This is a genomic window from Streptomyces sp. STR69, from assembly GCF_024519455.1.
Lineage (GTDB): Bacteria > Actinomycetota > Actinomycetes > Streptomycetales > Streptomycetaceae > Streptomyces.
Map to the genome: position 1 here is coordinate 1 of NZ_JALJRY010000045.1, position 57,671 is coordinate 57,671.

Genomic DNA, 57,671 nt, shown 5'->3' on the forward strand with positions numbered 1-57,671 from the left:
CCAGACCCCCGCTTCGGCCTGAACGGCCTCGTCCTCAAACGCCGGACGGGCTGAAGAATCCAGCCCCTCCGGCGTTTGAGGAGCGGGGTCTGGGGCGGAGCCCCAAAACGATGGGACGGGTAGGGGCGGCGGGGGCGAAAAACCCGGTCCTCAGCCGAGCTTCGACTCCAGCTCCGCCACGATCTCGTTCACCCCGACCGCCGACTGCTCCCCGGACTCCATGTCCTTCAACTGCACTACCCCCTCGGCGAGATCCCGCTCACCGGCGACGATCGTGTAGCGAGCACCACTGCGGTTGGCGTTCTTCATGGCGCCCTTGAGCCCCTTGGCGCCGTAGGAGAAGTCGGCCGCGATGCCCAGCTTGCGCAGCTCCGTCACCTTGGCGAAGAGAACCCGGCGGGCCTCCTCACCGAGCGGGACCGCGAACACGCTGGTGGACGCGGGGAGCTGGAGTTCGACGCCCTCCGCCTCCAGGGCCAGGACCGTACGGTCGACGCCCAACGCCCAGCCCACGGAGGGCAGCGCGGGGCCGCCGATCATCTCGGAGAGGCCGTCGTAGCGACCGCCGCCGCCCACCGCGGACTGGGAGCCCAGGCCGTCGTGGACGAACTCGAAGGTCGTACGGGTGTAGTAGTCCAGGCCGCGGACCAGCTTCGGGTCGTCCTCGAAACCGACGCCCGCTGCCGTGATCAGCTCGCGGACCTCTTCGTGGTACGCCTTGCACGCGTCGCACAGGTAGTCGCGGAGCAGCGGGGCGTCCGTCAACTGCTTCTGGACGTCCGGGCGTTTGTCGTCGAGGACGCGGAGCGGGTTGATGTCCGCGCGGCGCAGGGTCTCCTCGTCGAGGTCCAGGCCCCGGAGGAAGTTCTGCAGCGCCTCCCGGTACACCGGACGGCACTCCTTGTCGCCCAGGCTGTTGAGGAGGATGCGGAAGTTCCTGAGGCCCAGGGAGCGGTACGCCTGGTCCGCCAGGATGATCAACTCGGCGTCCAGCGCCGGGTCCTCGGCACCGATCGCCTCGGCACCGACCTGGGAGAAGTGCCTGTAACGGCCCTTCTGGGGGCGCTCGTAACGGTAGTAGGAGCCCGAGTACCAGAGCTTGACCGGGAGGTTGCCCAGCTTGTGCAGGTTGGCCTCAAGTGCCGCGCGCAGCACGGACGCCGTGCCCTCGGGGCGGAGGGCGAGCTGGTCGCCGCCCTTGGTCTCGAAGGCGTACATCTCCTTGGTCACGATGTCGGTGGACTCACCGACACCGCGCGCGAACAGCTCGACGTTCTCGAAGCCGGGCGTCTCGATGTAGCCGTAGCCGGAGTTGCGCAGCGGGGTGGCGATGGCCTCGCGCACGGCGAGGTACTTGGCCGACTCCGGCGGAATCAGGTCGTACGTGCCCTTGGGGGCCTGAAAGGTGCTCACGGAAGTTCTCGTCACATTCCTCGTCGGGGAGCCTTCACGTCGGCTCCCTGGCCGGCGGCCACCTCCCGCAGATACGGGTTGGTGGCGCGCTCCTGGCCGATGGTCGTCTGGGGGCCGTGGCCGGACAGCACCACGGTCGAGTCGTCGAGCGGCAGGCACACACGGGCCAGCGAGTCGAGGATCTCGGCGTGGGAGCCGCCGGGCAGGTCGGTGCGTCCGATGGAGCCGGCGAAGAGCAGATCCCCGGAGAAGAACACGGAGGGAATCTCCGTGTTCTCGGGCATCCGGAACGTCACCGACCCCTTCGTATGGCCCGGCGCGTGCGCGACCGAGAACTCCAGTCCCGCCAGCTCCAGCCGCGCGCCGTCGGTCAGCTCCCTGACCTCGTCGGGCTCCCCCACGGTCAGCTCGCCCATCAGCGGCATCCCGATCGAGCGGCCGAGCGCCTTCTCGGGGTCGCTCATCATGAACCGGTCCTCGGGGTGGATCCAGGCCGGCACGTCGTGCGCGCCGCACACCGGGACGACCGAGGCCACATGGTCGATGTGGCCATGGGTGAGGACGACCGCGACGGGCTTGAGCCGATGCTTCCTGAGCGCTTCCTCGACTCCCTCGGCGGCCTGATGGCCCGGGTCGATGATCACGCACTCCTCACCGGCGGCGGGGGCGACGAGATAACAGTTCGTCCCCCAGGCCCCGGCGGGGAACCCGGCAATGAGCACGATCGTCCTTCGTTGTGTCGATACGGGTGGGGATAAGGATCCCTGCGTCAGTGGTCAGAGCCTACCGGCGCTGCCGAATCCTCAGCGAACCCATATACGGTACGGGACACACGCAGGCGGTCGGCTCACAAGACGCACGCGTCCCAGTCGACGTACGAGACGCATGAGGAGAGAATCCGGTGGTCACCCAGGAACAGCGGAAGCGGCAGCTCGCGCGGGAGAAGTTCTTGCGGCAGCAGCAGCGGCGCACGGCCGCTCGGCGCAAGGCGCGGGCGCGCAACTCGGTGATCGCGTCGGTGCTCGGCGTGATCGTGATCGGCAGTGTGCTGCTGTACACGACCGGGGTCATGAAGGACGACGACAAGTCCAACGCGAGCGCGGACGTGACGCCCAGCGCCTCGGCGACGAGCAAGGCGCCGGACCCGTGCGCGAAACCGGCCGCGGGCAAGATCAAGACGCTGAGCTGGAAGAAGGAGCCGGCGATGACGATCGACACGTCGGCCAAGTACACGATGAAGCTGGCGACGACCTGCGGCGACATCGACATCGCGCTGAAGACGAAGGCCGCGCCGCACACGGTGAACTCGTTCGACTTCCTTGCCGCCAAGGGCTACTTCGACCACACGAAGTGCCACCGGCTCACCACCAGCAACATCTACGTGCTGCAGTGCGGCGACCCGACGGGCGCCGGCAGCGGCGGTCCCGGCTACACGATCCCGGACGAGAACCTGAAGGACACCAGCCTCAAGGGCGGGTCGTATCCGGCGGGCACGGTGGCGATGGCCAACACCGGTCAGAAGCACACCGGCGGCAGCCAGTTCTTCCTCGTCTTCAAGGCCAGTCCGCTCCCGGCGAGCTACACCCCGTTCGGTACCATCTCGGCCTCCGGGATGAAGGTGCTGAACAAGATCGCGGCGGCCGGTGAGAGCACGGGGCAGGGCGACGGCGCACCGAACGCGACCGTCGTGATCAACAAGGCGACGGTCACCAAATCCTGACCGTCAACAGCGAAACTTCGGTCGCGCGGGATGCGGACAGGCAACCCGCCGGTCGCCTATGTTGGCCGTGACGAAACTGTGGACGATGCCCGGGGGCACAGAGGCCCTGTGCAGGCATCATGTGGAGGAGGCGCTGTGAGCAGCGACCCGTGGGGACGCGTCGACGAGACGGGGACCGTGTACGTGCGTACGGCCGACGGCGAGCAGGTCGTCGGTTCCTGGCAGGCCGGCTCCCCTGACGAGGCGCTGGCTTACTTCGAACGCAAGTATGAGGGCCTGGTTGTCGAGATCGGCCTCCTCGAAAAGCGCGTGAAGACCACCGACCTGTCGGCGAAGGACGCGCAGGCCGCCGTCGACCATCTGCGCGAGCAGGTCGACGCCCACCACGCGGTCGGCGATCTCGCCGCGCTGCGGGTCCGGCTCGACAAGCTCGTGGAGACCGTCGAGGCGCGCCGCGAGGAGCGCAAGCAGCAGCGCGCCAAGCAGTCCGACGAGGCCAGGCACTCCAAGGAGGCGCTGGTCGTCGAGGCGGAGGAGCTGGCGCAGTCCGACCAGTGGCGGGCCGCCGGTGAGCGGCTGCGCGCCCTGGTGGACACCTGGAAGGGTCTGCCGCGCCTGGACCGCAAGTCGGACGACGAGCTGTGGCACCGCTTCTCGCACGCCCGGTCGGCCTTCTCCAAGCGCCGCAAGGCGCACTTCGCGTCGCTGGACGCGCAGCGCGAGGAGGCCCGCAAGACCAAGGAGAAGCTGGTCGCCGAGGCCGAGGGTCTGTCGGCCTCGACGGACTGGGGTCCCACGGCCGCTCGGTACCGCGAGCTGATGTCCGACTGGAAGGCGGCGGGCCGCGCACAGCGCGAGCACGAGGACGATCTGTGGAACCGCTTCCGCGGCGCCCAGGACGTCTTCTTCGCCGCCCGCAGCTCGGTCTTCGCCGAGCGGGACGCCGAGCAGACGGAGAACCTGAAGCTCAAGGAGGAGCTCGCCGAGGAGGCCGAGAAGCTGCTGCCGATCGGCGACCTCAAGGCCGCCCGCGCGGCCTTCCGCTCGATCAACGAGCGCTGGGAGGCCATCGGCCATGTGCCGCGTGACTCCCGCCCGAAGGTCGAGGGCCGGATGCACACGGTCGAGCGGGCCCTCCAGGACTCCGAGGAGACCGAGTGGCGCCGGACGAACCCGGAGGCACGCGCGCGTGCCGAGGGTCTGACCGGTCAGCTCCAGGCGGCGGTGGACAAGCTCAGGGGCCAGATCGAGCAGGCGCGGACCCAGGGCAACAACTCCCGGGCCGACAAACTGGAACGCGAGTTGGAGGGCCGTCAGGCCCTGCTGGACCAGGCGCTGAAGGGCCTCCAGGAGTTCGGCGGCTGACAACACGATGTCGTAGGCATGAGGAAGGGGCTCCCGTACATCGCGTACGGGAGCCCCTTCCGCGTATGCGCTACGACTTGTTGCGCGCCGACGTCACGCGGTAGACGTCGTAGACGCCCTCCACTCCCCTGACCGCCTTCAGGACGTGGCCCAGGTGCTTGGGGTCGCCCATCTCGAAGGTGAAGCGGGAGGTGGCGACGCGGTCGCGGGAGGTCTGGACGGCCGCGGACAGGATGTTGACGTGCTGGTCGGACAGGACGCGGGTGACGTCCGAGAGGAGCCGGGAGCGGTCCAGGGCCTCCACCTGGATGGCGACCAGGAAGACCGAGGACTGGGTGGGCGCCCACTCGACTTCCAGGATGCGCTCGGGTTCGCGGGACAGTGACTCCACGTTGACGCAGTCACTGCGGTGAACCGATACGCCGCTACCCCGGGTGACGAAACCGATGATGGGGTCGCCGGGAACGGGCGTGCAGCAGCGGGCCAGTTTGACCCACACGTCGTCGACGCCCTTGACGACGACACCCGGGTCGGCGTTCGTCCGCCGCTTGCGGCCGCGGCCGTGCGCCGGCGGCACGCTCTCGTCGATCTCCTCGGTGGCCGCCTCCTCGCCGCCGAGCGCCTGCACCAGCTTCTGCACGACGTTCTGCGCGGCGACGTGGCCCTCGCCGATCGCCGCGTACAGCGAGGAGATGTCGGGGTAGCGCATCTCGTGCGCGAGCGTGACCAGGGAGTCGCCGGTCAGGATGCGCTGGATCGGCAGGTTCTGTTTGCGCATCGCGCGGGCGATGGCGTCCTTGCCCTGCTCGATCGCCTCGTCCCGGCGCTCCTTGGAGAACCAGGCTCTGATCTTGTTGCGGGCGCGCGGCGACTTGACGAAGCCGAGCCAGTCGCGGGAGGGGCCGGCGCCGGGCGCCTTGGAGGTGAAGACCTCCACCAGGTCGCCGTTGTCCAGGGTGGATTCGAGCGGTACGAGCCGCCCGTTGACCCGTGCTCCTATGGTCCGGTGGCCGACCTCGGTGTGCACCGCGTACGAGAAGTCCACGGGAGTCGCGCCGGCGGGCAGCGCTATCACGTCGCCCTTGGGCGTGAAGACGAAGACCTCGTTGCGGGACAGGTCGAAGCGCAGGGACTCCAGGAACTCGCCCGGGTCCTCGGTCTCCTTCTGCCAGTCGAGCAACTGGCGCAGCCACGCCATGTCGTTGAGGTGGTCGTCCTTGCCGGTGGTCCGGGGCGCGTCCGAGCGCACCTTGGAGGTGCCGGCGACGGCCTCCTGCTTGTACTTCCAGTGCGCGGCGATGCCGTACTCGGCGCGGCGGTGCATGTCGAAGGTGCGGATCTGGAGCTCGACAGGCTTGCCGTTGGGGCCGATCACCGTCGTGTGCAGCGACTGGTACATGTTGAACTTGGGCATCGCGATGTAGTCCTTGAACCGGCCGGGGACCGGGTTCCATCGCGCGTGCACGGTGCCGAGGGCCGCGTAGCAGTCGCGGACGGTGTCCACGAGGACGCGGATGCCCACCAGGTCGTAGATCTCCGCGAAGTCGCGACCGCGGACGATCATCTTCTGGTAGACGCTGTAGTAGTGCTTCGGGCGGCCGGTGACGGTCGCCTTGATGCGGGCGGCGCGCAGGTCGGTCTGGACCTCGTCGGTCACTATGGCCAGGTACTCGTCACGCTTCGGTGCCCGCTCGGCCACCAGCCGGACGATCTCGTCGTACATCTTGGGGTAGAGGATCGCGAAGGCGAGGTCCTCCAGTTCCCACTTGATGGTGTTCATGCCCAGGCGGTGGGCGAGCGGCGCGTAGATCTCCAGGGTCTCGCGCGCCTTCTTCTCCTGCTTCTCGCGCTTGAGGTAGCGCATGGTGCGCATGTTGTGCAGACGGTCGGCGAGCTTGATGACCAGGACGCGCGGGTCCTTGGCCATGGCGACGACCATCTTGCGCACGGTCTCGGCCTGCGCGGCCTCGCCGAACTTGACCTTGTCCAGCTTGGTGACGCCGTCGACGAGGAGGGCGACGGAGTCGCCGAAGTCGCGGCGGAGCTGGTCGAGGCCGTACTCGGTGTCCTCGACGGTGTCGTGCAGCAGGCCGGCCATCAGCGTCGCCGGGTCCATGCCCAGCTCGGCGAGGATCGTGGTGACGGCGAGCGGGTGCGTGATGTACGGGTCGCCGCTCTTGCGCTTCTGGCCGCGGTGCCAGCGCTCGGCGACCTGGTAGGCGCTCTCGACCTGACGGAGGGTGGCTGTCTCGATCTTCGGGTCGTTGCTGCGCACTATCCGCAGCAGGGGCTCCAGGACCGGGTTGTACGGGTTGGAGCGCTGGACGCCGAGGCGGGCCAGGCGGGCGCGGACGCGGTTGGAGGAGCCACCGCCGGTGCGGGCGGGCTGACCGGCGGTGGGCCGGGGCGCGGGGGCCGCCGCAGGGCGCTCGGGCTGGTCGGGCTTGGGGCGCGAGGGCTCGGCCGCCTTGTCGGCGGGCGCCGTCTGGGCGTGCTCCGCCGTCCCGCTCGGCTCGCTGGGCGCGGTCGTCGCGCCGGGCGCGGGCTCCGCCGCGGGGCCCGGGGTGGGCTCGGGCTTGGCGGCGGTCAGGGGCTGGGCCTCGTCTGCCAAGAGGACTCCTCGTGCGGGATCCGGGTCCCCCGGTCAGGCTCCGGAGTGCCCATGGTAGCGATCCCGGGCTCGGGGATCGCCTTCAGGCCGATGTGAGGGCCGTCTACCGGTGAAACACGAGGGACTGCCGCCGGCATTCCGATGGTGACGTGAGGGCGCCTTGAAGGTGTCCGGCAGCAGACAGCCCCGTGCCCCGGGGAGCACGGGAACGGCCGCCCCGGTGGTACCGGGGCGGCCGTTCTCGAAATCGCCGTAGGACGTGCTGTCGGCTTCAGACCACCAGCAGCGCTTCCAGCGGGGCGCCGTCCAGGGCCGGTTCCAGGCGGGCGCGGCCCGCGAGGAAGCCCAGTTCCATCAGGACCGCGAGGCCGGCGACCTGCGCGCCCGCCCGGCGGATCAGCTGGATCGAGGCCTCGGCCGTGCCGCCCGTGGCCAGGACGTCGTCCACGATCAGGATGCGGTCCTCGGCCGACAGGTCCTCGGCGTGCACCTCGATCTCGGCGGAGCCGTACTCCAGGTCGTACGCCTGGCTGAGGGTGGCTCCGGGGAGCTTGCCCGCCTTGCGTACGGGGATGAAGCCGACGCCCGCGCGGACGGCCACCGGAGCCCCGAGGATGAAGCCGCGGGCCTCCAGGCCGACGACCTTGGTGGCGCCGGTGCGCTCGACGACCTCGGCGAGCGCGTCCGTGAGGGCCGTGAACGCGGCCGGGTCCGCCAGGAGCGGGGTGATGTCCTTGAACATCACACCCGGCTCCGGGTAGTCGGCCACATCGCGGATACGGCTGAGCAGCAGCTCCTGGACGTCGGTCATCGGCGCTTCCCCGAGGGGCGGCCACGGCCGCGGTTGCGGGACGCCGGCTGCGTGCGCGGTCCTACGACGGCTGCCGCGTCCTCGTCGTCGTAGTCGTCGTCCGCGGGGTCGGTGACCTCGGGCTCGACCGGCTCGCCCTGCGCGGCGGCCTGGGCCCGCTTGGCGAGGACGCGCTTCTTGAGCGCCTTCATCTGCGGCTCGGCCTCCTTGAGGTCGGCGACGAGCGGCGTGGCGATGAAGATCGAGGAGTACGCACCGGCCGCGAGGCCGACGAACAGCGACAGCGAGATGTCGTTGAGGACACCCGCGCCGAGGAAACCGCCGCCGATGAACAGCAGGGCCGCGACCGGCAGCAGCGCGACGACCGTGGTGTTGATGGAACGCACCAGGGTGCCGTTGATGGAGCGGTTGGCGATGTCGCTGTAGGTCCAGCGGGTCTGCTTGGTGATGTCCTTGGTCTGCTCCTTGAGGCTGTCGAAGACGACGACCGTGTCGTAGAGCGAGTAACCGAGGATGGTCAGCAGACCGATCACCGTGCCGGGCGTGACCTCGAAGCCGACGAGGGCGTAGATGCCGATGGTGATGGTGATGTCGTGGATCAGGGCGACGAGCGCGGCCAGGGCCATGCGCCACTCGAAGGCGATCGCCAGGTAGATCACGACCAGCACCATGAAGATCGCCAGGCCCTCCCAGGCCTTGTTGGCGATCTGGTCACCCCAGCTGGGGCCGACCAGGTCGGCGGCGATGCTCTCGGAGCTGACGTTCAGGTCCTTCGACAGCTGCTTCTTGATGCTGTCGGACTTGTCCGTGTCGATGCCGGCGATCTGGATGCGCAGGCTGCCGTCACCGAGCTTCTGGACGACCGCGTCGTGACCGGAGGCGTCCTCGGCGTACTTCTCCGCCTGGCTCACCGAGGCGCTCATGCCCTTCGGCGTGGTGAAGGCGGCGCCGCCCTGGAACTCGATGCCCATGTTCAGGCCGCGCACCGTCAGGCCGAGGATGGCCGTGATGGTGATCAGGATCGAGATGCCGTACCAGATCTTGCGATTGCCGACGAAGTCGTAGCCGACCTCGCCACGGTGCAGCCGGGCGCCGAGGTTGCCGAGCTTCGACATCTCACGCCTCCTTCGGGTCGACAGGGCCCGCGGCAGAACCGGCGGGACGGCGGGTGCGGCGCAGCGGCGGCTTGGCACCCAGCGCCTTCGGGTCGATGCCGGACCACTTGTGGCCGCCCGCGAAGAACTTCCTGCGGGCAAGGATGGTCATCAGCGGCTTGGTGAAGAGGAAGACCACGACGACGTCGAGCACGGTGGTCAGACCGAGCGTGAACGCGAAGCCCTGGACCTTGCCGACGGTGACGATGAACAGCACCGCGGCGGCGAGGAACGACACGAAGTCGGAGACCAGGATGGTTCGCCGGGCACGGGGCCAGGCCCGCTCGACGGAGGGACGCAGCGAGCGGCCCTCGCGGATCTCGTCCCGGATGCGTTCGAAGAACACGATGAACGAGTCCGCGGTGATACCGATCGCGACGATCGCACCGCAGACGGCCGGCAGGTTCAGCGCGAAGCCGATGCCCGGGCCGAGCAGCGCCATGATCACGTAGGTGAGGATCGCGGAGACCAGCAGCGAGGGGATCGCGATGACCGACAGGCCGCGGTAGAAGATCAGCAGGTAGATGACGACCAGCGCGAGGCCGATCGCGCCCGCGATCAGACCGGCGTGCAGCTGCTCACCGCCGAGCGCCGCGGTCACCGTGGTGACGCTGTCCGTCTTGAAGGTCAGCGGCAGGGCGCCGTACGACAGCATGTTGGCGAGGCTCTGGGCCTCCTGCTGGGAGAAGCTGCCGGAGATCTCCGCGCTGCCGCCGGTAATCGACGAGCTGACGGAGGGGCTGGAGACGACCTGGCCGTCGAGGACGATGCCGAACTCGTTCTGCGGGGCGGTGTTCTTCGCCAGTTCACCGGTGACCTTGGCGAACTTGTCGCCGCCCTTGCCGGTGAAGTCCATGGTGACCTGCCAGCCGGCGGCGGTCGTCGTGTTCAGGACGGCCGCGGCCTTCTTGACGTCGGTGCCGTCGACCGCGGCGGGGCCGAGCACGTACTTGTACCAGACGCCGGAGACCTGGCCGCAGGCCACGGTCGCGTCGGTGGCCTTCGCATCCCTGCCCGCGGTGTTCTGGACCGACTTCTTGGAGCAGTCGAGCGCGGTGTACTGCGCCTCCAGCTTGGCCGCCGCCGCGCTGGCGGCGGCGCTGCTGGACGCCGACGGGGTGGCGCTGGCCGAGGCCGAGGCGCTTGCGCTCGCGGACGGGGTGGAGTCGGCCTTCAGCGCGTCGCTCGCCGCACGTCCCTGCGAGGTGGAGGAGGCCGACGGTGTCGCGGAGCCGGTCTTGGACGAGGAAGCCGTCGTCTTGGGGCTGGCCGAGCTCGACGGGCTGCTGGAAGCACTGCCGGACGCGCTCGGGGACGGGCTCGCCGCGGCGCCGACCGACGCCTCCGTGGCCAGGACCGGGCGGAAGTACAGCTTGGCCGTGGTACCGACCTGCTGCCGCGCCTGCTCCGAGTTCGTGCCCTTGGGGATGTTGACGATGATGTTCCTGGAGCCCTGCGTCTGGACCTCGGCCTCCGAGACACCAAGACCATTGACACGGCGGTTCATGATGTCGACCGCGGTGTCCATGTTGGCCTTGTTGATCGCGGATTCCTGGCCCTTCTCCGGGACGGCCCGGAGGGTGATGCTCGTGCCGCCGGCCAGGTCGATGCCGAGACGCGGAGTGGTGTGCCCGGATGCGAACATGCCACCGGTGAGCGCCACGATGGCGATCAGGATGAGGGCCAGCGAGCGCCCTGGCTTGCTCTGGGCGCTCGCGCTACGGCCCCTCTTAGGTGCTGCCACCTTCTCGTACTCCCTCTCGGGCCGCTCCGCGCCGGGTCAGCGCGCCTGCGGCCATGACATGGTGTCGGGATCCCGTGCGAGCGACGCACGTACCCGGGGTGCGCGGGGCGCGAGCGGGTCGCGCCGCGCTCCCGGGACGTGACTTACTTCGCGTCGGAGTCGCCGTCGGTCTTCTTCGGCTCTTCGTCCGTCTTGGCCTCGGCGGCCTCGGCCTGCTCCTCGGTGGCGTCGGCGGGCTCTTCGGCCGCGTCCTTCTTGCCGAGGTCGATGGGCTTGTCGTCGGAAGAGTCGGCGGCGGGCTCGTCGGTCTCGGTGAGGGAGGAAGCGTCGTCCGGGACGACGTCGGAGTCGTCCTTCAGGTCGTGCTCGATGCCGTGAACGATGCGGTTGTACTCGTCGTCGGTGAGGACGGCGCCGATCGCGTTCTTCGCGAAGAGGAGCTCGACACCGGGGCCGGCGTCGAGGAGAACCGTCTCCTCGTTGACCTCCTTGACCGTCGCGTACACGCCCCCGATCGTGCGGACGCCGGTGCCGGGCTGCATGTCATTACGCATCGACGCGGCCGCCTGCTGCTTGCGCTTGGCAGAGCGGGTCATCAGGAACATGGCCCCGATGAGCACGATGAACGGGAGGAGGGTCACGATATTCACGGGACGGAATTTCCTTCGCACGACCGCGGCGGTGAGCGGCCTGGTGGATGGGGGTGGTCGGCGCCGCCCACAAAGGCGGCATCGGCGGAGTCTAAGCGAGTCCACGCTGATGGAACAACGCACAGCATGGCACCGGGGTTCCTGACCCGGCCAGTGCCCCCGCCGTCACGCCCCGAACAGGTCCCCTTGTCCGTTTCCCCCGGTTGACGAGCGGGGCGGGGTGAGGCCGAGATGGGCCCACGCGGCAGGGGTGGCGACGCGTCCCCGGGGGGTACGGGCCAGCAGACCTTCGCGGACGAGGAAGGGTTCGGCGACCTCTTCGACGGTCTCGCGCTCCTCCCCCACGGCGACCGCGAGCGTGGACAGGCCGACCGGTCCGCCGCCGAACAGCTTGAGGAGCGCTTCGAGGACACCGCGGTCGAGCCGGTCGAGACCGCGGCCGTCGACCTCGTACACCTTGAGGGCCGCTCCGGCGATGTCCCGGGTGATGAAGCCGTCGGCCTTGACCTGCGCGTAGTCCCGGACGCGGCGCAGCAGCCGGTTGGCGATACGGGGGGTGCCGCGGGAGCGGCCGGCGATCTCGGCGGCGCCGGCGGGGTCGATCTCCACGTCGAGGAGGTTGGCCGAGCGGTGGATGACGCGCTCCAGCTCGGCGGGTTCGTAGAACTCCATGTGCGCGGTGAAGCCGAAGCGGTCGCGCAGCGGGGGCGGCAGCAGTCCCGCGCGCGTGGTGGCGCCGACCAGGGTGAACGGCGGCAGTTCGAGCGGGATCGCGGTGGCGCCGGGGCCCTTGCCGACGATGACGTCGACGCGGAAGTCCTCCATCGCCATGTAGAGCATCTCTTCGGCGGGCCTCGACATGCGGTGGATCTCGTCGAGGAAGAGGACCTCGCCCTCCTGGAGGGAGGAGAGGATCGCGGCGAGGTCGCCGGCGTGCTGGATGGCGGGGCCGCTGGTGATGCGGATGGGGGCGCCCATCTCGGCCGCGATGATCATCGAGAGGGTGGTCTTGCCGAGGCCGGGGGCGCCGGAGAGCAGCACGTGGTCGGCGGTGGCGCCACGCGCGCGTGCGGCGCGCAGGACCAGGTCGAGCTGTTCGCGGACCTTCTCCTGGCCGATGAACTCGCCCAGGTCCTTGGGGCGCAGGGCGGCCTCGACGGCCTGGTCCTCGCGGTCGGCGACCGAGCCCACCAGCCGCTCGGCGGCGGTCTCGTCGGTCGTGTCGTCCCAGTTCACTGACGTCTCCTAGCGGGCGCGGTTCAGGGTCTGCAGGGCGGCCTTGAGCAACTGCCCCACCTGCGGCGCCCCTTCGGCGGCCTCGGCCTGCGGTGCTACGGCGGCCACGGCCTCGTCGGCCTCACGGGTGGCGTACCCGAGGCCGATGAGGGCGGCGTGCAGTTGGTCGCGCCAGCCGCTGGTGACCGGGGCGCCGATCGCCGGGGCGGACCCCATCGGGGCACCGAGCCGGTCCTTGAACTCAAGCAGCAGCTTCTGCGCGCCCTTCTTGCCGATGCCGGGCACGGCCATCAGCGCCTTCTCGTCACCGGAGGCCACCGCCCGGCGCAACGCGTCCGGGGTGTGCACGGCCAGCATCGCCTGTGCGAGCCGGGGGCCGACACCGGTCGCGGTCTGCAGCAGCTCGAAGATCTGGCGTTCGTCGTCGTCCACGAAGCCGTACAGGGTGAGCGAGTCCTCGCGCACGACGAGCGAGGTGGCGAGCTTGGCGGGCTTGCCGAGGCGGAGCGTGGACAGCGTGTTCGGCGTGCACTGGATCGCCATGCCGACACCGCCGACCTCGACCACCGCGGCGTCGGGAGCGAGTGCGGCGACCGTGCCACTGACGAAGGCGATCATGCGGTACGGCCTTTCGATGCGTTCGGAGTCCTGGCTGCGTGCAGGGCGACGGCCTGCTGAAGTCGGTTCTGGGCGACCGCCTGTTGGAGGCGGTGCTGTGCGGGGGCCCGCCAGATGTGGCAGATGGCGAGGGCGAGGGCGTCGGCCGCGTCGGCGGGCTTGGGGGGCGCGTCGAGCCGGAGCAGCCGGGTCACCATGGCGCCGACCTGGGCCTTGTCGGCGCGTCCGCTGCCGGTGACGGCTGCCTTGACCTCGCTCGGGGTGTGCAGGGCGACCGGGATGCCGCGCCGGGCGGCGCACAGCATGGCTACGGCGCTGGCCTGGGCGGTGCCCATCACCGTACGGACGTTGTGCTGGCTGAACACCCGCTCCACGGCGACGAATTCGGGCCGGTGTTCGTCCAGCCACGCTTCGATGCCCTGCTCGATGGCGACGAGGCGCAGCCCCAACTCGGCGTCCGCCGGGGTCCGTACGACACCGACGCCGACCATGGTGAGCGGCCGACCCGCGACGCCTTCGACGACACCGACACCGCAGCGGGTCAGACCGGGGTCGACTCCGAGTACGCGCACCGCGCCCCCCTTCGCCTCTTCGCAGCTGAACGTGATCTTTGACTTCACGCCAGGCTATCCGCTGCCACCGACAACAGCGGCGGGCCGGGGGACGTGTGTCCCACCCGGCCCGCCGATACCGCTGAGCTCGCGGCAGCGCTACGCGTCGACCTTCTCCATGACCTCGTCGCTGACGTCGAAGTTGGCGAAGACGTTCTGCACGTCGTCGCTGTCCTCCAGGGCGTCGATCAGCTTGAAGATCTTGCGGGCGCCGTCCTCGTCGAGCTCGACCTGCATGGTCGGGACGAAGTTGGCGTCCGCGGAGTCGTAGTCGATGCCGGCTTCCTGGAGCGCGGTGCGGACCGCGACCAGGTCGGTGGCCTCGGAGATGACCTCGAAGGACTCACCGAGATCGTTGACCTCCTCGGCGCCCGCGTCGAGCACGGCACCCAGGACGTCGTCCTCGGACAGCTCGCCCTTGGGGACGACGACGACGCCCTTGCGGTTGAAGAGGTACGAGACGGAGCCGGGGTCGGCCATGTTCCCGCCGTTGCGGGTCATGGCGACGCGGACGTCCGAGGCCGCGCGGTTGCGGTTGTCGGTGAGGCACTCGATGAGCACCGCGACACCGTTGGGGCCGTAACCCTCGTACATGATCGTCTCGTAGTCGGCGCCACCGGCTTCGAGACCGGCGCCGCGCTTGACCGCGGAGTCGATGTTCTTGTTCGGGACCGAGCTCTTCTTGGCCTTCTGGATGGCGTCGAACAGCGTCGGGTTGCCGGACACATCGGCACCACCGGTACGGGCCGCGACCTCGATGTTCTTGATCATCTTCGCGAAGAGCTTGCCGCGCTTGGCGTCGATCACGGCCTTCTTGTGCTTCGTCGTAGCCCATTTAGAGTGGCCGGACATCTGCCTGTCTCCTTCGCGTAACCCAACTCTTTACGAACCCCAGAGATCCTACTAGGACCCCGGAGCCAGGTTCGCGCGCACCATGTCGACGAACAGGGAGTGCACGCGGTGGTCGCCGGTCAGTTCCGGGTGGAACGACGTGGCGAGCGCGTTGCCCTGGCGGACCGCGACGATGTGACCCTCGTGTTCGGCGAGGACCTCGGTCTCGGCGCCGACGGACTCGACCCAGGGGGCGCGGATGAAGACGCCCTCCACAGGATCGCCGTCAATCCCCCGCACGTCGACAGCTGCTTCGAAGGATTCGTTCTGCCGTCCGAAGGCGTTGCGGCGCACGATCATGTCGATGCCGCCGACGGTCTCCTGGCCCGAGCGCGGGTCGAGGATCTTGTCGGCGAGCATGATCAGGCCGGCGCAGGTGCCGTAGACGGGCATACCGGCACGCACGCGTGCGCGCAGGGGGTCCATCACTCCGAAGAGGACGGCCAGCTTGGAGATGGTGGTGGACTCACCTCCGGGGATGACGAGGGCGTCCACCTCGGCGAGTTCCTCGGGGCGCCTGACCTGCCTGGCCACGGCGTCGGCCGCGGCCAGGGCGATCAGGTGCTCCCGTACGTCGCCCTGGAGCGCGAGCACTCCGACTACGGGAGTGGTCATCACCAGCCCCGGTTCGCGTAACGCTCGGTCTCGGGGAGGGTGTCGCAGTTGATGCCGACCATGGCCTCGCCCAGGTTGCGAGACGCGTCCGCGATGATCTTCGGGTCGTCGTAGAACGTGGTGGCCTTCACGATGGCGGCGGCGCGCTTGGCCGGGTCGCCGGACTTGAAGATGCCGGAGCCGACGAAGACGCCCTCGGCACCGAGCTGGCGCATCAGCGCGGCGTCGGCTGGGGTCGCGACACCACCGGCGGAGAACAGCACGACCGGGAGCTTGCCCAGCTCGGCGACCTCGCGGACCAGCTCGTACGGGGCGCGCAGGTCCTTGGCGGCGGCGTACAGCTCGTTGTTGTCGAAGCCGCGCAGACGGGCGATCTCGTTCTTGATCTGGCGCAGGTGACGGACCGCCTCGACGACGTTGCCGGTGCCGGCCTCGCCCTTGGAGCGGATCATCGCGGCGCCCTCGGCGATACGGCGCAGGGCCTCGCCCAGGTTGGTGGCACCGCAGACGAAGGGGGTGGTGAAGGCGAACTTGTCGCTGTGGTTGACCTCGTCGGCCGGGGTGAGGACCTCGGACTCGTCGATGTAGTCGACGCCGAGGGACTGCAGGACCTGGGCCTCGACGAAGTGGCCGATGCGGGACTTGGCCATGACCGGGATGGAGACCGCCTCGATGATCTCCTCGATCATGTTCGGGTCGGACATCCGGGCCACGCCGCCGTCCTTGCGGATGTCGGCGGGGACCCGCTCCAGGGCCATGACGGCCACGGCACCGGCGTCCTCCGCGATCTTCGCCTGCTCGGCGTTGACCACGTCCATGATCACACCGCCCTTGAGCTGCTCGGCCATACCGCGCTTCACGCGCGCGGTGCCGGTCTCGGGAGTCTGAGCGGAGCTGGGGGTGCTGGACACGGGGTGACCTCACTGAGTGAAAGAGGGCTGCTGCACTATTGAGGAAACGCGAGAGATGCAGGCCACAGCAAGGGCCAATGAACAGCCGGTGGATCGTTTTCGAACCGCTGTGCCACCGGGGGCGCAACGGCGGTGGTGCCGAGGCACGGGCCCGGGTGCGCTCACGTGCCGTGCTGTGGGCGGCTCCGGACAGCGCCGCCTGACAACCGCACGCGCTTCCTTCACCGGAACCGGTACGTATCCAGAGGCTCGCCGGCGGATCATGCCGCGGACGCGGGCCCAGGTGCGCTCACCTGCGGTGCTGCCGTCGAGCGCCATCCCCCGGGGACGTCACCTGCCCGCGGCAGCGCCCGCCGTGCCGTCGGCTCGCAACAGCACGGCCTCACAGCCACACACGCCGCCCGCCGGACCGGAGCCTGTCGACATCCTCGGCTTCCTGTGCCCTGATCCGCCGGTCAGGCGCTACGCGGCCCGGTCCACCAGTGCCGCCGGTGGCTCGTCGTCCATTTCGAAGGCCATCGGGAACGGGGCGTGTCCGGCCAGGTGGAACCAGCGGACCTTGCGGTGTTCGCGCAGGCGGCGGGCCGCGCCCACGGCGTCGTTGTGGAAGCGCCGGGCCATCGGGACGCGTCGGACCGACTCGGCGAGTTCGCGGGCCGCCTCCTCTCCGCCGGGGGCCTCGCGGACGCCCTCGACCTGCGGGGGCTCGGCGAAGACGGCGCGCAGGGCCTGGCTCAACTCGCTCTCGGCGAACTCCCGTTGCTCCTCCTCGGCCTGCCGGGCGGCGTGCGCGGCCTCGTAGAGGACGATCGAGGCGGCCGGGTCGAGGACTCCGGAGGTGGCCAACTCCTGCGTCACCGAGGCGCGGCGCAGCAGTTGGGCGTCGAGCGCCGCGCGGGCCGCGTCGATCCGGGTGTGCAGCCGGTCGAGCCGGCCCGCGGTCCAGCTCAGGTACAGGCCGATCGCCAGCAGGGCGACGAGGATCCAGATCAGAGTTGCGCTCACGGGCGGCAAGGTTACCGGGCCGTTCCACCGGGGTTGGCCGGGTGTCGTGCGGGGTGTTGGTGCGGGCGTTGTGGGGCTGCCGCCCCCATGCCCCCCGCTTCGGCCTGAACGGCCTCGTCCTCACACGCCGGACGGGCTCGACATACCGGCCCGCACCGAGAAGTCGCCGCCCCTCAGTCCCGCGCCAACCCGAACCTCGCCCGCAGGCCCGTGCGTTCGTCCGTCGCCACCGCCGCCGCGCCCGCCGTCACCGTCTCGTACACGGACAGGATGTCGGCCCCGACCGTCGACCAGTCGAAGCGCCGGACGTGCGCGCTCCCGCTCCGCCGCAGCTGCGCCAGCCGCTCGGGGTCGCGCAGGAGTCGTACGGCCGCCTCGGCGAGGGTGTCCGCGTCCTCGTTGGTGAACAGCTCGCCGGCCGCGCCCTGGTCGAGGACCTGCGCGAAGGCGGGCAGGTCGGAGGCGAGGACCGGGGCGCCCGCCGACATGGCCTCGACGAGGATGATGCCGAAGCTCTCGCCGCCGGTGTTGGGGGCGATGTAGAGGTCGATGCTGCGCAGGAAGCGGGCCTTGTCGTCGTCGCTGATCATGCCGAGGAACTCGACGCGTGAGCGCAGTTCCTCGGGGAGCGTCTCGACGGCTTCCTCCTCGTCGCCGCGTCCGGCGACCAGGAGTCGGGCGTTCGGGCGCTCGGCGAGGATCTTCGGGAGGGCCTTCATCAGCACCGGGAGGCCCTTGCGGGGTTCGTCGATGCGCCCTATGAAGCCGATCGTCTCCCCCTGCCACTCGGGCTTGGGCTCGGCGCGGGCGAAGAAGTCGACGTCGACGCCGTTCGGGATGACGACCGCGTCCCCGCCGAGGTGTTCGACGAGCGTGCGGCGGGCGTACTCGCTCACGGCGATCCGCGCGCTGATCTTCTCCAGCGCGGCCTGGAGGATCGCGTACGCGGCGATCATCGCCCGGGAGCGCGGGTTCGAGGTGTGGAAGGTCGCCACGATCGGGCCCGAGGCCGCCCAGCAGGCCAGCAGGCCCAGCGACGGCGAGGTCGGCTCGTGGATGTGGATGACGTCGAACTCGCCGTCGTGCAGCCAGCGTCGGACCCGGGCGGCGGACAGGAAGCCGAAGTTCAGCCGGGCCACCGAGCCGTTGTACGGCACCGGGACGGCACGGCCTGCCGAGACGACGTACGGCGGCAGCGGGGTGTCGTCGTCGGCCGGAGCGAGGACGGACACCTCGTGGCCGAGCCGGATGAAGTACTCGGCGAGGTCCCTGATGTGGAACTGGACGCCGCCCGGCACGTCCCAGGAGTAGGGGCAGACGATACCGATCCTCACGAGGGCCCCTTCGTCGGATCGAGATCCGCGAGCCACAAGCGCTGCAGCATGTGCCAGTCCTCCGGGTGGTCGGCGATGCCGGTGGCGAAGGCGTCGGCCAGCGCCTGTGTCATGACAGACGTCTTCTCGGCCCGGTCACCTGACTCGGGTACCTCGACGGGCGGATGGACACGTCCCCGCATGACCGGCGAGTCGTCGTACCAGAGCGTCACCGGGAGCAGCAGCGCGCCCGTCTGCTGGGCGAGGAGGGCAGGTCCTGCGGGCATGCGGGTGGCCTCGCCGAAGAACTTCACCTCGACCCCGGAGGCGGACAGGTCGCGCTCGGCGACCAGGCAGACCAGGCCGCCGTCGCGCAGTCGCCGGGCGAGCGTGCCGAAGGCGGTGCCGCCGCTGTGCGGCAGGACCTCCATGCCGAGGCCCTCGCGGTAGGCCACGAACCGGTCGTAGAGCGTCTCCGGTTTGAGGCGTTCGGCGACCGTGGTGAACGGGGTCTCCAGCTTGGTGGTGACCCAGGCGCCGGCGAGGTCCCAGTTGGCCATGTGGGGCAGCGCGAGGATGACACCGCGGTCGGAGGCGATGCCTTCGGTCAGGTGGTGGACGTCCTTGGGGTCGAAGCCCGCCTTCACGCGCTCGGCGCTCCAGGCGGGGAGCCGGAAGGACTCCATCCAGTAGCGCAGGTACGACCGCATGCCCGCGCGCGAGAGCTCGGCGAGCCGCTCGGGGCTCGCGTCGGGCACCACGCGCGCGTAGTTGCTCTCCAGCCGTTGCACACCCTTGCCGCGCCGCTTCCAGGCGAGGTCGGCGATGGTGCGGCCGAGCCGGACGGCGGCCGGCTCGGGGAGCTTCTTGACGGCGCCCCAGCCGAGGCCGTAGAGCGCGTCGGTCAGCCGCTCCTGGGCACTGCTCACGGGGTCGCCCCGCTGCTGTGCTGTTCGGTGGTCTCCTGGGCCGCCGTGGCGTCGGCTTCCGCGGCCTCCCGGCGGACCGTGACGACCCGCTGGATCAGCGTGACCAGGCTGCCCACGGCGACGATCCACAGCGCGATCGGCAGCAGCCACTGGATGCCCGGGACGCCGAACTTGTGCAGACCGGCGAGCCCGCACGCGACCAGCGAGATCACGAGCCGCTCGGCCCGCTCGACCAGACCGTTGACGGCGACCGGCAGACCGATCGACTCGCCGCGCGCCTTGGTGTACGACACCACCTGGCCGCTGGCCAGGCAGAAGATCGAGACGGCGCACAGGGCGATGTTGTCGCCGCCGCCCGCGTACCAGAGGGCCAGGCCGCCGAAGACCGCGCTGTCGGCCACCCGGTCGAGGGTGGAGTCCAGGAAGGCGCCCCAGCGGCTGGAGCGGCCCAGCTGGCGGGCCATGTTGCCGTCGACGAGGTCGGAGAACACGAACAGCGTGATCACGATCGTGCCCCAGAAGAACTCGCCCATGGGGTAGAAGACCAGCGCGCCCGCGACCACTCCGGCGGTGCCGAGGAGGGTGACCGTGTCGGGGCTGACGCCCCGGCGGATCAGAAACGCGGCGAAGGGCGTGAGGACACGCGTGAAGAATGCACGCGCGTACTTGTTCAGCATGGCCTTCCCGAGGGTCGGTGTCGCCGCGTGGCCCCTGCTGGCCACCGGCTGGCCCATCGTAGCCACGCGCGCGCGTGGGCGACCGCCGGGCACCCGCGCGCCCATGTCTTGAATGGCTGCAGCACGAGGCGAAGCCCTCGGTGTCACGGCCCGATCGCGTCCGCTGTATGGACGCACCGTGACGGGAGTGGAAAGCTCGAACCACCGCGGGCGTCATCGGAGCCGCCACCGCACGCGGCACCGTGTGTCCGCGCCCACAGTGACCTCACCGTGCACGGGAGGCAAGGCCATGGGCGACAAGGCGAACGCACACCCCGGAGCCGCCGGCAGGGCTACGGCGGCCGACCACCCCGCGTCCGTACGGAATGTGGTGCTGGTCGGCCACTGCGGATCGGGCAAGACGACTTTGGTGGAGGCCCTCGCGCTGACCGCGGGGGCGGTGAACCGGGCGGGCCGCGTGGAGGACGGCGGCACCGTCTCCGACTACGACGAGATCGAGCACCGCCAGCAGCGCTCGGTGCAGCTCTCCCTGGTGCCCGTCGACTGGGACGGGTACAAGGTCAATCTTCTCGACACCCCCGGATACGCCGATTTCGTCGGCGAGTTGAGGGCCGGTCTGCGTGCGGCGGACGCGGCCCTCTTCGTCGTCTCGGCCTCCGACGGCGTGGACGGCTCGACCCGCATGGTGTGGGAGGAGTGCGCGGCGGTCGGCATGCCGCGCGCCATCGTCATCACGCACCTGGAGTCCGCTCGCGCGGACTTCGAGTCGATGACCCGGTACTGCGCGGAGGCGTTCGGCGCGGACGACCCCGACGCCGTACTCCCGCTGTATCTGCCGCTGCACGGCGCGCCGGGGCCCGACGGGCACGCGCCCGTGACCGGTCTGGTGGGGCTGCTGTCGCAGAAACTGTTCGACTACGCGTCCGGGGAGCGCAAGGAGTCCGAGCCCGGGCCCGACCAGGTGCCGGGGATCGAGGAGGCCCGCAACCGGCTGATCGAGGGGATCATCTCGGAGAGCGAGGACGAGACCCTCATGGACCGCTATCTCGGCGGCGAGGACATCGACGTCAAGACGCTGATCGCGGACCTGGAGCGGGCCGTCGCGCGCGGGGTGTTCTTCCCCGTCCTGGCCGCCGCTCCCGCCGCCGAGGGCGCCCGCCAGGGTCTCGGCACGGTCGAGCTCCTGGAGCTGATCACGCGCGGTTTCCCGACCCCGCTGGAGCGCCAGGCGCCCGGGGTCACCACGGTCGACGGTCGGGCGCGGGAGCTGAAGGCGTGCGACCCGAACGGGCCGCTGGTCGCCGAGGTCGTGAAGACCGCCTCCGACCCGTACGTCGGCCGGGTCTCCCTGGTCCGCGTCTTCTCGGGCACCCTGCGCCCGGACCAGACGATCCATGTCTCCGGGCACGGGCTCGCCGACCGCGGGCACGAGGACCACGACGTCGACGAACGCGTCGGCGCCCTGTCCGCGCCCTTCGGCAAACAGCAGCGGGCGCTCACCCACTGCATCGCGGGCGACCTCGCGTGCGTGGCGAAGCTGAGCCGCGCGGAGACCGGGGACACCCTCTCGGCCAAGGACGACCCGCTCCTCATCGAGCCCTGGGAGATGCCCGACCCGCTGCTGCCGCTCGCCATCCAGGCGCACAGCAAGGCGGACGAGGACAAGCTCTCGCAGGGCCTGAGCAGGCTCGTCGCCGAGGACCCCACCATGCGCCTGGAACAGAACCAGGACACCCACCAGGTCGTCCTGTGGTGCCTCGGCGAGGCCCACGCGGACGTCGCGTTGGAGCGGCTGCGCAGTCGCTACGGCGTCCAGGTCGACGTCGTACCGCACAAGGTCTCCCTGCGGGAGACGTTCGCCGCCAAGGCGCAGGGGCGCGGCCGGCATGTCAAACAGTCGGGCGGGCACGGGCAGTTCGCGATCTGCGAGATCGAGGTCGAGCCGCTGCCGGGCGGCACGGGCATCGAGTTCGTGGACAAGGTCATCGGCGGTGCGGTGCCGCGGCAGTTCATCCCGTCGGTGGAGAAGGGCGTAAGGGCCCAGGCGGCCAGGGGAGTTGCGGCCGGGCATCCGCTGCTCGACGTACGGATCACGCTGCTGGACGGCAAGGCGCACTCGGTGGACTCCTCGGACGCCGCGTTCCAGACGGCCGGCGCGCTGGCCCTGCGGGAGGCCGCGGTCGACGCGAAGATCCATCTCCTGGAACCGGTGGCCGAGGTGACCGTGCTGGTCGGCGACGACTACGTGGGCGCGGTCATGAGCGACCTGTCCGGGCGGCGGGGCCGGGTGCTCGGCACCGAGCAGACGACCGGCGGGCGCACACTGATCCGGTCCGAGGTCCCCGAGATAGAGATCGGCCGCTATGCCGTGGACCTCCGCTCCCTCTCGCACGGCACGGCACGCTTCAACCGCGCCTACGTCCGGCACGAACCGATGCCTCCGCAGATCGCCGAACGGATCCGCGAACAGGCGGACAACGCCTAGGAGTTGATGTCGAGCGGCTCACTCGTGGCCTGCGAGGACCCACAAGTGACCCAAAGGGAACGATCTCTTCCGGGTAGGCGGGCGGTTTGGGCCGTCCGCCTACGGATGTCGGTGATGGCCGATACGCTGATGACCTGATCAACAGGTGTGCGGAGCACGGAAGTCGGGAAAGCCGCAGAAGCGGGAGCAGCGGCGATCGGGGGCGGGAATGACCGTTGACAGCGGTTACGCGGACATCTTCGGACCACAGGTGCCGCGCACGGGCGACGAGGGCCAGACAGCGACCTTCGCGCTGGCCTCGGCGGCCTACCGGGACAACCCGGTCGCGGACATCAAGAAGGCCGACAACGAATGGCACCAGACGACCGTCAACGAGGGCCGCAGGTGGGCGACGATCTTCCGCCCCAACCTCGGTGAGGCGTTCGCCGGAGCCGTCGTGGCCCGCATGCTCGGCCCCGGCCGCAAGCCGCTCATCCAGTCGTTCGGCACCGAACCGCAGGCCGTCGTCGAACACGCCCTGGCGGCCAACAACATCCGCCGCGCGCGGGACAACAGGCTGTCCATGATCATGGTGCTGTGCGGCCTGCTGTTCCTGCCCGGGCTCATCGTCTGGCTGCTGGTCTTCCAGCTGCGCAGCCTGATCGACAAGCGCACCCAGACGAACAAGAGGGCCGGTGCCATCGCCACGACCCTGCTCGTCGCGGTGGGCGCGGTCGCCGTGATCTTCCTGGTCAAGATGCCCTTCGCGGGCTTCTGGTCCTGGTACGCACGCGCGTGCGTCATCCTTCCCGTCGTCGGCTGGCTGTGGGCCAAGCAGGTCTGCGAGAACACCGCGAAGGATCTGCGCGGGCGCTGGGACAGCCTGCTCTCCGGCAGCAGCGTCGGCGCCAAGGTCCCCGAGGCGGTGCCCACCAGCCCCGGCGAGACCCAGGCCGAGCAGCTGCGTCAGGCCCTGGCCCAGCTCAGCGCCGAGCAGCAGTCCAACTCGGTCTTCTACGCAGGCCCCAAGGGCATCCTCGGCATGGGCACCCGCTGGGGCAGCTGGCAGCTCGCCGAGGACCTGATCGCACGCGACGCCAACCGGGAGATCCACCCCTTCCGCAGCTGGGACGTCATCCGCAACATCCACGACGACCTGCGCATGCTGGAGCGCAACACGATCAACACCGGCGGCTTCCCGAAGGCGTCGGTACGGCACTGGATCGTCACGCCGGTCGGCGAGGGCGCCAAGGCGGTGTCCCGGCCCGACAGCACGGACGTGGAGGCGTACCAGGTCAAGTCGCACGCGATACAGGAAATCTGCAACAAGCAGCAGTTCGGCGCGGGCGACCGCCACTACCTGGGTGTCCAATGGACGCTCTGGGAAGGGCAGTTGGTCATCACGATGATGATCACGGTGACCGTGCTGCACAAGACGCTGCGCATCGAGATCACCGGGCACGCGCTCGGTCCCGTGAACTCGCTGTTCACCGGTAAGCCCGAGGCCCCGACGAAGAGCGTCCAGAAGACCTTCAAGCCATGGGAGAACCGCAGCGTCAAGCTCCCCCTCGTCCCCGCCGACGAGGTCGTACGCCTCGCGGTCCGCGCCCCGATCACCTGGTACCCGCCGCTGCTGAACTGGCTCGGCGGTTCCATATCCCTGCCCGAGCCGTTCGGCCTGCGGCACGCCTGGGCCGACCAGCCCTGGCGCCACCGCTTCATGGCGGACGACGCGCTGCGCGCCGCGACACCGGTACTGCGCGTGGTGCACGCCGCGGCGATCCGGGTCCTAGACGAGAACGGCGTGGACACGGAGAAGTTCAGCAGCCGCTCGTCGGCCCTCAGCGGGGGCGTGCAGGAGGTGTCACCGAAGAAGGCGGATCTCTACGACGCGTAGGCCTCCGGCGGTTGGCCGGGTATGTGCGGGTCCGTTGTAGCTCGGGTCCCTGGGGGCTGCGCCCCCAGACCCCGCTTCGGCCCTGAAGGGGCCTCGTCCTCAAACGCCGGACGGGCTGAATTTGCCGGCCCGTGCTGGAAAGGCGCGGGATGGCTGAATTTGCGGGCCCTGGTTGGAAAGGTGCCGGACGGCCGAGTTTTGCCCGCCCGTGTTGGAAAGGTGCCGGACCGGCTGGTTGACGCGGGCCCGAGATTCACACCGTGGGCCACGCCTCCGCCAGCATCTTCCGTGTGTCCGCGAGGAGTTGGGGCAGCACCTTGGTGTGGCCGACCACCGGCATGAAGTTGGTGTCGCCGCCCCAGCGCGGGACGATGTGCTGGTGCAGATGGGCGGCGATACCCGCGCCCGCCACACTCCCCTGGTTCATCCCGATGTTGAACCCGTGGGCGCCTGACGCGGTACGCAGGGCCGTCATCGCCTGCTTGGTGAGCGCCGCGAGCTCCACGGTCTCCGCGTCGGTCAGGTCGGTGTAGTCGGCGACGTGACGGTAGGGCACGACCATCAGATGGCCGCCGTTGTACGGGTACAGATTGAGCACCCCGTACACCAGCTCACCACGCCTGACGATCAGCCCGTCCTCGTCCGATTTCGCCGGAATCGAGCAGAAGGGGCAACCGTCGTCGGCACCGGGGCCGGTCGGCTTGTTCTCACCCTGGATGTAGGCCATCCGGTGGGGCGTCCAGAGGCGCTGGAACGCGTCCGGCGTGCCCACTCCGATCTGCTGCTCCGGCTCACTCGTCATGCAAGTCAGCATATGGCTTCGCTCGTTCGCGGCGTGTCGCCGGGGTTGCGCGAAGGGCACCCGCCGCCAAGCTGGACCGATGGACGACGACAGCCGCAAGGCCCGCTGGGAGCGCCGCACCGAGGTTCCGCTCGCCATCGCGTCGATGGTCTACCTCGCCGCCTACGCGGTCCGCATCCTGGCCCACGGCCTGCCGGGCGACTGGCAGGACCTCTGCCTCACCGTGCTGTTCTCGGCCTGGGCGCTCTTCGCCGTCGACTACGCGGTCCGCTGGCGCCTCAGCGGCCGGCGGCTGCGCTTCGTCCGCACGCACTGGCTCGACACCCTCGTCCTGCTCCTGCCCCTGCTCCGCCCGCTGCGGGTCGTCAAGGTCTACGAGGCCGTACAGCGCCGGCACGGACAGCCCCGGCTCGCGCTGCACGCGCGCGTGATCGTCTACGCCGGTCTGTCCACCGTCCTGCTGGGCTTCGCGGGGGCCCTCTCCGTCTACCAGGAGGAACACACGGCACCGGGCGCGACGATAAGGACCTTCGGCGACGCCGTCTGGTGGACCTGCGCGACGTTCGCGACCGTCGGCTACGGCGACGTCGCGCCGATCACTCCGCTGGGCCGCCTCATCGCCGTAGGAATGATGGCGATCGGCCTGGCCCTCCTCGGCGCGGTCACCGGAACCTTCGCCTCCTGGCTGCTCCAGGTCTTCGCGCGGGAGGACGACGAGAGGCCCCCGGGGATCTGAACTCCCCGAGGGCCTCCCCAAGCCGAACCGGCGGACAGGATCAGACCTGGACGCGGTCCGCGACTACCTGCTCGATCTTGGCGATGGCCGCGTCGAACGCGATGCCGTTCTCCTGCGAGCCGTCGCGGTAGCGGAAGGAGACCGTGTCGGCGTTCATGTCCTCGTCGCCGACGATGACCATGAACGGCACCTTCTGCTTCTGCGCGTTGCGGATCTTCTTCTGCATGCGGTCCGAGGAGGAGTCGACCTCGACGCGCAGCCCCTTCTTCTTGGCCGCCACGGCGAACTTCTCCAGGTACTCGACGTGCGCGTCCCCGATCGGGATGCCGACCGCCTGCACCGGCGCCAGCCACGCCGGGAAGGCGCCCGCGTAGTGCTCAAGGAGCACCGCGAAGAACCGCTCGATCGAACCGAACAGCGCACGGTGGATCATGACCGGCCGCTGCTTCGACCCGTCGGGACCCGTGTACTCCAGGTCGAACCGCTCCGGCAGGTTGAAGTCCAGCTGGACCGTCGACATCTGCCAGGTCCGGCCGATCGCGTCCTTCGTCTGGACGGAGATCTTCGGCCCGTAGAACGCGGCGCCACCCGGGTCGGGAACGAGCGGCAGCCCCTGCTTCTCGGCGACCTGGCGCAGCGTCTCGGTGGCCTCTTCCCAGACCTCGTCCGAGCCGACGAACTTCTCCGGGTCCTTGGTGGACAGTTCCAGGTAGAAGTCGGTCAGGCCGTAGTCGCGGAGCAGGTTGAGGACGAAGGTGAGCGTCTTGTCCAGCTCGTCGGCCATCTGCTCGCGGGTGCAGTAGATGTGCGCGTCGTCCTGCGTGAAGCCGCGCGCGCGGGTCAGGCCGTGTACGACGCCCGACTTCTCGTACCGGTACACGGTCCCGAACTCGAAGAGCCGCAGCGGCAGTTCACGGTACGAACGGCCGCGCGCGTCGAAGATCAGGTTGTGCATCGGGCAGTTCATGGGCTTGAGGTAGTAGTCCACGCCCTCGTCGAGCTGCATGGGCGGGTACATGCCGTCGGCGTACCAGTCCAGGTGCCCGGACGTCTCGAAGAGCTTCCCCTTCGTCGCGTGCGGGGTGTAGACGAACTCGTAGCCCTCCTCCTCGTGACGGCGCCGCGAGTAGTCCTCCATGACCCGGCGGACGACACCGCCCTTGGGGTGGAAGACGGCGAGGCCGGAGCCGATCTGCTCGGGGATCGAGAACAGGTCGAGCTCGCTGCCCAGCTTGCGGTGGTCGCGCTTCTCGGCCTCGATCAGGAAGTCGAGGTGCGCCTTCAGCTCCTCCTTGGAGGGCCAGGCGGTGCCGTAGATGCGCTGGAGCATGGGGTTCTTCTCGCTGCCGCGCCAGTACGCGGCGGCGTTGCGCATCAGCTTGAACGCCGGGATGTTCCGGGTGGTCGGCAGGTGCGGGCCTCGGCAGAGGTCCTTCCAGCACAGGTCGCCGGTCTTGGCGTCGAGGTTGTCGTAGATCGTCAGCTCGCCGCCGCCGACCTCGACGTCCGCGCCGTCGTCGGTGGACGCGGAACCCTTGATGCCGATGAGTTCGAGCTTGTACGGCTCCGAAGCCAGCTCCTCGCGGGCGTCCTCGTCGGTGACGACGCGGCGCGAGAACTTCTGCCCCCGCTTCTGGATCTCCTGCATCTTCTTCTCGATGGCCTTGAGATCCTCGGGCGTGAACGGCCGCTCGACGTCGAAGTCGTAGTAGAAGCCGTCCTTGACCGGCGGGCCGATGCCCAGCTTGGCCTCGGGGAACAGCTCCTGCACGGCCTGTGCCATGACGTGCGCGGTGGAGTGGCGCAGGATGTTGAGGCCGTCGGCGGAGGAGATCTCGACGCCCTCGACCTCGTCACCGTCGGAGACGACGTACGCCAGGTCCTTGAGCTCTCCGGCCACGCGCGCGGCGATGATCGAGCGCTCGCCGGCGAAGAGCTCGGCGGCCGTCGTGCCCGTCGTCACCGTGCGCTCTTCCCGCTCGGAATCGCGTTGGATGATCACACGGACGTCTGACACCGGTCTCTCCTGACTGCAGGGTGGATGCGGCGCCATACCGTGAGCGCGCGCAATAGGGGATCGTACCGACCCTACGGGCCCCACCGCGAAACGGTCGCCCTCACTCCCCTGGCTCAGTCCTCCCCGCTGCACGCCTCCTCGAAAAAGTCGAGGTTCTCCTGGAGGGACTTCATCAACCGGTCCCGCTCCGCCTCGTCCACCTGCACCGGTACGACCCCGGAGGCGCCGGTCAGCCTGCGGAAGCCGCCCCGGCTCTCCAGCCGCCCGTGCACCCGCACCGGGAGCCCGACGAGATGGGCGTGACCGGCGATCCGGTACGACTCCTCGTCCAGCGTCATCCGGACGTGCCCGACCTCGGCGCCCGCGATCACCTGCATCCGTACGGTGCCCTCACCACGCGGCCCCGACCTGCGCATCCGCACCACCGAGCCGGTGATGCGCACGGGCATGGACGGTTCCTCGCGCAGATAGCGGGCACCGGCCGCACGCAGCACGGGCAGGTCTCCCGGCGAGAACTCGACGGCCTCGGCGGGGGCCGCGCAGCCCTCGGGGACGCCTGCGGCGGGCGCCCACTCGACGGCGATCCGGGCGCCCTCGGTGCCGCGCACGAGCGCGACGACGGCCTCGGTCAACTCGCGGCTGACGCCCGCCTCGACGGCCCCGTCGAAGGCGTCCATGCCTCCGGTGGCCCGCTGGTAGTCGATGGCCTCGCGGGTGGCGTACAGGGCCTGGTGCAGGCGTACGGCGAGGGTGCGGCCGGTGTCGACGGGGACGAACGCGGTGAGCTGCCGGCCGCCGGGGGCGGAGCCGACGAGGACGTGTTCCAGGGACGCGGCGGCCGGGCGGCGGTGGCGGGCGCCGTAGTAGCCCGCACGCGCGCGGGTGGCGAGGGCGGCGGCGAGCAGCATCTGGCGTGCTGCGGCGCGGAGTTGCTCCTCGACGGTCCAGGGCGCGGCGCCGGCGGGGCCGGTCGGGATGTCCCGCCACCAGCGGATCTCGTCGCTCGGTACGGCGAGGCCGACGAGGACCTCGCGGGCGGAGGGGGTGTTGCTGCGGGCGAGGGCGACGAGCGCCTCGCCGAGGAGGTCGTCGCTGTCGGGGAAGGCCCGGCTCTCGGGGACCAGCAGGCTGGTGCCCGAGCCGCCGGGCCCTGGTGGGGTCCAGCGGCCGTAGCGGCCGGGGGCGCCGCCGCGCCGCTGCCAGCCGTGCCGGCGCAGCAGGGCGCCGAGGACGGCGGGGTCGACCTGGTCGGGCTCGGGGGGACGCTCCCAGGAGGTGGTGTCCACGGGATGCGGTCGTACCTGCCTCAGGTGTTCCTCGACCGGGCGGTCCCTCATGGCCTGCCTCCCGTCCCGACCCGCGTCATGATCTCGCACAGCGCCCGGTCGTCGAAGATGCGCGCGGTCGGTATCCGCACGGTGGTCCGGGTCCGGCCGGTGATCGCATGACCGGCGAGGTTGACCCAGTAGCAGCAGTGCCGCAGGTCGAGCCGGTCGTGGCTGGCGCGCAGCCAGTCGTCCTGGGAACGCGGGACGAGCATCACGACCAGGATCTTGTGCACCGAGACCGGGGTGCGGGCGAGCTTGCGCAGGTGGTCGTTGTCGAGCGTGAAGGAGAAGGAACGGCCGGGCGGGTTCGGCGGGATCTGATAGGTGCACTTGAGCTGCACTTTTATCGTCACCTCGTCGTCGACGGTGTGCCCGGGCGAGCCGTGACTGACGTGCCAGTCGATGCCGTTGTCCGGAAAGGGCTGCGACAGCGAGCAGCCGGCCGCCGCGGCGACGGCGTGCAGATAGCCCACCTGCAACGTTTCCATGCAGGCGGTGGTGGCGAGCGATCCGCGATGGGGTGCCGTCCGTTCGGGCAGCAGCCCGCCCCGCTCGGGCTGCGCTATCACCATGACCAAATCGCCTTCCACGCCAAGTGTTTCCCCGTACCGGGCCGCTGAACTGCAAAGACCCGTACTCCTGTTGTGTCCTTCCGGCGTACGGCGCAAACAGCACGGGTATCACCAAACAGGCAGAAGACGGCGCGTCGACTGCCGTGGGTGAACGAGGAGTTGTGTACGTATGACGTGCTGGTACGAGGGCCCGTTGGCCGCGTTCGACACGGAGACCACGGGCGTGGATGTCGAGACCGACCGCATAGTGTCGGCCGCCGTCGTCGTCCAGGACGCCCCCGGTACCCGTCCCCGGGTCTCCCGGTGGCTGGTGAACCCGGGGGTGCCGGTGCCCGCCGGGGCGACGGCGATCCATGGACTGACGGATGAGCATCTTCAGCGCAACGGCCGCTGGCCCGCGCCGGTGATGCACGAGATAGCCGACGAGCTGGCCGAACAGGCCGCGATGGGACGCCCGTTGGTGGTGATGAACGCGCCCTTCGATCTGACGCTCCTGGACCGCGAACTGCGCCGCCACCGCGCGTCCTCCTTGGACGACTGGTTCCGGACGACGACGCTGCGGGTGCTGGACCCCCGGGTCCTCGACAAACACCTGGACCGCTACCGCAAGGGCCGCCGCACCCTCACCGACCTGTGCGCGCACTACGGCGTCACGCTGGACGGCGCGCACGACGCGGGCGCGGACGCGCTGGCCTCCCTGGAGGTGGTACGGGCCCTGGGCCGCCGCTTCGCGACCCGGCTGGAGCGCCTGACCCCCGCCGAACTGCACACGTTGCAGTCGACGTGGCACGCGGCCCAGGCGCGAGGACTGCAGGCGTGGTTCACGCGCAGCGGCACACCGGAGGTGGTGAGCACGGACTGGCCGCTGCGGCCGGGCCTGGCCGAAGCGGCCTGACGGTGTGGGGGCGCGCCCCCACACCTCACCAGGAGCCGCCGCCTCCACCACCGGCGCCGCCACCGACTCCACCGCCGGAGGAACCACCGCCGGAGCCGGAACTCCCCGAGCCGGAGGACGCGTTGGCCCCGGAGACGACGATGGCGGCGAGCAGGACGTCACTGACACCCAGCGAGAAACCCCGCCCCGCTCTCGCTGCCGCGGTCGAGGCGCCGACGGCCTCTTCCCAGGCGGCCTCGACAACCCAGGGAGACCGCCCATGCCGTGTAACGCTCCGCGGTCTCCTCGGCGGGAGGCGCGTCCGGGCAGCTGGCCGGGTCGGCCAAGTAGCGCCGGAACGCCTCGACTTGGAGCCAGAGGGCGGAGCCGCGAGGGGTACGCCGGTCCAACTCCCAGCCACGGGCGAACACGGCGAGACCGAGACCGGCGGCCACGGCACCCACCAGCAGGACGGGAAGTCCGGCCGCGATGCGACGGCCGTTCAGCACACCGCCGGTGATCACGAGGGCCAACGCGAGCAACAGCACGGCCAGTTGGGCCTTGCCCCACCGGGCGAGCCGCTGGGTGAGGGTGGTGTCCCACAGGTCGCTCGCGTGGCGCCAGACTTCCAGCTTCCAGGAGAGGTCCTCCCAGCCCGCCTTGAAGGACGGGTTACGGAAGCCGAGGGCCAGGCTGCTGCCGCCGGTGAACATCCGGTCCAGCACGTCTCTGATCTCCCGGTTCACCGGACGCCCGTGCCGCTTCAGGACCGGATACTGATCGTCTCCCTCGATGGTGAGATGCCCGTCGACCGCAGCGTCGAGCAGCCAGGCCACCTTGTGCTGGTCCGTGACCTTCTCCAGGTGCAGAACGCCGGCCTGGGCCGGCGTCAGATCCTCGGGTGGCGTTGCGGACGGGGTGACCGACCGGGCGAGCCGCTCGACCTCGACGCGTCGCACCCGCCCGCCGTCCTCCTGCACCCGGTCCCGCCCGGCGAACCGCAGCACACAGAGCGTCAGCGCGACACAGGCCAGGGCGAGGGCGGCGAACAGCCCGCCGTTGCCCAGCGGTTGCGGAAGGGATGTGCCAACAGCCGTGCCGGTGGGTGCCGTTGGTAGCACCACCGGCGTCTCGGTCTTCGTCTTGGCGGCGGTGGCGTAGAGCGTGAGGCCCTCGTGTCCGCTGAGCTTGTCGAGCCTGACGACGAGGTGTCCCGGCTCGTTCTGCTCGGCGGTGCAGGGTTTCCCGTTGTCCCAACTCCCGTGCTCACAGCGGAGACCGGTGAACCCGTACGCGTCCACCACATGGATCTCCACGTTCGCCCGGTCGACCTTCCAACCGGTACCGACCGCGTCCCAGGCGAGTTTGCCGCCCTTGACCACGTCCGGGAGTACGTACTGGATGCGATAGCGGTGCACTCCCCCGACCGTGTGGCCGGGGTCGCCCACCTTGAGCCGGTCGGCGAGGGTCCGCTCGCCCTTCTCGTCCTGGTAGTAGTCGCCGTAGGTGTCCTCGTAGGGGACCTTGTGGCCGTCCATGCTGACTCGCAGGTTGTCCGCGTCCTCGAAGGGCGAGCCCGGCACGTCCCGGTAGACGCCGTGCGTGTCGCCCGAGTGCCCGAAGTCGTAGTCGATGACCTCGGTGATCCGGGCGCTCCCGTCGGCGCGGATCTCGGCACCCACCCACATCGAGGTGACCCGCTCCGTGTTCGAGAGCGCCTGGACGCCGGCGCCGATCCCGCCGAACACCACCAGCACGAAGACGATCACGGCCAACGACCGTATTCGGCGACGCCGCAGGGACGTGACCTTCCCCCGTCTCTTTCGCCGTCTCCTGCCTTCTCCCTCACTCATGAGGCCCCCCTCAAGACGCACAGCGACACGAAGACGTGCCCGGGATACAAAAAAACCGGCCCGCTGATGCGGACCGGCTTTTTCCCGGTGGGCGACAAGGTACCTGACTGGAACACAAAGCCCCGGCTACAGGCACTTCGGGACCTCCTTGGCGCCCTGCCTGACCTCTCCGCGCCCTTGCCGAAGCGAGAGCGACAGCTCAAGCCGAGCAGAGCCAAACGCCTCAAGGACGACCAGGTTGCGGAGCTATGCCAGGCTTACGAAGCTGGCACCTCACGGCGACAACTCGCCGACCACTTTGGCATCGCCCCAAAGACAGTGAGCGCCATCCTCAAACGTCAAGGCGTCAAAACCCGTTGGCGCAAGCTTGCTGAGACTGACGTGGACGAAGCAGAGCGGCTATACGCCCAGGGCATGTCACTCGCCAGGATTGGTGAACGTTTGGGGGTCACCGACTGCGCCGTGCGCTATCAACTCAACAAGCGTGGCGTCAGGATGCGCGACTCTCACGGCCGGGATTAGCGGCATCGAACCTCCAGATTGGCCCCGCCTTTAGCACGATTGGTGGGGCCGATCTGCGCTCACCAACCAATCTTTAAGATCCGCCCGCTATAAATAACGTCTACCAACCCGCAATCGAAAGGAGGTTTGAATGAACGAACAAGCACCAGAACCGCAAGGCCAAGCAGGACCCGAGGAAGAACGCAAGCCCGTCGTGTTCGCCGTGCGCATCGACCCGGTTCTACGAGAGCAGATCGAGGGCTTACGTGGCATAACCGAACAAAGCGTGAACGATGTTGGAGTCGAAGCGCTGAACGACTGGGTCACAAAGATGCTCGGCGATGAGGCGATCAGCCAAAAGGCTATGGCCGAGCTTGACGCAGAGGAGAGAAGGCTCCAGGAACGTCGATCCGCCATTGCTGGCATTCTCGGACAGACAATCACATCTCCGGAGGTGTCGACCGAAGATGCTCCGAGGCGAAGCAGCATCACCAGTAGGCGCGGAAAATCTCAGCCTGGCTCTTAACCTTACGATTACCCAAGAGGATAGACCCCATGAACCGCCCGTCCAAAAAGCCGGGCAGTTCTCCTAGAAGTCATTTCTCTGCCACAGCCATCCACTCACCGAGAACGCAATTAGAACAGCTTCGCCACCACACTTATATCAATCCATGCTCCCACTCGCGGGAATTTGCACGAGCACCAACCCGTCAAGGTCAACATCTTCCCGCGTCAGCGAGGCGATCACGTCACCGCCCCCGCCAGCCAACATGTTGATCATGACGCGCGCCTGACCCACTGCCGCACCCACACTCTGCCCGGACGCAATAGCCCGGTAAAAGACAGTGGCAAACAGGCTTGCAGCTTGGTCTGAGATTGAAGTTGTAGTAGCGATCACCACCGGGACTGCCGCCAACAGCACGTCAGCGCCCTCGAGCGTGTCACAAGCATTAAGGACGAGCACAACTGGAGGCGTGGTGGTAGCACCGAGAGCCTGAGCCAAGTGCTCAAAGCTCACGTCGAACCCTTGAGGGTCATTAAGTTGACCGTCATCAAACTCGAGAAATCCGCCCCCGCCATGCCCTGAGAAATGAATAACATGCGGCCGCTTATCATTCAGGCTATTGAGTAGGTCCATTGCTGTAGCTGCTGGCCAATGATCAATCTCGATGGAGTCTCGATGAAGCGCACTCTTCACTTCAGCCCGTACATCACGAATTTCTTTGTCAACACGAATACGCGTAACGATCAGCTCGCCGTCCTGGTCCTCATCAAGGATCCGCGGATTAGCAGTCAAGTAAACAACTCGCAACTGCTCGGGCTTTGGAGCAGGAATGTGGCGCACTTCATGGATGTACTTCACCGTTGGTTTAGCAATACGCGCGACCTCTCGCGCATGCTTCTTCTCATCATCACGTCGCTTTTTATCAGCTCGATCCTGCACCGACACCTCAGCCTTACGAGCCCGCTCCAGGTTGGAATTTTCTTGACGTTGCTTGTTTGCATTATCCGACAGCTTCTTCGAAACAGCAGCCGCCCTGACCGTCAGCGCCCCCGCCTCCTTATCCAACTTCACGGCAGCAGCCGTGTAGCTCTTCACCGAAGATGCTGAGCTTGTTCGAAGCGCAGCGTTCTTCTTCGCCTGAGCATCACTCCGCTTTTTCGCCGCGTCAGCTTCTAGTTTCCCTTCCTGCTTCTTGAGATTAGCCTCTTCCTTTTTCAGCTGAGTCAACTTAGAAAGCACGGAATCAACAGACATATTTCCTCCAGACTCTCAGATAACAAGCTTTAGACAGAACCACGACGGCAGCCAACTCGACCACATGTTCGATACTAGCAGCCTGGTACGAGAAGTCTCACGCTCCGTCAGATCGTAAGCAGTCATACCAGACAAGAGCCCACTTCAGGTGACCGATTGTGATCACTTGCGATCCTTTACGACCGCCTGCAACTCCTGCTCCAGCACCCACACGAACGCGTCGCCCCCCTGGGGAACACCCATCCCCTATAGGAAACACGGACGTTGAGCGACGGGCCCTGGCCCCTTGTTCCGTAACTCGGGGCCGATGTGGTCCAGACAGGTAGTCCAAGATGTTCATGTGGCGGATACCGCAACCGCCGTACCAAAGTTCAGCCGTGAAGTCCTTGGTGGGCGGCCCTAGATCAAGATGCAACACATGCCTGCTCCGACGCGCACGTCGCGTCCCTCCGTTCCCATGACGTCAACGAGCTCAAAGGCTTGGCGTGAGCTCGCACCAAGCCCGTTCACCAGTTCGAAGCACCACGCACCCGTAGAGCCCAGATCACTGGACAGCTCTCGGAACACTTCGAGGTCAGATACACATGGGAACCGGAGAGCAGGCTGCGTCGGAGTGGTGCGATACTCCACTGCATTGTGGCTACGAACATCGAGCCATGACCGGACGTTGATCCGCCCTCCCATGGCGTCAGTGCCACCGACACGTGGGCGGGGCACTGGACGTTCATCAGGCAAGTCGAGCGCCGGCCGGCGCAATATCTCGCTTCACAACATCCTGAAGCTGGCCGAGGCATTGGGCGTGAACGCGGCGGAGCCGGTCCAGGGGTTGAAGGCTCCCAGCGAGACCGAGAGCAATCAAAGACTGAGGGCGGCATGAAGAACAGGGTCGACTGGACCGACGAGCGGCTCGGATCCAATGTCTACGAAGACATGGTCTCCGTCCTCATCAGTCGTCTTCATCCGCAAGCCCAGCGCATCGACGGAGCAGGCGGAGACAAAGGGCGCGACGTCCAAGTACCGCTCCCTACGGGCCTGGAAATCTTCGAGCTCAAGAGCTTTTCCGGACGCCTTGATGAAAGGTCCGGCAGGAGACGGCAAGTTTCTGACTCGCTCAGAAATGCGGCCCAGCACAACCCCGTGGCTTGGTACCTAGTGGTGCCAATTAATCACACCGATGGCGAACTCACGTGGTTCAACGATTTGGCCGCCAACTATCCCTTCCCGTGTGTTTGGCGCGGTAAGGATTGGCTCGATGGGCAGATGGCATCTCGCCCGGAGCTGCCACGTTATTACCTGGAGGGTAGTAACGACGAGATTGTTAACATGATGCGGGAGATCAACCAAGAGCAAGCCGCTCTTACTCGAGGTGTTACTGATCTAGTAGATCGCGTGCGCACGCTCAAGGATCGTCTCAACTCCCTCGATCCACACTATGAGTTCAGCTTCAGTATTCAGCCCAACGGCTCTGTCGACGTCACAACACATCCTCGATACCCCGGTGCCGAGAAGGACCGCCCCATTCAGGTCGGCGGTGTGTTTCGCTTCCCCGACACTGAAGACGGAAAGAAAGCCGCACAGGCGCTTCAGGACAGTTTCGACTATGGCACAGCCACTGTCGTTTCCAGTGAGTTCGTGAAGAATTTTTCCATCGATGCACCGGCCGATTTTGGTGGAAACTTCGATGGTGGTGAACTCCGCGTCGGAGGCGCGATTGACAACACACCGCTGACAGACGCACGCTTCGCGCTCCGGATTCGAGATGCTCAAGGGGTTATCAAGGCTCACCTCCCGCTCGAAGCCAAAGAACGGACATCAGGCAGGAGAGGCATCGAGCTGAGGCTCGAAGACCTCGGTGGCATGGCGAAGGTTGTGACGCGGTTCGATGTATCTACACATCACGCCAAAATCAACTATTCGTTCCACATGCCCGAGCGCAGCCTGCCCTGCATCCTGTTGCCGGTCGTCCGCTTTCTAGCAGAGGCGAAAGAGGGTCGTGGTGCAACCTTGGTGCTTAACGGCAAGGAAATCGGTCCACCAATGGATCTACCCGCCTCGACCCCAAATGTTGAGGAGTCACTCAAACTTCTTCGCGTCCTCGACGACATTCAGCGCATCAGCGGCGTCTACTTTCCGATTCCCCAGTCCTTGACTGATGAAGAATTTGAGGCAATCAAAGAAGTCCACCGACATCTAACGAGCGAGATGACCATTGAACAATGGGATTATGTATCTTTCACGATCCCGCGGGAAAGTTTGGAAACCCCCGAGCTTCAGCAGCTCCAACAGGGTGACAGCGTCCCCAACCTTGTTCTAAGGAATGATCTAGCTCTTCGCTTGGGTGAGGATTTCTATAACCTGGGATGCCTCAACAGGACGTACGCCTCGGCAAAACTAGAGTCTCTGACCGATGTTGCCGATGCCTCCAGCACTGAAGATACAGTTGCTGTGAAAATCGTGCCGGGCGACGATACGTCTGCATCAGTTTCTCTGATGTAGTTAATTGCCATTCTCGAAGCCGTGGTCGCCCTCTGTCGGCCGTCGAACTGACGGCACTACGCTTGTCCCATGCCAACTACAGATGTGAGCGTCCGTACCCTCGACGGTCTTCACCTCGCCGGCACTTTGGTCGAACCAGGACAGCCAACCTCCCGGGCTGTGGTACTCGTCCACGGCGGCGGTGTCACTCGTGAGGAGGGTGGCTTCTTCACCCGGCTCGCAACTGGACTCTCAGAAGCGGGCGTTGCTTCGCTGCGCTTCGACTTGCGCGGACACGGCGACAGCGAGGGACGACAGGAAGAGCTGACGCTCTCCTCGATCCTCAACGACATTCGCATCATGCTCGCGCACGTCCGCAAGGCCACCGGTGCCGACGACATCACGTTGCTCGGTGCCAGCTTCGGCGGTGGCATCTGTGCCTACTACGCCGCCAAGCGTCCCGACGACGTTTCGCAGTTGGTGCTCTTCAACCCGCAGCTCGACTACAAGCGAAGGACGATCGACAGCAGGCCGTACTGGACGGATGACGTCATCAGCGAGGAGGCAGCAGCCGAACTGACCGAGCGCGGCGCACTCCAGTTCACACCGACGCTGCGCCACGGCCGCCCGATGCTCAACGAAGTGTTCTGGCTCAAGCCGCACGAAGCTCTCGGGGAGGTACGGGCACCGACCCTCATCGTGCACGGCACGGCGGACACGCTGGTTCCGTTTGAGTCGTCGCGAGACGCTGTTGCTCGCTTCACGACTCCGGTACAGCTCATTCCTGTGGACGGATCACAGCACGGTTTTGCCGTCCACGATGACCCGCAGTACCTCGACCCCAAGAGCCAGGAGTACCAAGCGTTCGTCATCGGCACCGTGACGAACTGGCTCACCGCTACGCCGTAAGAGACTCGCGAAATTCTCGGACGGCGGGCCGGCTACGCCACCGATCAAGGGTCTGGAGGACTTCTCCGAGGACTCGCACAGTGCGCTCTGACTTCACCTCGTGCGCCACTGCGGCTGACGCCCTGCCGACCTTCGCGGCTTCGTCCGGTTCGCCGCTAAGCGCCAGGGCCGCCGCGCGCCGGGCATTGAAGAATCCGGTGTCGCGGTGGGACAGCGTCCCCGTGCTCATCACGTCACTGAACAGGTCAGCCGCGAGGCTCGGCTTACCGGCCTGTGTATAGGTAATGGCGTCCCGCAACAGTCGGGTGTGCCCGTTGAAGTACGCCCCGAGTGCATCGGGCTGGTCCTCGGGAGCGTTGGTCAGCAGCGTCTCGGCGCTTGCCAGTTGGCCGCGGATCACGTCGAGCGGATCGCCCAGCATGGCCCGCCCGAGCGCTTCTTGCTGTGTCACCTCGGCTCGCACCCGCGCCGGCAGTTGCCACCGAGCGCTTCCGGCCGCCTGGGCAAGCGTCAGCATCCGCAGCGCATCGCGCTCGTCGTACGCCATCTGCGACTTCTTCAGCAGCACGTACCCCTGCATGGCTGCGTTGTCAGCTTCTTGCGCCCACTCCATCGCGCGGTCGTACCAGAACACCGCAGCTTGCGGCTGTTGGATATCCCGGTACAACCACCCGGCGAACTCGGCCCCGTCCGCCCCCAGGGCGAGGAGTTCGCGGCGCACGCTCGGCTTCACGTCTCGCGCTTGAGCCTCGACTGCACCGAGCAGGCCGAGCATCACCGGCAACGTCTTCTTGGGCCCAAGCGCGCCATCGTCGCACTTGGCCTTGTCGAGTACGCGACGGAAGTAGTCGACCACTGGGCCGTCGAGATAGCGGTGCGCGTCGTTGAGCGCGGCGGCAACGTGGTGCAGTTCGTCTAGCCCAAGACCGGGCAGTGCTACCGCAGCGATCCCACCCTTGAGGAGGTCACGGCGATTCAGTGGGCTCATGGGTTCTCGTTCTGTGGCGCGTGCGGCGGACTCCTCCGCCAACTGACCGAACAAGCTGCCCAATCCGCTCGTTGCGATCGTCTCTGCGTCGACGGGAACGAGCACAGTGCGGCCGTTGACCACGACCGGCAGCAGGCCGCCGGCCTGCGATGCCTCCAGCGTCATTGCTGCGGGCTGGACCGTCGCGCGGGTCGCCTCGGTAGAGGCTGCCTCCCTGCGCATGGGCAGCTTGAACCACAGTAGGTCCGCCGGGATCTTCAGGCTATGCGCCCACCTCATGAGCTTGCTGAGGTCCTGCGGCGGCTTGCCGCTTTCGATCCGGCTTAACTGAGCCTGGTTCAGGTCGAGCCAACCTGCCATTGCCTCTTGCGACAACACGCGGCCGTGCCACGGATGCGATCGGTAGGCGTAGAACACGTGGCCCATGTGCCAACTGCCGAGCGCTTCGCCCATGGTGGGGTGTTGCCAAAATTCAGGCGGAACGCTGGGTGGATCGGCGACCGTCGCGGCAACGGCTTTTCGCTGGCATGTCGCACAACGCTCGCCCTGTTTGTCCCGAGCCAGACGGGTACCACAAGCGCAGTGTCGTACGTGCCGCTGTGCCATGTGCCGTACTCCGTAAGGGCTTTGCCGGTATGCCGGGGCAAGCCTACGGACTCTAGGCCGCCGGGGTGGCCCTGTCTATGCGTGCCATACATACCCCCTAATGCGGTAGCGCCATGACGTCCCGTGGCCCTTGGCCCCCAAGCTCGACGCGGTGCTTCACCCCCGATAGCGAACCGCAAGGGAGTACCGCATGAACCCAGAACACTTCGTCAGCCGATTGGAGCTTGCCGCTCAGAAGGACGCGGTGCGCTGGGCAAGACGACACGCTTCTGACGTGCTGAGCGCCTGGCGCGTGCAAACCGACCACATTGATACGGCCGCCCTGGTCGTCTCCGAGCTGGTTACGAACGCCGTGCGGTACGTCATCAAGGCTATGCCGGCCACCGGGCCCGTTCGGTTGGCGTTGACCCTTCGGCACCGCGGTACCCACCTGATCGTGGAAGTGGCCGACCCAGGTGTTCGGCCGCCGCTACTACAGGGGGCGGTAGAGCTAAGCGCAGAGAGCGGCCGTGGGTTGCTCATCGTGGAAAGCGTCTCGAAAGAGTGGGGTTACTACTTCCCACCCACGGGCGGAAAAGTCGTCTGGTGCTCGCTCGCACTGGACTAGAAAGACCAGCATCCAGCCCATGGCGACCGTTTCGGGCTAAGGGTCGCATCGCTCAAAGCCACGTCCAGCTACCGGAGTTCCCCATGCCTGCTCCCGAGTTAGAGCCCGCCTTTGGGTACTTACGCGTCCACGATGCCTCAAGCGAAGAAGTGGCGCTATTGGAGAAGCAGTTGAAGGAGTACGCCGAGGCACACAATCTCAAGTTACGGCAGATATACCGTGAGCGTCATAGCGCTCTTCGTGTCGGTGGACTTGGTGACTGGCTCGTGGAGGGTGGCGTACAGCACCTCATCGTGCCGTCAATGGATCACGTCAGCGAGCACCCCATTGCACGACTGGTGTTCTACGAGGCTGTTTGCCTCGACGCGCGTGCTGAAGTCCACGAAGCGTGCACGAAGCCGTGATCTGGCTCCGCCGTTCCGCCCCACCGGATAGAGCAACCCCATGACCTCCACCCCTGTATGGCAACCCTTTGAGTAGTTTCGCGTTCGTGCCTTTACTGCGAAGCGCTCGGCGTTCCCGTCGCGCTCGTCAGCGACATCCCGATGTACGACAAGGCAGAGAACTATTCCCCAAGCAGCCAAATAGGGCTGCACTCTCTGGTAGCCACTTTGCGCGCAATGAACATTCTATCCAACCTGCCGATACGCTCCAGAGCCGATATGGCATCGCCCTCAAGGGCCATCATTTGATGCTTGCTCACCCTGGAAGACCAGCCAGACAAGGCAAAAGCTGTTACAAGCGCATCAGCATGCCAGTACGGGGAGCCATCCGAGGCGAAATACTCTGCTATCTGCATCGCCGCCTGCGTCCCTGAAAGCGCTTCGTCCATCGCCAGTCCGCTCTCCCCTTTATGCTCGGCATGCACAGGAGAGAGTTTTGCGATAGAGAGCGCAATTATCCTCGCGGCAGGGGAATACCCTCGATCAATTGCGTGATGGAAAATTCTACTCGCTTCCCCTATAGCGGGGCAGACGTGCGTGAGAGCATACGCGCGGATCGCATGGTATTTAGCGCAAACGAACAATCGATCCAGAAGGATACTTGATTGCTCGTGAGCGGCCCTTTCAAACGTGTGGATCAGATTAGTCATTTCCTCCGCACTGTACTCTCTAATCTCAGCACGGTACAACTGAGCAAGATGAGCCTTTGCGCTAACTAGATCCATTCGAGCGTTCAATGCAAAATCAATGAGTCCGTCCTGCCAGTCTGGAACACGACCATAGACCTCCTCTAGACGACGCTTCCACCGCCGCTGCCCTTCTGGAGCGTGCATTTTCAGCATGAGGTCATTCGCACGACGAACAGCTTCCATAGTCAGTGCTTGCGCAGTGGGTCCCGCATGATTCTGCGTTTTCTCAAAACTCCGCTCGAAGCACTCCTCGGCTTCCTCCCACTCAGCTCGTTCATAGTGAATAGTGCCACGCATTTGCAGCCATCGGGCTTTGGTGAAAACATCAGACTGAGTTCCACGATCGGCTTCTGTGTCGCTGGCAGACCGAAGCAGAGAAGCCGCGTCGTACCTTGTCTGAACTGGAAAAAGATCCTCACCGAGTGCTGAATCAAACAGGCAAGCATCAACAGCGTCTTCATTGACGCGATAATGGAGGGACATAGGAGTATCGGGCTGAAAATCGCTCGGCCAACCGGAGCACACGATTTCAATTGCTAGGTCGCCACGCCCTGGTGAATCTCTGTCCACATCGGAGGAGTTAAACGCGAGAATCGCGCGGATAAGAAGATCACCGCCAAGCTTTCCCTGTTGGCGAGAGGCTCGGAGCAAGAATGCATAGATCCGCAATACCTGTAGTCGCTCTACGCCCTCCACGCTTATTGCCCCGAGGCTCAGCAAGGACTCCCGGACACTTGGACCCCAGTGAGCTAGCATATGCCCGATAGAATCACCTCCTTTCCAGTGCGCCTTATCGAGCAGGAATAGCACCTCCTCTAGCATGCGCTCGGCTACATGCATACTCTCGTCTTGACGCAAGCCTCGGATGATCGCGCGCGTGAGACCATGAATGGCTAGGTGATCGGAGTTTGGCGGTTCCCCTTCAACAATACGAACAAGAGATAGGGATTCCAGCTCCTTCATGGCAGCTTTAAGTCTTCTCTTTGCCAAGTTTGCCGCTTGGCGGCTCACACGCGACCTGCCCACTGGAACAGGTATAGCCGCCTGCCAAATCGGCATGACAACATCCAAGCCTACAAACGTATCCGCAAAAGCAAGAACATCCAGCAGTCGAACGGCATCAACAGAGCTATCGTTCTCCGAGAGTTTCTTCAGGAGGTTCCGATAGATGGTTGTCAGTTTGGCTTCCGCGAAACTTGTTTCAGCGGTATCCAGGAGCCCTGCCGTATCGAACTGCAATGTACTACAGAGCTCCTGAACCGTTTCGTCTCCGATTCGAAGGAGAGCGCAACCATGTTCGATAGCCAGTGGACGGCGATCCAATGCATCGGCAAGGGTTGCAACGTCTCTGTCGTTCAACTCATTTCCTGTATGAAGTCGAACCAATGCTCTCGACTCGGCTGAATTCATGTTCTGAACATCAATCCATCCCTCAACTTTTGAAGCATTAAGCATTAGCTTTCGGCTCGTGACGATCACACGACTGGCCGGCTGAGTTGGCACAAGGGAGTCGAGCACTACTTGTTCCTCGATGTTGTCCAGCAGCACGATGGTCGGGCCATCGCTCCCCTTCAGGAGTGACTTAAACTCTCTTGCCAGAGAAAATCGATCCATCCCCCTAGTGCTCTTTCCACGCGCCTCCAGAAAAGTCGCCAACGATTCATGCAAGGAATCTTCTGAATGACCGGACACGGTAGGGATGTAGTGGTCCACATCCACTTTTAGGAAGTTGCGGACGAGGTGTCGAGCAAGGGTCGATTTTCCCGTTCCAGCATCGCCATGCAAGAGAATGATTCGCTTACTATCCAGCATCAAACTGTTGAACTGCGCCTCAAGCTCTGGCCGATTTACGTAACCAGCCTCAGGCCTATCCATAGTCTGGTGCTCTTTGAGCTCTAGGGTTTCCTCCAGCATCAGCTGAAGAATATCGGCAAGGTTCTGGCGGACAGCTCTCGCCACCCGCTTGAATGTGCTCTCAGCGTTGGCATAGCCAGCTTCGTGGCGAGCTAGATCGTTGAGCTCCTTGTACACACGGCCACTGCGGAGACCCTCAGGTTCTCCATAAAGAATTTCAGCGATGGAACGCCAAGTCAACTGACAGCCCTCAAGCGGAGGATGATTCGGAAGCCTGAAGATAGCCTTCTGGATAACCTGCCTCAATGAACGCGTTGGATTGTCGCGCCAGCTTGCAGACTCAATCTCAGCTGTCACGCTTGCTAGAAAAACGAACTCTTGCTCGTCAGTCGAGCGCGTGAACATCTGAGGCAAGGTGCGCGTTGCTGCCTTCGTAAGCTCTCGGGCCTCTGTCGTGACAGGGCTCTTCTCAACTTCACCGACGGTCTTGATCCGTGCTGCGCTGGCCATGACGGCAGTATGCCTGAGTAGTCGCGCGCCAGCCGGAACTTTGTCAGATCTGTTCCGCGATAACTTGGTAGCGAGCCTGAATGTCTGCGGCCTGGTCCGGAGGCAGACTTGCCTCTAGGTCGCTAAGCGCCATCATTGCAGACTCGGCAACTTGGTTTAGCCCTTGATCTCTAGCCAAGTCCAGCAGGATATCCCGGACAAATTCGTATCCGAGCACAAGAACGGATGGGGAACAGTGCGCTGCCATCTCACGATTCCGTGGGTCTTCGTCGTTTTTTAACGCCAGCAAGACATCTCTACCTCGCACGGGATGTTCCGTTGCCAATCTTATTACCCCTGACTGGAACATATCGAGCAGGTCGTCACAGCCTGATTCATCCGCCCGTTGACTCGCTTCCCAATTCAGGGCACTACAAAGACGACTGATCTCAACGACTCCGAGCGCTTCGAGATTGAGCCCCAAGCTGCGTCGATTAGATTCCTGGGATTCCTCCTGTTCTTGCCGTAATGCTGGATCCTTTTCCATATATGCGTTTCAGCTAAACATACCTCTTCCCTTTTTGCAAGCATATGCATTTCCCCACTGATGTTTCCTTTTAGTCTGCGCTCGCCTGACGGCCAAAAATTGGCCGTCAGGTTGGACGTCGGCGAGGTGTGACGGCCAAGGGGTCGTCTGAGAGCTTCGATTCATCGCCACCAGGCGGCAGCCAAACCCGCCTCAGCGGTGCGGCTCGGATTTTAAGAACTCAACAGTGGAAGGAGCCTCGCTATATGGGCGAGATCATGCGGAGGCAAAGCCTCCCGCCTATGTCACGGCGGGCACGTAGTGCCCTCATCACAGTGGCAGAAGAAACACAAATCGAGCAGGCCGGATCACGGGCTATCTCGGCAGTTGCGGAATATGCGATGTCGGAGATTGCCTACCTCAAGCGCACGCAAGTGGAGCTTGAGAAAGCGTGCCCTGACGCTACCGAGGCACTCGCCCTGATCGCAAACAGCGCGGCAATGGCAATCGCGCGAAGCGTCAATCGGTTCGGGCAGGAGATCGGCGGGTGACTGTCGTCCTACTGCTCACGCTCGGCTTCGTTATCGGCTGGGTGTCGCGTTCCGCAATTGCGGCGGTGTGTGCGGTACGCCTCGAACGGCGTGCCGTTATCCGTCCCAACGCTCAGGCGACTATCTCCGATATTCGCGCTCGTATCCGTCGCGCCGAAGAAGAGATGCGGCGTGCGGCTTACAGGGGGCGTCTGTGAGTGGTCTGGAATTGCTCCTCTGGTTGTTGGCGGCCTACGTCGTGGGGCGCGTACACCAGTGGCGCAGAAGCCAAAAGGCCAACGAGGTTGGCCGTCATATCAGCAAGGCCATCGATGCCATGCAGGACAAAAAGGGAAAATAATACCGTGGCTACAAACAACGATCTGCGCCTTCTGCGCATCTTCCTCGAACAACAGAGGAATGTGGCACTGTCCGGCTTGGAGCCGGTGAATTCCGCCATCGACAGGCGGGTCACCGAAAACAAGCAGAGTCTTGCAGAGCAGCTTCAGGGACTCGATGAGTTCCACAACTCCACGCATCACGAGGAATACCGGCCCGCGTGATTCCAGGGCCAAGGTGGGAGATACGAGCGCTGAGAGCGCTCGTACTTCTCCTCGCAATCGCCTACGGCATCCGGTGGGCGTACGAAATGGTCCGGCCGGTTGTGCCGTTCTTGATCGGCATTGGCGTCGCGGTCGCGCTAATCTCTGCCGTCTTGATGATTCACCAAAGGCGGCGCTGGTAGTCGAGTTGGGCAAGCTGCCGTGTGAATAACACAACGGCTTTTTCACTGCCCGACTCGTGCGCAAAAGGAACGTTCCAACAGCATGCACACCTGCATGTTCGCTTGAACTTTCGGACGATTGTTCAAGCGAACAGACGATTTTCAAGCCTTTTGGAATGTTCTACATGTATAAGTACTTCTGGCGAGACAGACGCCGGAAGGCAATGAAAGGAGGGTAACAAAACACGTGACAGACGCTTCACTTTCGCGGGTGACACCCACCCGTTTCAAAACCGTCCTGGCCGATCCCCCATGGGATCACCAGCAGCAAGGCGTCAAGGGTGCCGAACGGCACTACCGGCTGATGAGCCTCAAGCGCATCAAGGACATGCCGGTGTCAGATCTCGTCGAGGATGACGCACATCTCTGGCTTTGGGTGACCAACGCCAGTTTGCGCGACGGATACGACGTCGCCGAAGCTTGGGGTTTCACCCCACGTTCACTCCTCACCTGGGTCAAGTTCCGACTTGGCCTGGGAGCTTATCTGCGCAACAGCACCGAGCACTTGTTGTTCTGCACCCGAGGCAAGGCCCCGGTGCGCTTCAAGTCACAGCCGACGTGGATCAACGCGCCAGTACAGGAACACTCCCAGAAGCCCGACGAGCAGTACGCCGTCATAGAACGGATATCCGACGGCCCGTATCTGGAGCTGTTTGCCCGCAGGCGTCCGCCCAGCACACAGAACTGGGCAGTCTGGGGCAACCAGATCGACGCTGACATCAGCATCCCGGGCTACCCCGTACCCACCGACCAGCAGCATCAGCAAAACGAGAGGAGGTGATCTATGGCTTCACGAAAAGCACGCAGCACGCGGCCTGAACGCCGCTTCATCGTCGAAGGTGTTCGGCGGGAGTCGCCAGACATCCGCAAGCTCGGTAAGGCCCTCTTGGCGGTGGTGCTTGCAGAACGACAGCGCCAAGCGGAGGACGAGGCATCCGAAGCAAGGGGCAGCGCATGACTACGCCGTTGTCCTCCGGCTTGCAGTTCGTCCGTCTGCACCTGGTGCGCCCGCTCGATGTGGATGCGGCGCTCGCCCTCGTGGGCCGGCTAGCCGCCGATCGCCAAGTCGCGCGGCTGGTATGGGAAGTCCGGGCCGAAGGCGATCACCTTCGTCATCTGCTCGGGGGCCGACCGGTGGACATTGCACGGCTGAGCCTGTTGCTCGAACACCTACTGCCAGGTTCTCACCTGGACGGCACACCTGAGCGCCAGCCGGTTCGTCCCCACGTAGCGTCAGCGGGTCGCTTGCGGATACGGCCCTCGTACCTACCACTCAGCATGGATGCCCCCGAGAACGTATCCAGGGCGGTGCTCTCCGCCCTGGCTGTGCCGCTGGCAGAGAACGAGGCACTCGTCGTCCAGCTCGTGCTTGGCCCGCGCATCCTGCCGAGCGTTTTACCCGCCGACCTCCCTGATCCCAGCCTGCCGCTCATACGCCAAGCCCTGACCGGTACCAGGCCGGCAGGCACAGAGTTTCGAGCTCGACTACGGAAGCGCGCTGAACACCCCGGCTTCATGGCCACGATCCGTGTCGGTACAGCAGCCAGTACCCGGCAACGCCGTAGCGCGCTGCTCCTGGGCGTTCTATCCGGCCTGACGGTTGCCCAGGGGCCAGGTACGCGGATACGACTGGTGCGAGATTCAGCGGTGCGGCTCAACAATGGTCGACCGCCGTGGCTTTGGCCGCTTCGTCTGTCGGTGCCCGAGTTGGTTGGGCTGTTCGCCTGGCCGCTCGGCAATGACGAACTTCCCGGTCTGCCGCCGCTCCATCCGAAACCACTTCGGGCCGCTGCTCACGTACATCAAGGCGAGCGGGTCTTCGCCCGCAGCGCGGCTCCTGGCGACAATCGCCGGTTGGGTATCGCGCCGCAAGACCAGACGTTCCATGGCGTGGCCTACGGCCCATCAGGGTCAGGTAAGACCACAGTTCTTCTGAATCTGATCACCGCGGACATAGCTGCTGGCCGGCCCGTGGTGGTGCTCGACCCTAAACGACAGCTCATCGACGACATCTTGGCGCGAGTGCCGCCTCATCGAGTGGACGACATTGTCGAGCTGAACGCCGCCGACGAACACCCTGTCGCCTTCAACCCGCTCGACGTCGGCCGCCGTGACCCGGACGTGGTCGTCGACGGCGTCCTGGCCGTCTTCGAGAGCGTGTTCGCGGACGGCTACGGCCCACGTACAGCGGACATCTTCAGCTCCGGCTTGCGCACACTGGCCCGCGGCAGTCTTCCGAACGCCCCGGCCACCTTGACCGACTTGCCCCGGCTGTTCACCGACCCCGCGTTCCGCCGCCCCTATGTCGCCCGCGTACAAGGCGACTTGGCACTGGCCCAGTTCTGGGCCGCGTGGGAACAACAAGGGCCAGCCGCGCAAGCAGCTGTCCTGGCTAGCCCCATGAACAAACTGCGCCAGCTCCTGCTGCGCCCGGCGGTAGTGCGGATGCTGGATCAGCGGGAGGGACGGTTTCGGCTCCGGGATGCCTTCCGAGCCAACAAAGTCGTGCTCGTGCCCCTGAACGAGGGCCTTATCGGCCCCGGTGTGGCGAGTCTGCTCGGCAGTCTGGTTATTGCCGAGGTCTGGCAGGCCGTTCAGGAGCGAGCGGGCGAGTCACACGCTCACCGGCGACCGGGGGGCGTCTACGTCGATGAAGCACCCCGATTCGTGCACCTGCCGACCTCGCTCGCCGATGCCCTGGCCATCTCCCGCAGCCTGTCGGTCGGTTGGTTCCTGGCTGCGCAGTACCGCAGTCAGTTGCCGCCGGAGCTGCGTACAGCCGTGGACATCAATGCCAGAAGCAAGGTCGTGTTCGCGACCGAAGCCGACGACGCCCGCGAGCTGGCCTCCAAGCTGGCCCCGGAGCTAGAGCCGCAGGACTTCATGTCCCTCCCCCGGTTCCACGCCTACGCCAACCTCGTCGCGGACGGAGCACCGTCTGGCTGGGGGCTGGTGCGCACGCTGCCCCCGCCTCCTGTTGTCGCTGACGCCGCAGCCGTCCGCTCAGCAGCACGCGCCAACTACGCACCCGTACAAACCGCTCCCGTGCCCATGGCAACGAGTGCCAGCGAACAGGCGAACACGCTCAACGTCGCACCACAGAAATTCGGTCGCAAACGTCGAGCACAACCTGACACATCGTGAGCCAGTAATGCTTTCTTCGCCCCTCTGTTCGCTGCTCTTTCCACGACGGAGATCATCAGCACGTTCATGCAGGACAACCCCTATCACCAGCCCAGCGCGGGAGGGGACTGACCAGCACTACAGCGCTTCTTCTCGCGTCCCCAGCGGCCCGGCCGCATCAAACGGAAGCTCCCTGAAGAATCAGAGCACCTACAGCGCAGCGGGAGCAGCCTCAGCACAGGAAATTTTGGCGGAGAAATTTTTGCGCGAATCATCAGCAAGAGAAAGGAGATGCCTATGAAATTCAACGATATTGCTAGTTTGATCGAATCGCTCTCCGAGCGCGATCTATCCATTCTTGAATCACTGCGCACACACCGCGCACTGACCACCGTTCTCATTCGACGACTGCACTTCCCGATCGGCGGCGAACCGCGAGAAGCAGGCAGCGGAAAAAGCCACGCAACGGAGATGGCCGCTGCTGTTGCCACCATTCGTGTACTGACACGACTGGAGTCCCACCGCCTGATCACTCGGCTGCATCGCCGGATCGGCGGCGTGCGAGCCGGTAGTACCGGCATCGTGTGGCAACTCGGCGCAGCCGGTGAGCGCCTCTTGCGCGCCCAGCATGGCGACTCCGCTCGACGGCGCTACAACGAACCGTCACCGAACTTCATCGCCCATACGCTCGCCGCCGCTGATCTGGCCATTCACCTCTACGAGCTGGCTCGACAAGGAAGGATCGAGCTACTCCGGCTCGAAGCTGAGCCGGAGTCCTGGCGAACGTTCCTGTCGGTGCACGGCGCGCGCCAGTGGCTCAAGCCCGACCTGTTCGCGATCACGGCGACCGAGGCCTACGAGAACCATCTGTTCATCGAGGCCGACAACGCCACCGAGCACGCCCCGGTCATCGTGCGCAAAGCCCTTCAGTACCAGCAGTACGCGAACTCCGGCATTCACCAGAAATACCATGGCCTATTTCCAGCTGTGGTGTGGGTCGTACCGGACGGAAAGCGGAAAGTCGCTATCCGTGTGGCGCTGGCCGCCGAGCCAAAGTTGCGTGATCTCGTAGCCGCTGAGCTATTCCAAGTCGTAACGACTGAAGAATTTTCAGAGTTCGTCACAGGCACACCCGGCAGTCCCGCCACCCCCTAATAGGCACCTGGAAAAACGGCCTCGGCAACTGCCATTAATGGAGTTACTATTAGGACTAATAAATCCAGAGTGGCCGAAAAGGAGGAAATCGAGGCATGAAACAGAAGCAAAAAGCAGTGCAGCGCATTACTGGCGACGACTACGTAGCCTACTTGCGCGTCTCATCCAAGGGGCAGGTGAACACCGACTACAATCCGGAAGGTATATCAATTCCGGCGCAGCGCGAGAAAATTCACGAACGTGGCCACGAATTGGATTCCGCCAAAGCCGAGGAGTTTATCGACCCGGGCAGGACTGCCACAAGCATCGACCAGCGCCCCGAGTTCCAGCAGATGATCGCCTACCTGCGCGAACACCCCAACGTGCGCTACGTGATCGTCTACATGCTCAGCCGTTTTGCCAGGAACCGGCTCGACGACGCGATCATGGTCGCCACCCTGGAGAAGCTCGGCGTCAGGCTGATCTCTGCGGTAGAGAAGAACATCGATGACACGCCAACTGGGCGCATGCTGCACGGAATGCTCGCGGTCATCAACGAGTACTCCTCCAACCAGAGCGGCGAAGATATCAAGTACAAGATGGGGCAGAAAGCCAAGAACGGTGGCACGATCACCCGCACCCCCGTCGGATACACGAACACCGTCGAGATCGTTGATGGGCGCAGAGTCCGTACAGTCATCATCGACCCTGTACGCGGCCCGTTCATCCGCCTTGCGTTCGAGCTGTATTCCACGGGTGAGTACACCGTGGAAGAAGTGGCGCAAGAACTGTACGACCGTGGGCTGCGCATGCCTCGCGACGCTCGGTACCCCGAGGTGAGAGGGATCTCCACCAATCGGCTGTACGTCGTCCTGCGTGACGACTACTACTGCGGCTGGATCACCTACGAAGACGAGAAATTTAGGGGTCGTCACAAGCCCCTGGTTCCTCAAGACCTCTTCGACCAGGTCCAGATGGTCTCAGACTCTCGGAACAGCGCTCGCGAGAGACGACGCGTGCACCACCACGAGCTGAAGGGTTCGCTGCTCTGCGGCTCCTGCCGTCGCCGGCGTGGTGACCGCCGCCGCATGATCGTCCAGCACGCCACCAACCGGCACGGCAACGTCTACCGGTACTTCTTCTGCAATGGCCGCTTCGATCACATCTGTGAGCTGCCGTACATCCCGATAGAGCAGGCCGAGGAAGCCGTCGAGGATCATTACGCCACGGTGCGCTTCACGCCAGAGTTCATCGCGACCATGCGCTCCGAACTGGCGACCATGGTCGACGAGCAGCAGACCACGACCAAGCTCCTCCAAGCCCAGCTCACGAAACAGCTTCGTGCGCTCGACACCAAGGAGAACAACCTCATCGACCTGGCCGCCGACGGCAGCCTGCCCCAGGGCAAGATCAAGGCCAGACTGCGAGAGATCACCCAACAGCGGGATCGGCTTACGACTCGACTGCACGACGTCGATGAGTCCCTGAGCACAGGGGCGGACATCATTGAGGCATGCTTGCAACTCCTGCAAGATCCGCAAGCGTTGTATCAGCGCTGCAATGACCAGCAACGCCGTCGGCTGAACCAAGCCCTCTTCGAGGCGTTGTACATCGACGAGGACGCAAACGGTGACGTGCGAGTGCACCACGAGCTCAGGGAGCCGTTCGACACTCTGCACATGGCCCAGGGCCAACACCAAGCCCCCACGGGGCCACCAGAGGCTCCGCCCAGCCTCCGGGCCGTCCTACCGGCTCCCAAACGCCAAAGCGCCCCTCCCCAGGTGGAGACGGGCGCTGGCCTGCAACTAACAGGGGCCGCCCTGGTGGGCAGCCCCTGGAAGGTACCGGGTTCCAACAAACTTCTTATGGTGGGCGATACTGGGTTCGAACCAGTGACCTCTTCGGTGTGAACGAAGCGCTCTCCCACTGAGCTAATCGCCCGGGAACGGACTGAACAATACAGGCCCGCGCCGGTTTCCTTCAAACCGCTTCCAGGTACGTGAGGAGCCCGCGCCGTCCGGCCCGCATCATCAGCGCGTGGTTGAGGCGGAACACCGGCCGCCCGGGTACGGCGAACCACCTGAGCAGCGGCCGGTTCAGGTCGACCTCCTGGTCGTAGCGGGCGAGCGTGCCGGAGCCGTCGGCGGTGAGTGTCCAGCGGGCCCAGCCCTCCAGGTCGCCGGTCATCGCGATCTCCAGCACCCCGGCGGCCGGATCGCGCAGTACTTCGCGCGCGGTGAAGGTCAGGGCGTACGGCAGGCTCGCGCGGATGCGGATGACGCCGGTGGTGTCGTCGAGCTGGTTGACCTCGCGCACCTGCGGCCACCAGCGCGGATACTCCTCGGCCCGCTCCAGGACCGGGTAGACGACGGCGGGCGGGGCGGGCAGCTCCCACCGGGCGCGGAAGCGGTAGTGGGTCCAGTCCATGGCGGGAGTCTGCCCGCTGGGCGGCCCGTCTCCCGCCAACCAGGACCGTTTGAGTACCCGTACTCATGTCGTACGGCGTGACGGGGACCACACTCCGAGTTATGACGCCCATTCCGCCCCCGGCCGTGGAGTTGCAGCTCCTCGATGCCGAGCTGCACCAACTGGACGCCCGCCGTGCACAGTTGCTGCACCGCCGGGCCTGGCTCCTGACCGTGCTTCAGCCGGCCCGGTCCGCGCCCATGCCACCGCCCCTGCCCGCCGCACCGCCCCGCCGCGAGGCCACCGCACCCGGCGTACAGAACCTGCTGCTCGTGCTCGGCGGCCTCCTGCTCACCCTCGCCGCGACGGCGTTCACGCTGGTCAGCTGGGGCAGCATGGGGATCGCGGGCCGGGCACTGGTGCTCGGCGCGGTGACCCTGGCGGCGCTCGGCGCGCCCGTGGCGCTGCTGCGGCGGGGCCTGCGTTCCACGGCCGAGTCGTTCGCGGGCATCGGTCTCGTCCTGACCGTGCTGGACACCTACGCGCTCCACGAGGTCGCGTTCACGGACGCGGACGGCGCGACCTTCGCGGCAGCGGCGACGACGGTCCTGGCCGCGCTGTGGGCGGCGTACGGCATCGGCACGGCGGCGCTCCCGAGCCCGCCCGTCACCCGCGCCACCACCCGTACGGAACCGGGCACCGCGCCCACTTCACCGACCCTGTTCCTCCCGCTCCCCGCCGCGCTCGTGGTCGCCCAACTCACCTTGGTTCTCTGGGTGATCGCGGCCGGTGGAGGCACGCACACGATCACGGCGGCGGTACTGCTGACTGCCGTGATCGACATGATGATCGCGCTCCGGGTCGCCCCGAAGGCGGTGCGTGTCGTCGCCATCGGCGGTGCGTTCGCGATGGGCGGCTGGGGCGTGCTGGCGGCCGGCCTGATCTCCTTGTCGGCGGCCGGCCCGGGCGCCGCCGCCCGTGCGGCGGCGCTCCTGGTCCTCGCGGCGGCGGGCGCGTTCGGCGCCGCATGGCTCGTCCCGGGCCCGAGGCTGCGGACGGTCGCGGCCACGACGGGCGGGCTGCTCGGGGTCGCCGCGCTCGGTGGCCTGCTGCGCGTGCCGCTGCCCCTCGACTGGACGGTTCTGGGCTATCTGGCGTGCGGGATCGGCCTGTTGGCGCTTGTGCGGGGCCCGCTGCCCGAGCCGGTGCGCCGCGGTCTCGGCGGCGCCTCCGCCGCCGTACAGGCCATCGCGCTGCTGTCCACGCTGCCGGTCGTCGTCACCACCCTGTTCGGCCCGGTCGCATGGGTGTCCCGCGTCTGGTCCGGCGCGCCGGACGACGCGCGTGCCGCGGCGACGGTGGACATCGGGTGGCCGGAACTCCAGACCGCCGCTCCCCTGGTGCTCGTGGCGGTCGCCTCGGTACTGGCCCTCACGGTTCGCAGCGCCACGTGGCGGCCACGGGCCCTGTCCGCCGCCCTCACCCTGGCCTGGCTGACGGCGACGATCGCCCCGGCCGCGCTGCAACTGCCGTACGCCGTCGGCCTGTTGACGCAGGGACTCATCGCCGTGGCCCTGTTCTCCCTCGCGCATCGCACCGCCACGGTCCTCGCCCTGCTCACCACGCTCAGTCTGGCCACCCTCTCGCTGGCCTCCGAACAGGCCACGCTCGCCGTACTCGCCTCGCTGACCGCCCTGTTGGCGGGTGCGGCCTGGCGCGGGCGGCTCGCACCGGTCTGCGTCACCTTCTCCCTCGGCTACGCCACGGCTCTCGCCTGCGCGGTGGGCGCCTCTCTCGACTGGCAGCCCCAGCACATCGCGTTGCTGGTGCTCGTCGTACCGGTGACGGCCGCGCTGCTCGCCGCGCGTCTCACCGATCCGGTCACGACGGTGGTGGTCGAGGTCTCGGGCGCGGTCGCGGGCGTACTGGCGATCGGTCTCGCGGGGGCCGAACTGTCCATGCTGGCACTGGTGTTGGCCCTGTGCGGGGTGATCGTGGCCGGTACGGCGGTACGGCCTGAGCGCAGGAACCTGGGCTATGTGGCCGCCGCCCTCTTCGTCCTCGCCACTTGGGTGCGGCTGGGTACGTGGAACGTCAGCGACCCCGAGGCGTACACGCTGCCGGTGACCGTCCCCGCGCTGTTCGTCGGCGCGCTGCGCAGGCGCCGCGACCCGAGCGCCACATCCTGGACGGCCTACGGCCCCGGGCTCGCCGTCACGCTCGCGCCGAGCCTCCTCGCGGCCTGGACGGACCCGCACTGGACGCGCCCCCTGCTGCTGGGCACGGCCGCGCTGGTCGTCACGCTGCTCGGAGCCCGACACCGTCTGCAGGCACCGCTCGTCCTCGGCGGCACCACCCTCGCGCTGGACGCCCTGCACGAACTCGCCCCGTACCTCGCCCAGGTCGTCGGCGCCCTCCCCCGCTGGGCACCTCCCGCCCTCGCCGGACTCCTGCTGCTCGCACTCGGCGCGACCTACGAGCAGCGGATCCGGGACGCCCGGCGGGTGCGGGAGGTCCTGGGGAGGATGAACTAGGCCTGCGCTAAGGCATCTTGTCGCCGAGCAGCGCCAGGTTCTCGATGGCGGCGAGGCCGTACAGCGCGGTGTCGTTCGAGGACACCCACGCGGCCTCGCTGCCCGGGACGAGGGTGACCGGGCCGTTCAGCGCCTCCGTCTTCCACGGCGAGGACTCCGTGTAGCCGTCCGAGCCGTAGAACTTCGTCCAGGCCCGCTTGGCGAGCGTCGCGTCGTCGAGCTGTACGGCGGCGTAGGCGTCGAGGCGTGAATGACCCTGGAAGAGCAGCAGGGTGCCGAAGTTGGAGCCGTAGCGTGCCGCCTGTTCCGTCTTGGAGGCGTTGAAGTAGCGGCAGTAATCCATGTACACCTCCTTGAACTTGGGCATGTCGACGAGGTGAATCAGCTCCGCGCAGAGCTCGTTGAGGCCGAAGACCGCCGAGAGGTGCGAGACGGAGACCGCGGGTGCGGAGGCGACGGCGAACTTGCCCGTGTCGAGGTCGTACAGCCCGCTCCCCTGCACAAATCCGTTGGGCTGGGCGGCGATTGTCTCCATCGTGGACAGGACGCGCGCCTTGGCCTTCTCCCACTTCGGGCCCTTGCGCTCCCACTCGGTCAGCCACGCCGACACCAACCCGCTCCAGTCCGTACCGAATCCGATCGACAGGGCGTGCCGGTCGGGCGTGTACGGCGCGGTGCGGATCTTGCGGATCGGGTCGAGGACGAGGAACGTCTCGTCGGAGTCGACGTTGGCGGCCATGAGGTCGCCGACGCGTTCGTCCGCGGTGAGGAAGTAGTAGTAGCGCCGGTAGGTGGTGTTGGCGATGCGCTGCTGCTTGGCGCTGTCGGCGTAGTGCTGGATGCCGTGCCGCGTGCCCAGGCCGGCCCACTGTCCGAGGTGGTAGACGTCGACCTCGCCGGTGTGCCGGGTGAGCGCTTCGGCGAAGCGGAAGATGTCCGAGCGGCCCGAGCGGATGTACGCGAACCAGAGCCAGATGTCCGGCGACAGCTCCGAGTTGTCCCAGGCGTAGCCGCCGATGTCGTACCGCCACTGGTGGCGCACTGTGTCGTACGAGTGCATGAAGTCGCCGTAGTCCCAGAAGCCGTACCAACGGCGTTGCGCCACCTGGTTCTTGTAGTAGGTGAAGAGGAAGTCGAGGTGGTCCTCGATCTTCGCCTTGGCGGCGGTGGAGCGGTCGGGCTCGGAGTAGAGGCCGGGGCCGAAGACCTTGGACTTGATCAACTGTTGGGGTGGGGCGGCCAGTTGGGGCAACACTCGTACGGCTTCGACCTGTTGGGCGAGGGTCTCCGGGGTCGGTGTCGACTCGTTGGCCCAGAAGAGGAGTTCGGAGGTGCGGGCGATGCCGTACGGGGTGCCGAATTCGGGTTCGTAGTCCTCGTAGGTGATTTCGAGGCCTTCGAGCTGCTTGGCGTAGGTGTCCTGGCCCATGCCGTCGTGGTAGAAGCGCAGGTCCATCGGCTGGGCCTCGGGCGACCAGAGCCAGAGGGTGACCTCGGCCTCGTCGGTGTGGGCGGCACGGATGTCGAGCTGCGCGGGGAACTTCTCCCAGAAGTCCCGCAGCCCGAAGGAGAATCCGCCGCTCGCCCCGCCGACGTAGCCGAAGCCGGACGCGTGCCCGCCGCCGCCGGCGGGGATCCAGCCGTAGCCCTTCGTGGTGCGCTTGCGCAGGGTGAAGCCGTCGGCGGAGAGCTGGGAGAGGGTGTAGTCGCCCCACTTGGGGATGTACTGGAGGCGGGTCGTGACCCGTTGGTCCCAGGTGGAGGGATCGGCGAGTTTCCGGCCCGCGTACTGGGCCGCCTGGACGGTCGCGCCCGGATCGCGGCGCAGGCCCGTGATGCCCTGAACTGCCTCGCGCAGCAGGCCTGTTCCCTCGCCGCCGATGCGGATGTGGCGGTCGTAGGCCTGGTCCCGCATCGGCACGGTGAAGCGGACGCCCAGACCTCGGACGAAGTCTCCGCTGGCCTTGCCCGGTTCCACCGTGCCGTCGAAGGTGATCGTGTGCACCATGCGGAAGGAGTCGGCGCCCGCGTAGAAGTAGAGGCGGATCGAGAACGGCAGCCAACTCCGGCCGCCCTTGCGGTGTTTGCCGTCGATGCGGACCACCGCCCTTACTGGGCCGTCCTGTTCGACGGTGACCTCGCCGATCACTCCGTCGAAGCGCTCGGTCTTCACCGCGCCCTGGTCCTCGTCCTCGATCTCCGGCTGGCGGATGAGGACGAGCCGACCGTTCTTGGCGATCTCCGTGCCGCCCCTGGTGACCGACTTGATGAGGGTGGAGCCGTTCTTGCCGATCCTCGCGGTGATGACCCCGGTCGACACGTCGATGGTGCCGCCGCTCCTGTCGACGGTGACCTTCTGGTCGGGGGCGGCCGTGTCCCCGGCAGTGAGGGTGAGCTTGCCGGAGCCCGAACTCACCGCGTGCGCGGTCCACTTGAGCGATCCGTCGGGCCAGTAGGCGAGCGGCCAGGACTGGACCGGTACGGCCGCGCCACCGGC

46 protein-coding genes, 1 tRNA gene and 1 pseudogene (1 of these 48 running past the window's edge) are annotated in these 57,671 nt (G+C 66.5%); 18 read left to right on the plus strand and 30 right to left on the minus strand.

Features of this window, described 5'->3' with window-relative positions; translation table 11 throughout:
- Window positions 1-150 precede the first annotated feature (150 nt).
- Window positions 151-1,413 carry a histidine--tRNA ligase gene (hisS, locus tag OC490_RS45845; RefSeq protein WP_262064008.1) on the minus strand — a complete coding sequence of 421 codons (1,263 nt, stop codon included), beginning with the start codon at window positions 1,411-1,413 and terminating at the stop codon, window positions 151-153.
- Between the two features lie 11 nt (window positions 1,414-1,424).
- The gene (locus tag OC490_RS45850; protein ID WP_262064009.1) at window positions 1,425-2,135 is read right to left on the minus strand and encodes an MBL fold metallo-hydrolase; all 711 of its coding nucleotides are present in this window, start codon (window positions 2,133-2,135) and stop codon (window positions 1,425-1,427) included.
- 179 nt (window positions 2,136-2,314) lie between these two features.
- Here OC490_RS45850 and OC490_RS45855 point away from each other — a divergent pair, with 179 nt between their 5' ends.
- Window positions 2,315-3,133: a peptidylprolyl isomerase gene (locus tag OC490_RS45855; RefSeq protein ID WP_262064010.1), complete on the plus strand. Its 819-nt coding sequence runs from the start codon at window positions 2,315-2,317 to the stop codon at window positions 3,131-3,133.
- 135 nt (window positions 3,134-3,268) lie between these two features.
- The gene (locus OC490_RS45860; RefSeq protein ID WP_262064011.1) at window positions 3,269-4,498 is read left to right on the plus strand and encodes a DUF349 domain-containing protein; all 1,230 of its coding nucleotides are present in this window, start codon (window positions 3,269-3,271) and stop codon (window positions 4,496-4,498) included.
- 70 nt (window positions 4,499-4,568) lie between these two features.
- Here the strand turns inward: OC490_RS45860 and OC490_RS45865 are convergent, their stop codons facing one another.
- The 15 genes from OC490_RS45865 to pgsA form a co-directional block, all read right to left on the minus strand.
- Window positions 4,569-7,109 carry a RelA/SpoT family protein gene (locus tag OC490_RS45865; protein ID WP_262064012.1) on the minus strand — a complete coding sequence of 847 codons (2,541 nt, stop codon included), beginning with the start codon at window positions 7,107-7,109 and terminating at the stop codon, window positions 4,569-4,571.
- A 271-nt stretch (window positions 7,110-7,380) separates the two neighbouring features.
- Complete coding sequence (locus OC490_RS45870) at window positions 7,381-7,920, minus strand: adenine phosphoribosyltransferase (RefSeq protein WP_262064013.1); 540 nt, start codon at window positions 7,918-7,920, stop codon at window positions 7,381-7,383.
- Window positions 7,917-9,035 (minus strand): protein translocase subunit SecF, encoded by a 1,119-nt coding sequence (secF, locus tag OC490_RS45875; RefSeq protein ID WP_262064014.1) that lies wholly within the window; start codon window positions 9,033-9,035, stop codon window positions 7,917-7,919. Before secF ends, OC490_RS45870 begins: the two co-directional genes overlap by 4 nt.
- Window position 9,036: 1 nt before the next feature.
- On the minus strand, window positions 9,037-10,818 hold the full coding sequence (secD, locus tag OC490_RS45880; protein WP_262064015.1) for a protein translocase subunit SecD: 1,782 nt from the start codon (window positions 10,816-10,818) through the stop codon (window positions 9,037-9,039).
- A 143-nt stretch (window positions 10,819-10,961) separates the two neighbouring features.
- Window positions 10,962-11,468 carry a preprotein translocase subunit YajC gene (gene yajC, locus OC490_RS45885; RefSeq protein ID WP_262064016.1) on the minus strand — a complete coding sequence of 169 codons (507 nt, stop codon included), beginning with the start codon at window positions 11,466-11,468 and terminating at the stop codon, window positions 10,962-10,964.
- A gap of 165 nt (window positions 11,469-11,633) precedes the next feature.
- Window positions 11,634-12,704: a Holliday junction branch migration DNA helicase RuvB gene (ruvB, locus tag OC490_RS45890; RefSeq protein ID WP_093624529.1), complete on the minus strand. Its 1,071-nt coding sequence runs from the start codon at window positions 12,702-12,704 to the stop codon at window positions 11,634-11,636.
- A 9-nt stretch (window positions 12,705-12,713) separates the two neighbouring features.
- The gene (ruvA, locus tag OC490_RS45895; protein WP_262064017.1) at window positions 12,714-13,322 is read right to left on the minus strand and encodes a Holliday junction branch migration protein RuvA; all 609 of its coding nucleotides are present in this window, start codon (window positions 13,320-13,322) and stop codon (window positions 12,714-12,716) included.
- Window positions 13,319-13,894 carry a crossover junction endodeoxyribonuclease RuvC gene (ruvC, locus tag OC490_RS45900; protein ID WP_262064018.1) on the minus strand — a complete coding sequence of 192 codons (576 nt, stop codon included), beginning with the start codon at window positions 13,892-13,894 and terminating at the stop codon, window positions 13,319-13,321. Before ruvC ends, ruvA begins: the two co-directional genes overlap by 4 nt.
- Window positions 13,895-14,032: 138 nt before the next feature.
- Window positions 14,033-14,785 carry a YebC/PmpR family DNA-binding transcriptional regulator gene (locus OC490_RS45905; RefSeq protein WP_200711355.1) on the minus strand — a complete coding sequence of 251 codons (753 nt, stop codon included), beginning with the start codon at window positions 14,783-14,785 and terminating at the stop codon, window positions 14,033-14,035.
- A gap of 51 nt (window positions 14,786-14,836) precedes the next feature.
- Entirely contained in the window at window positions 14,837-15,439 is a 603-nt protein-coding gene (gene pdxT, locus OC490_RS45910; protein ID WP_262064019.1) for a pyridoxal 5'-phosphate synthase glutaminase subunit PdxT, read from the minus strand.
- A complete protein-coding gene (gene pdxS, locus OC490_RS45915; RefSeq protein WP_403653944.1) occupies window positions 15,439-16,287 on the minus strand; it encodes a pyridoxal 5'-phosphate synthase lyase subunit PdxS in 849 nt (282 codons plus the stop codon). The genes pdxT and pdxS overlap by 1 nt, the downstream gene beginning before the upstream one ends.
- Before the next feature lie 525 nt (window positions 16,288-16,812).
- Window positions 16,813-17,355, minus strand: coding sequence for a hypothetical protein (locus OC490_RS45920; protein ID WP_262064021.1), 543 nt, complete (start codon window positions 17,353-17,355; stop codon window positions 16,813-16,815).
- Window positions 17,356-17,528: 173 nt separating this feature from the next.
- On the minus strand, window positions 17,529-18,689 hold the full coding sequence (locus tag OC490_RS45925; protein ID WP_262064022.1) for a glycosyltransferase family 4 protein: 1,161 nt from the start codon (window positions 18,687-18,689) through the stop codon (window positions 17,529-17,531).
- Complete coding sequence (locus OC490_RS45930; protein WP_262064023.1) at window positions 18,686-19,597, minus strand: phosphatidylinositol mannoside acyltransferase; 912 nt, start codon at window positions 19,595-19,597, stop codon at window positions 18,686-18,688. The genes OC490_RS45925 and OC490_RS45930 overlap by 4 nt, the downstream gene beginning before the upstream one ends.
- On the minus strand, window positions 19,594-20,331 hold the full coding sequence (gene pgsA / locus OC490_RS45935; RefSeq protein WP_262064062.1) for a phosphatidylinositol phosphate synthase: 738 nt from the start codon (window positions 20,329-20,331) through the stop codon (window positions 19,594-19,596). The genes OC490_RS45930 and pgsA overlap by 4 nt, the downstream gene beginning before the upstream one ends.
- A 232-nt stretch (window positions 20,332-20,563) precedes the next feature.
- Here pgsA and OC490_RS45940 point away from each other — a divergent pair, with 232 nt between their 5' ends.
- Window positions 20,564-22,759: an elongation factor G-like protein EF-G2 gene (locus tag OC490_RS45940; protein WP_262064024.1), complete on the plus strand. Its 2,196-nt coding sequence runs from the start codon at window positions 20,564-20,566 to the stop codon at window positions 22,757-22,759.
- Between the two features lie 208 nt (window positions 22,760-22,967).
- The gene (locus OC490_RS45945) at window positions 22,968-24,635 is read left to right on the plus strand and encodes a hypothetical protein (protein ID WP_262064025.1); all 1,668 of its coding nucleotides are present in this window, start codon (window positions 22,968-22,970) and stop codon (window positions 24,633-24,635) included.
- Window positions 24,636-24,888: 253 nt separating this feature from the next.
- Here OC490_RS45945 and OC490_RS45950 read toward each other — a convergent pair whose 3' ends face one another.
- Window positions 24,889-25,449 (minus strand): HIT family protein, encoded by a 561-nt coding sequence (locus tag OC490_RS45950; protein WP_262064026.1) that lies wholly within the window; start codon window positions 25,447-25,449, stop codon window positions 24,889-24,891.
- Window positions 25,450-25,516: 67 nt separating this feature from the next.
- Between OC490_RS45950 and OC490_RS45955 the strand changes: the two genes are divergently transcribed.
- A complete protein-coding gene (locus OC490_RS45955; protein ID WP_262064027.1) occupies window positions 25,517-26,173 on the plus strand; it encodes a potassium channel family protein in 657 nt (218 codons plus the stop codon).
- Between the two features lie 40 nt (window positions 26,174-26,213).
- Here OC490_RS45955 and thrS read toward each other — a convergent pair whose 3' ends face one another.
- The 3 genes from thrS to OC490_RS45970 all read right to left on the minus strand — a co-directional run bounded on the left by thrS (window position 26,214) and on the right by OC490_RS45970 (window position 30,090).
- Window positions 26,214-28,190 (minus strand): threonine--tRNA ligase, encoded by a 1,977-nt coding sequence (gene thrS, locus OC490_RS45960; protein WP_262064028.1) that lies wholly within the window; start codon window positions 28,188-28,190, stop codon window positions 26,214-26,216.
- Window positions 28,191-28,303: 113 nt separating this feature from the next.
- Window positions 28,304-29,527, minus strand: coding sequence for a hypothetical protein (locus tag OC490_RS45965; protein ID WP_262064029.1), 1,224 nt, complete (start codon window positions 29,525-29,527; stop codon window positions 28,304-28,306).
- Window positions 29,524-30,090 carry a DUF4365 domain-containing protein gene (locus OC490_RS45970; protein ID WP_093624554.1) on the minus strand — a complete coding sequence of 189 codons (567 nt, stop codon included), beginning with the start codon at window positions 30,088-30,090 and terminating at the stop codon, window positions 29,524-29,526. Before OC490_RS45970 ends, OC490_RS45965 begins: the two co-directional genes overlap by 4 nt.
- Window positions 30,091-30,259: 169 nt before the next feature.
- Between OC490_RS45970 and OC490_RS45975 the strand changes: the two genes are divergently transcribed.
- Window positions 30,260-30,985, plus strand: coding sequence for a 3'-5' exonuclease (locus tag OC490_RS45975; protein WP_262064030.1), 726 nt, complete (start codon window positions 30,260-30,262; stop codon window positions 30,983-30,985).
- Between the two features lie 158 nt (window positions 30,986-31,143).
- Here OC490_RS45975 and OC490_RS45980 read toward each other — a convergent pair whose 3' ends face one another.
- Window positions 31,144-32,733, minus strand: coding sequence for a DUF2207 domain-containing protein (locus tag OC490_RS45980; protein WP_262064031.1), 1,590 nt, complete (start codon window positions 32,731-32,733; stop codon window positions 31,144-31,146).
- Window positions 32,734-33,469: 736 nt separating this feature from the next.
- Between OC490_RS45980 and OC490_RS45985 the strand changes: the two genes are divergently transcribed.
- Entirely contained in the window at window positions 33,470-33,844 is a 375-nt protein-coding gene (locus OC490_RS45985; protein ID WP_262064032.1) for a hypothetical protein, read from the plus strand.
- Window positions 33,845-33,982: 138 nt separating this feature from the next.
- Here OC490_RS45985 and OC490_RS45990 read toward each other — a convergent pair whose 3' ends face one another.
- Window positions 33,983-35,077, minus strand: a complete 1,095-nt coding sequence (locus OC490_RS45990; protein WP_262064033.1) for a CHAT domain-containing protein — start codon at window positions 35,075-35,077, stop codon at window positions 33,983-33,985.
- An 873-nt stretch (window positions 35,078-35,950) separates the two neighbouring features.
- Between OC490_RS45990 and OC490_RS45995 the strand changes: the two genes are divergently transcribed.
- Window positions 35,951-37,573 (plus strand): hypothetical protein, encoded by a 1,623-nt coding sequence (locus tag OC490_RS45995; RefSeq protein WP_262064034.1) that lies wholly within the window; start codon window positions 35,951-35,953, stop codon window positions 37,571-37,573.
- Between the two features lie 69 nt (window positions 37,574-37,642).
- Complete coding sequence (locus tag OC490_RS46000; protein ID WP_262064035.1) at window positions 37,643-38,461, plus strand: alpha/beta hydrolase; 819 nt, start codon at window positions 37,643-37,645, stop codon at window positions 38,459-38,461.
- Here OC490_RS46000 and OC490_RS46005 read toward each other — a convergent pair.
- Complete coding sequence (locus tag OC490_RS46005) at window positions 38,451-39,902, minus strand: helix-turn-helix transcriptional regulator (RefSeq protein WP_262064036.1); 1,452 nt, start codon at window positions 39,900-39,902, stop codon at window positions 38,451-38,453. The two genes, OC490_RS46000 and OC490_RS46005, sit on opposite strands and share 11 nt — an antisense overlap.
- A gap of 343 nt (window positions 39,903-40,245) precedes the next feature.
- Between OC490_RS46005 and OC490_RS46010 the strand changes: the two genes are divergently transcribed.
- Window positions 40,246-40,662 (plus strand): ATP-binding protein, encoded by a 417-nt coding sequence (locus OC490_RS46010; RefSeq protein WP_262064037.1) that lies wholly within the window; start codon window positions 40,246-40,248, stop codon window positions 40,660-40,662.
- Window positions 40,663-40,745: 83 nt separating this feature from the next.
- Entirely contained in the window at window positions 40,746-41,066 is a 321-nt protein-coding gene (locus OC490_RS46015) for a hypothetical protein (protein WP_262064038.1), read from the plus strand.
- Between the two features lie 161 nt (window positions 41,067-41,227).
- On the opposite strand, the gene OC490_RS46020 is transcribed toward OC490_RS46015, so the two are convergent.
- Together OC490_RS46020 and OC490_RS46025 are read right to left on the minus strand one after the other, a co-directional pair.
- Window positions 41,228-44,158, minus strand: coding sequence for an ATP-binding protein (locus OC490_RS46020; protein ID WP_262064039.1), 2,931 nt, complete (start codon window positions 44,156-44,158; stop codon window positions 41,228-41,230).
- Window positions 44,159-44,201: 43 nt separating this feature from the next.
- Window positions 44,202-44,684: a hypothetical protein gene (locus tag OC490_RS46025; RefSeq protein ID WP_262064040.1), complete on the minus strand. Its 483-nt coding sequence runs from the start codon at window positions 44,682-44,684 to the stop codon at window positions 44,202-44,204.
- Between the two features lie 245 nt (window positions 44,685-44,929).
- On the opposite strand from OC490_RS46025, the gene OC490_RS46030 reads away from it, so the two are divergent.
- From OC490_RS46030 to OC490_RS49700, 6 genes and pseudogenes are all read left to right on the plus strand, one after another.
- Window positions 44,930-45,214 carry a hypothetical protein gene (locus tag OC490_RS46030; RefSeq protein WP_262064041.1) on the plus strand — a complete coding sequence of 95 codons (285 nt, stop codon included), beginning with the start codon at window positions 44,930-44,932 and terminating at the stop codon, window positions 45,212-45,214.
- A gap of 344 nt (window positions 45,215-45,558) precedes the next feature.
- A complete protein-coding gene (locus tag OC490_RS46035; protein WP_262064042.1) occupies window positions 45,559-45,756 on the plus strand; it encodes a hypothetical protein in 198 nt (65 codons plus the stop codon).
- Window positions 45,757-46,188: 432 nt separating this feature from the next.
- On the plus strand, window positions 46,189-46,758 hold the full coding sequence (locus OC490_RS46040; protein ID WP_262064043.1) for an MT-A70 family methyltransferase: 570 nt from the start codon (window positions 46,189-46,191) through the stop codon (window positions 46,756-46,758).
- Window positions 46,759-46,931: 173 nt separating this feature from the next.
- Window positions 46,932-49,121: a type IV secretory system conjugative DNA transfer family protein gene (locus OC490_RS46045; protein WP_262064044.1), complete on the plus strand. Its 2,190-nt coding sequence runs from the start codon at window positions 46,932-46,934 to the stop codon at window positions 49,119-49,121.
- 276 nt (window positions 49,122-49,397) lie between these two features.
- The gene (locus tag OC490_RS46050; RefSeq protein WP_262064045.1) at window positions 49,398-50,255 is read left to right on the plus strand and encodes a replication-relaxation family protein; all 858 of its coding nucleotides are present in this window, start codon (window positions 49,398-49,400) and stop codon (window positions 50,253-50,255) included.
- A gap of 95 nt (window positions 50,256-50,350) precedes the next feature.
- Window positions 50,351-51,151, plus strand: a pseudogene (locus OC490_RS49700) (recombinase family protein); the annotation flags it as partial.
- Window positions 51,152-51,214: 63 nt separating this feature from the next.
- Here OC490_RS49700 and OC490_RS46060 read toward each other — a convergent pair.
- The 3 genes from OC490_RS46060 to OC490_RS46070 form a co-directional block, all read right to left on the minus strand.
- Window positions 51,215-51,934, minus strand: a complete 720-nt coding sequence (locus tag OC490_RS46060) for a hypothetical protein (protein WP_262064047.1) — start codon at window positions 51,932-51,934, stop codon at window positions 51,215-51,217.
- Between the two features lie 166 nt (window positions 51,935-52,100).
- Window positions 52,101-52,175, minus strand: a tRNA-Val gene (locus OC490_RS46065).
- 39 nt (window positions 52,176-52,214) lie between these two features.
- Complete coding sequence (locus tag OC490_RS46070) at window positions 52,215-52,661, minus strand: SRPBCC family protein (protein WP_262064048.1); 447 nt, start codon at window positions 52,659-52,661, stop codon at window positions 52,215-52,217.
- Window positions 52,662-52,762: 101 nt separating this feature from the next.
- On the opposite strand from OC490_RS46070, the gene OC490_RS46075 reads away from it, so the two are divergent.
- Window positions 52,763-55,174 carry an SCO7613 C-terminal domain-containing membrane protein gene (locus OC490_RS46075; RefSeq protein ID WP_410099266.1) on the plus strand — a complete coding sequence of 804 codons (2,412 nt, stop codon included), beginning with the start codon at window positions 52,763-52,765 and terminating at the stop codon, window positions 55,172-55,174.
- A gap of 7 nt (window positions 55,175-55,181) precedes the next feature.
- Here OC490_RS46075 and OC490_RS46080 read toward each other — a convergent pair whose 3' ends face one another.
- Window positions 55,182-57,671: the 3' portion of a Tat pathway signal sequence domain protein gene (locus OC490_RS46080; RefSeq protein ID WP_262064050.1), read on the minus strand. The gene runs 246 nt beyond the window's last position; only the last 2,490 of its 2,736 coding nucleotides appear in the window; its start codon lies off the right edge, out of view — the gene reads right to left on this strand; its stop codon occupies window positions 55,182-55,184.

Bases quoted from the DNA above. Each gene is read 5' to 3' on its own strand.
- OC490_RS46000 (WP_262064035.1), top strand. From the start codon at position 37,643: ATGCCAACTACAGATGTGAGCGTCCGTACCCTCGACGGTCTTCACCTC.
- OC490_RS45985 (WP_262064032.1), top strand. From the start codon at position 33,470: ATGAACGAACAAGCACCAGAACCGCAAGGCCAAGCAGGACCCGAGGAA.
- OC490_RS46075 (WP_410099266.1), top strand. From the start codon at position 52,763: ATGACGCCCATTCCGCCCCCGGCCGTGGAGTTGCAGCTCCTCGATGCC.
- OC490_RS46005 (WP_262064036.1), bottom strand. From the start codon at position 39,902: ATGGGCGAAGCGCTCGGCAGTTGGCACATGGGCCACGTGTTCTACGCC.
- OC490_RS45990 (WP_262064033.1), bottom strand. From the start codon at position 35,077: ATGTCTGTTGATTCCGTGCTTTCTAAGTTGACTCAGCTGAAAAAGGAA.
- OC490_RS46020 (WP_262064039.1), bottom strand. From the start codon at position 44,158: ATGGCCAGCGCAGCACGGATCAAGACCGTCGGTGAAGTTGAGAAGAGC.
- OC490_RS46015 (WP_262064038.1), top strand. From the start codon at position 40,746: ATGCCTGCTCCCGAGTTAGAGCCCGCCTTTGGGTACTTACGCGTCCAC.
- OC490_RS45945 (WP_262064025.1), top strand. From the start codon at position 22,968: ATGACCGTTGACAGCGGTTACGCGGACATCTTCGGACCACAGGTGCCG.
- pgsA (WP_262064062.1), bottom strand. From the start codon at position 20,331: ATGGGCCAGCCGGTGGCCAGCAGGGGCCACGCGGCGACACCGACCCTC.
- OC490_RS46070 (WP_262064048.1), bottom strand. From the start codon at position 52,661: ATGGACTGGACCCACTACCGCTTCCGCGCCCGGTGGGAGCTGCCCGCC.
- OC490_RS45975 (WP_262064030.1), top strand. From the start codon at position 30,260: ATGACGTGCTGGTACGAGGGCCCGTTGGCCGCGTTCGACACGGAGACC.
- OC490_RS45870 (WP_262064013.1), bottom strand. From the start codon at position 7,920: ATGACCGACGTCCAGGAGCTGCTGCTCAGCCGTATCCGCGATGTGGCC.
- OC490_RS45940 (WP_262064024.1), top strand. From the start codon at position 20,564: ATGGGCGACAAGGCGAACGCACACCCCGGAGCCGCCGGCAGGGCTACG.
- pdxS (WP_403653944.1), bottom strand. From the start codon at position 16,287: ATGGCCGAGCAGCTCAAGGGCGGTGTGATCATGGACGTGGTCAACGCC.
- OC490_RS46010 (WP_262064037.1), top strand. From the start codon at position 40,246: ATGAACCCAGAACACTTCGTCAGCCGATTGGAGCTTGCCGCTCAGAAG.
- OC490_RS46030 (WP_262064041.1), top strand. From the start codon at position 44,930: ATGGGCGAGATCATGCGGAGGCAAAGCCTCCCGCCTATGTCACGGCGG.
- OC490_RS45965 (WP_262064029.1), bottom strand. From the start codon at position 29,527: ATGAGGGACCGCCCGGTCGAGGAACACCTGAGGCAGGTACGACCGCAT.
- ruvA (WP_262064017.1), bottom strand. From the start codon at position 13,322: ATGATCGCCTTCGTCAGTGGCACGGTCGCCGCACTCGCTCCCGACGCC.
- OC490_RS45905 (WP_200711355.1), bottom strand. From the start codon at position 14,785: ATGTCCGGCCACTCTAAATGGGCTACGACGAAGCACAAGAAGGCCGTG.
- secF (WP_262064014.1), bottom strand. From the start codon at position 9,035: ATGTCGAAGCTCGGCAACCTCGGCGCCCGGCTGCACCGTGGCGAGGTC.
- OC490_RS45970 (WP_093624554.1), bottom strand. From the start codon at position 30,090: ATGGTGATAGCGCAGCCCGAGCGGGGCGGGCTGCTGCCCGAACGGACG.
- OC490_RS46045 (WP_262064044.1), top strand. From the start codon at position 46,932: ATGACTACGCCGTTGTCCTCCGGCTTGCAGTTCGTCCGTCTGCACCTG.
- OC490_RS46050 (WP_262064045.1), top strand. From the start codon at position 49,398: ATGAAATTCAACGATATTGCTAGTTTGATCGAATCGCTCTCCGAGCGC.
- OC490_RS45995 (WP_262064034.1), top strand. From the start codon at position 35,951: ATGAAGAACAGGGTCGACTGGACCGACGAGCGGCTCGGATCCAATGTC.
- OC490_RS46025 (WP_262064040.1), bottom strand. From the start codon at position 44,684: ATGGAAAAGGATCCAGCATTACGGCAAGAACAGGAGGAATCCCAGGAA.
- OC490_RS45950 (WP_262064026.1), bottom strand. From the start codon at position 25,449: ATGCTGACTTGCATGACGAGTGAGCCGGAGCAGCAGATCGGAGTGGGC.
- OC490_RS45955 (WP_262064027.1), top strand. From the start codon at position 25,517: ATGGACGACGACAGCCGCAAGGCCCGCTGGGAGCGCCGCACCGAGGTT.
- pdxT (WP_262064019.1), bottom strand. From the start codon at position 15,439: ATGACCACTCCCGTAGTCGGAGTGCTCGCGCTCCAGGGCGACGTACGG.